Source organism: Vibrio variabilis (assembly GCF_003263785.1).
In the GTDB taxonomy this organism is placed as follows: Bacteria; Pseudomonadota; Gammaproteobacteria; order Enterobacterales; family Vibrionaceae; genus Vibrio; species Vibrio variabilis.
Window position 1 is genome coordinate 1 of sequence record NZ_JYJK01000027.1, and the last position, 41,151, is coordinate 41,151.

The 41,151-nt window shown below is 46.9% G+C and carries 28 protein-coding genes and 10 pseudogenes; 27 read left to right on the forward strand and 11 right to left on the reverse strand.

Annotation, left to right across the window (positions count from 1 at the left end):
- A pseudogene (gene rne / locus TZ48_RS04055) lies at positions 1-2,698 on the reverse strand (ribonuclease E); the annotation flags it as partial.
- A gap of 615 nt (positions 2,699-3,313) precedes the next feature.
- Here rne and rluC point away from each other — a divergent pair.
- Positions 3,314-4,261, forward strand: coding sequence for a 23S rRNA pseudouridine(955/2504/2580) synthase RluC (rluC, locus tag TZ48_RS04065; protein ID WP_112478341.1), 948 nt, complete (start codon positions 3,314-3,316; stop codon positions 4,259-4,261).
- A 76-nt stretch (positions 4,262-4,337) separates the two neighbouring features.
- On the opposite strand, the gene TZ48_RS04070 is transcribed toward rluC, so the two are convergent.
- Entirely contained in the window at positions 4,338-4,922 is a 585-nt protein-coding gene (locus TZ48_RS04070; RefSeq protein WP_112478342.1) for a Maf family protein, read from the reverse strand.
- A 135-nt stretch (positions 4,923-5,057) separates the two neighbouring features.
- Here TZ48_RS04070 and yceD point away from each other — a divergent pair, with 135 nt between their 5' ends.
- From yceD to ptsG, 15 genes and pseudogenes are all read left to right on the forward strand, one after another.
- A complete protein-coding gene (gene yceD, locus TZ48_RS04075; RefSeq protein ID WP_042476749.1) occupies positions 5,058-5,585 on the forward strand; it encodes a 23S rRNA accumulation protein YceD in 528 nt (175 codons plus the stop codon).
- 43 nt (positions 5,586-5,628) lie between these two features.
- The gene (rpmF, locus tag TZ48_RS04080; protein ID WP_031493499.1) at positions 5,629-5,799 is read left to right on the forward strand and encodes a 50S ribosomal protein L32; all 171 of its coding nucleotides are present in this window, start codon (positions 5,629-5,631) and stop codon (positions 5,797-5,799) included.
- A gap of 9 nt (positions 5,800-5,808) precedes the next feature.
- Positions 5,809-6,833: pseudogene (gene plsX, locus TZ48_RS04085) on the forward strand (phosphate acyltransferase PlsX).
- Positions 6,834-6,838: 5 nt separating this feature from the next.
- Complete coding sequence (locus TZ48_RS04090; RefSeq protein ID WP_112478343.1) at positions 6,839-7,789, forward strand: beta-ketoacyl-ACP synthase III; 951 nt, start codon at positions 6,839-6,841, stop codon at positions 7,787-7,789.
- Positions 7,790-7,846: 57 nt separating this feature from the next.
- Positions 7,847-8,770: an ACP S-malonyltransferase gene (gene fabD, locus TZ48_RS04095; protein WP_112478344.1), complete on the forward strand. Its 924-nt coding sequence runs from the start codon at positions 7,847-7,849 to the stop codon at positions 8,768-8,770.
- A 17-nt stretch (positions 8,771-8,787) separates the two neighbouring features.
- Positions 8,788-9,521, forward strand: a pseudogene (gene fabG, locus TZ48_RS04100) (3-oxoacyl-ACP reductase FabG).
- Positions 9,522-9,683: 162 nt separating this feature from the next.
- On the forward strand, positions 9,684-9,917 hold the full coding sequence (gene acpP / locus TZ48_RS04105) for an acyl carrier protein (protein WP_004406112.1): 234 nt from the start codon (positions 9,684-9,686) through the stop codon (positions 9,915-9,917).
- A 96-nt stretch (positions 9,918-10,013) separates the two neighbouring features.
- Positions 10,014-11,253 (forward strand): annotated as a pseudogene (fabF, locus tag TZ48_RS04110) (beta-ketoacyl-ACP synthase II).
- Positions 11,254-11,336: 83 nt separating this feature from the next.
- A pseudogene (gene pabC / locus TZ48_RS04115) lies at positions 11,337-12,141 on the forward strand (aminodeoxychorismate lyase).
- Positions 12,135-13,151, forward strand: coding sequence for an endolytic transglycosylase MltG (gene mltG / locus TZ48_RS04120; protein WP_112478346.1), 1,017 nt, complete (start codon positions 12,135-12,137; stop codon positions 13,149-13,151). The pseudogene pabC and the gene mltG overlap by 7 nt, the downstream one beginning before the upstream one ends.
- On the forward strand, positions 13,148-13,780 hold the full coding sequence (tmk, locus tag TZ48_RS04125) for a dTMP kinase (RefSeq protein WP_112478347.1): 633 nt from the start codon (positions 13,148-13,150) through the stop codon (positions 13,778-13,780). Before mltG ends, tmk begins: the two co-directional genes overlap by 4 nt.
- Positions 13,781-13,788: 8 nt before the next feature.
- The gene (locus tag TZ48_RS04130) at positions 13,789-14,118 is read left to right on the forward strand and encodes a hypothetical protein (RefSeq protein ID WP_112478348.1); all 330 of its coding nucleotides are present in this window, start codon (positions 13,789-13,791) and stop codon (positions 14,116-14,118) included.
- Complete coding sequence (locus TZ48_RS25730; protein ID WP_112478349.1) at positions 14,115-14,741, forward strand: DNA polymerase III subunit delta' C-terminal domain-containing protein; 627 nt, start codon at positions 14,115-14,117, stop codon at positions 14,739-14,741. Before TZ48_RS04130 ends, TZ48_RS25730 begins: the two co-directional genes overlap by 4 nt.
- A gap of 130 nt (positions 14,742-14,871) precedes the next feature.
- The gene (locus tag TZ48_RS04140; RefSeq protein ID WP_112478350.1) at positions 14,872-15,633 is read left to right on the forward strand and encodes a TatD family hydrolase; all 762 of its coding nucleotides are present in this window, start codon (positions 14,872-14,874) and stop codon (positions 15,631-15,633) included.
- A gap of 460 nt (positions 15,634-16,093) precedes the next feature.
- Positions 16,094-17,526, forward strand: a pseudogene (gene ptsG, locus TZ48_RS04145) (PTS glucose transporter subunit IIBC).
- 97 nt (positions 17,527-17,623) lie between these two features.
- On the opposite strand, the gene TZ48_RS04150 reads toward ptsG, so the two are convergent.
- From TZ48_RS04150 to TZ48_RS04165, 4 genes and pseudogenes are all read right to left on the reverse strand, one after another.
- Positions 17,624-18,175 carry a GNAT family N-acetyltransferase gene (locus TZ48_RS04150; RefSeq protein ID WP_112478351.1) on the reverse strand — a complete coding sequence of 184 codons (552 nt, stop codon included), beginning with the start codon at positions 18,173-18,175 and terminating at the stop codon, positions 17,624-17,626.
- Positions 18,176-18,307: 132 nt separating this feature from the next.
- Complete coding sequence (locus TZ48_RS04155) at positions 18,308-19,120, reverse strand: peptidoglycan binding protein CsiV (RefSeq protein WP_112478352.1); 813 nt, start codon at positions 19,118-19,120, stop codon at positions 18,308-18,310.
- A 124-nt stretch (positions 19,121-19,244) separates the two neighbouring features.
- Positions 19,245-22,698: pseudogene (gene mfd, locus TZ48_RS04160) on the reverse strand (transcription-repair coupling factor).
- 6 nt (positions 22,699-22,704) lie between these two features.
- Positions 22,705-23,274: a PilZ domain-containing protein gene (locus TZ48_RS04165; RefSeq protein WP_112478353.1), complete on the reverse strand. Its 570-nt coding sequence runs from the start codon at positions 23,272-23,274 to the stop codon at positions 22,705-22,707.
- 176 nt (positions 23,275-23,450) lie between these two features.
- Between TZ48_RS04165 and lolC the strand changes: the two genes are divergently transcribed.
- Genes lolC through lolE form a run of 3 tightly spaced genes read left to right on the forward strand, consistent with a single transcriptional unit; the run spans position 23,451 to position 26,611 of the window.
- Positions 23,451-24,659 (forward strand): lipoprotein-releasing ABC transporter permease subunit LolC, encoded by a 1,209-nt coding sequence (gene lolC, locus TZ48_RS04170; protein WP_162674483.1) that lies wholly within the window; start codon positions 23,451-23,453, stop codon positions 24,657-24,659.
- Positions 24,652-25,359: a lipoprotein-releasing ABC transporter ATP-binding protein LolD gene (lolD, locus tag TZ48_RS04175; protein WP_112478355.1), complete on the forward strand. Its 708-nt coding sequence runs from the start codon at positions 24,652-24,654 to the stop codon at positions 25,357-25,359. The genes lolC and lolD overlap by 8 nt, the downstream gene beginning before the upstream one ends.
- A gap of 13 nt (positions 25,360-25,372) precedes the next feature.
- Positions 25,373-26,611 (forward strand): lipoprotein-releasing ABC transporter permease subunit LolE, encoded by a 1,239-nt coding sequence (gene lolE, locus TZ48_RS04180; RefSeq protein ID WP_112478356.1) that lies wholly within the window; start codon positions 25,373-25,375, stop codon positions 26,609-26,611.
- A gap of 223 nt (positions 26,612-26,834) precedes the next feature.
- On the opposite strand, the pseudogene TZ48_RS04185 reads toward lolE, so the two are convergent.
- Positions 26,835-27,343: pseudogene (locus TZ48_RS04185) on the reverse strand (DUF2062 domain-containing protein).
- A 73-nt stretch (positions 27,344-27,416) separates the two neighbouring features.
- On the opposite strand from TZ48_RS04185, the gene TZ48_RS04190 reads away from it, so the two are divergent.
- From TZ48_RS04190 to kdsB, 5 genes are read left to right on the forward strand one after another with little or no spacing between them, the layout of a single operon-like run.
- The gene (locus TZ48_RS04190; protein WP_338062249.1) at positions 27,417-29,633 is read left to right on the forward strand and encodes a DNA internalization-related competence protein ComEC/Rec2; all 2,217 of its coding nucleotides are present in this window, start codon (positions 27,417-27,419) and stop codon (positions 29,631-29,633) included.
- 30 nt (positions 29,634-29,663) lie between these two features.
- The gene (gene msbA / locus TZ48_RS04195; protein WP_112478358.1) at positions 29,664-31,415 is read left to right on the forward strand and encodes a lipid A ABC transporter ATP-binding protein/permease MsbA; all 1,752 of its coding nucleotides are present in this window, start codon (positions 29,664-29,666) and stop codon (positions 31,413-31,415) included.
- Positions 31,415-32,419 carry a tetraacyldisaccharide 4'-kinase gene (lpxK, locus tag TZ48_RS04200; protein WP_112478359.1) on the forward strand — a complete coding sequence of 335 codons (1,005 nt, stop codon included), beginning with the start codon at positions 31,415-31,417 and terminating at the stop codon, positions 32,417-32,419. The genes msbA and lpxK overlap by 1 nt, the downstream gene beginning before the upstream one ends.
- Positions 32,409-32,588, forward strand: coding sequence for a Trm112 family protein (locus TZ48_RS04205; RefSeq protein ID WP_006075338.1), 180 nt, complete (start codon positions 32,409-32,411; stop codon positions 32,586-32,588). Before lpxK ends, TZ48_RS04205 begins: the two co-directional genes overlap by 11 nt.
- A complete protein-coding gene (gene kdsB / locus TZ48_RS04210; protein WP_112478360.1) occupies positions 32,589-33,341 on the forward strand; it encodes a 3-deoxy-manno-octulosonate cytidylyltransferase in 753 nt (250 codons plus the stop codon).
- A 32-nt stretch (positions 33,342-33,373) separates the two neighbouring features.
- On the opposite strand, the gene TZ48_RS04215 is transcribed toward kdsB, so the two are convergent.
- Positions 33,374-34,138 (reverse strand): pseudouridine synthase, encoded by a 765-nt coding sequence (locus tag TZ48_RS04215; RefSeq protein WP_112478361.1) that lies wholly within the window; start codon positions 34,136-34,138, stop codon positions 33,374-33,376.
- Between the two features lie 311 nt (positions 34,139-34,449).
- Between TZ48_RS04215 and TZ48_RS04220 the strand changes: the two genes are divergently transcribed.
- A complete protein-coding gene (locus tag TZ48_RS04220) occupies positions 34,450-36,672 on the forward strand; it encodes an NADP-dependent isocitrate dehydrogenase (protein ID WP_112478362.1) in 2,223 nt (740 codons plus the stop codon).
- A 94-nt stretch (positions 36,673-36,766) separates the two neighbouring features.
- Here the strand turns inward: TZ48_RS04220 and cspD are convergent.
- Positions 36,767-36,987, reverse strand: a pseudogene (gene cspD, locus TZ48_RS04225) (cold shock domain-containing protein CspD).
- A 586-nt stretch (positions 36,988-37,573) separates the two neighbouring features.
- On the opposite strand from cspD, the gene clpS reads away from it, so the two are divergent.
- Together clpS and clpA are read left to right on the forward strand one after the other, a co-directional pair.
- Positions 37,574-37,894, forward strand: coding sequence for an ATP-dependent Clp protease adapter ClpS (gene clpS / locus TZ48_RS04230; protein WP_112460455.1), 321 nt, complete (start codon positions 37,574-37,576; stop codon positions 37,892-37,894).
- A 41-nt stretch (positions 37,895-37,935) separates the two neighbouring features.
- Complete coding sequence (clpA, locus tag TZ48_RS04235; RefSeq protein WP_112478363.1) at positions 37,936-40,218, forward strand: ATP-dependent Clp protease ATP-binding subunit ClpA; 2,283 nt, start codon at positions 37,936-37,938, stop codon at positions 40,216-40,218.
- Positions 40,219-40,382: 164 nt separating this feature from the next.
- Here clpA and infA read toward each other — a convergent pair whose 3' ends face one another.
- Together infA and TZ48_RS04245 are read right to left on the reverse strand one after the other, a co-directional pair.
- The gene (gene infA / locus TZ48_RS04240) at positions 40,383-40,601 is read right to left on the reverse strand and encodes a translation initiation factor IF-1 (protein WP_001040192.1); all 219 of its coding nucleotides are present in this window, start codon (positions 40,599-40,601) and stop codon (positions 40,383-40,385) included.
- An 81-nt stretch (positions 40,602-40,682) separates the two neighbouring features.
- A pseudogene (locus TZ48_RS04245) lies at positions 40,683-41,151 on the reverse strand (arginyltransferase); the annotation flags it as partial.

A 41,151-nucleotide genomic window follows, 5' to 3' on the forward strand; every position in this document is an offset into this window, starting at 1 on the left:
ACAGCTTTAGGCGCCTCTGCAACGACCGCTTCTGCGATGACTGGTTCAGCAACGACGGGTGCTTCAGTTGTTACCGCTTCAACGACAGCTGCTTCGACAACCTCAGTTACAGCTTTTGGCACTTCAACAGACTCTGGTGCAACAATTGCTCTGGCTTACGCATAACGATGACTTTACCCATCGCCATTTCTGGCATTGCCATACCTGTTACTGCTAGTACTGGCGTTTCAACGACTTCTGCTTGAGGCTTCGCTTTCGGTTTTGGTTTCACAATACCGTAGCTTGGCATCACTTTACCCATTGCCATCTCTGGTGATGCAACACCACCTTTGCGTAGGCGGAATGGGTTAGGGCGACGATCACGACCGCGACGACGACGTTGACCACTTGCACGCAAGTGACGTGGTGAACGACGGTTACGACGTTGCTTGCCTTCCTCTTTAGCACCCGCTTCGTTTGACGCTTCTTGAGCTTGCGGTTTTTCTACCGGAGCTTGAGCGACAACTGCTGCTTCTTGTTGCGTTTCGAGTTCTTGTTGCTTCGCGTTTTGATCTTTCACACGAACTTGCTTGGTGAGTTTACGACGCTGACGACGCTCTTTCACTTTCGCTGTTTTCTCTTCCGCACGAGGTGCTTTCTTCTCAGCTTGAACGTCAGCAGCGATTTGCTTACCTTGTTCTTCTACCTTCGAGTTGTTAGCGGCTTCGTCACGTTTCTTGTTGCGACGGTCTTGCTGCCTGTTACGACGGTTTTGAGATTTGCGCGGCTCTTGTGCGTTGCTTTGCGTTTCTTTTTCTTCATCGCGGTCACGGTTAGCCTTGTTACGACGATTCTTGTTGCGATCGTTGTCACGAGTCTCTTTGTTGTTGCGACGGCGCTGATCGTTGTTGCGGTTACGACGCGAACGATTATTGCGATTCTTGTTGTTCTCTTCTTTCTTCTCTGGCTCTTTCTTTTCAGGCTCTGGAGACGCAAATAGCGAGCTAATTGCCGAAAGAATACGTGAGAACAGACCAGGTTTTTCGACCTTTGGTTCAGCTGCAGGTTTCTTCTCTGGCGCTTTAGGCGCTGGAGTTGGAGCGCTTTGCGTTGGTGTCGCGAAGCCTTGCAGTGCTGGTTGTTCTACTTTACGTGGCTTAACCTCTGACTCGCCAGCTTCTTTTGCTTCTGCTTCACGCAGAGCTTCCAGCTTCTTAGGCAGTAGGTAAGACAATAGATCTTGTTCTTCGCCTTCACGAACACGGATCACCTCGAAGTGTGGCGTTTCCATGTCTGAATCAGGAACGATAGTGATCTTCACTTCTTGAACACGCTCGATGTGGTTAATTGAGCGGCGCTTCTCATTGAGTAGATAAGAGGCGATAGGCACAGGAACAATCGCTAAAGCCTGCGATGTGTTGTCCTTAAGCGCTTCTTCTTCAATCAGACGCAATACAGAAAGTGCCAGTGATTCATTGTCACGAACGACACCAGTACCGCTACAACGCGGACAGATGTGGTGGCTCGCCTCAGCCAACGATGGGCTTAGACGCTGGCGCGACATTTCTAATAGACCAAAACGAGAGATACGACCGATTTGAACGCGAGCACGGTCAATACGAACCGCTTCGCGTAGGCGGTTTTCTACTTCACGTTGGTGACGAACTGGCGTCATATCGATGAAGTCGATAACCACTAGACCGCCTAGGTCACGAAGACGTAATTGACGCGCAATTTCATCTGCTGCTTCTAGGTTGGTGTTCAGCGCCGTCTCTTCGATATCGCTGCCTTTCGTTGCGCGTGCTGAGTTGATATCGATTGAGGTTAGAGCCTCTGTTGGGTCGATAACAATGGAACCACCTGAAGGTAGGCGCACTTCGCGTTGGAATGCAGATTCGATTTGGCTTTCAATTTGGTAGTGACTGAACAGTGGTACTTCGCTGTCGTACTTTTTAACACGGTTAACGAAGTCTGGGCGCACCAATTGAATGTGTTGGCGAGCACGCTCATAGATAGTGTTGCTATCAATAAGGATTTCACCGATATCACGACGCAGATAGTCACGCAGAGCGCGCACAATCACGTTACTCTCTTGGTGGATCAAAAATGGTGCAGGATTTTGGTCTGCAGCGCCTTTGATGTTTTCCCAGTTATTCAGTAGGAAACGTAAGTCCCACTCAAGCTCTTCTGCACTCTTACCAACGCCTGCAGTACGGACAATCAGCCCCATACCTTGTGGCAGTTCAAGAGTACTCAGTGCTGCTTTTAGTTCAGTACGCTCTTCACCTTCGATACGACGAGAAATACCGCCTGCGCGAGGGTTGTTTGGCATTAGAACTAGGTAGCTACCCGCCAGAGAGATGTACGTTGTCAGAGCAGCGCCTTTGCTGCCACGCTCTTCTTTTTCAACTTGCACGATCACTTCTTGGCCTTCGCTCAAAACATCCTTGATGCTTGGGCGGCCTTGATAGGTATAACCTTCTGGGAAGTATTCTTTTGCAATTTCTTTAAGAGGGAGGAAACCGTGGCGTTCGGCACCGTAGTCAACGAAAGCGGCCTCTAGGCTAGGCTCAACTCGAGTGATACGTCCTTTGTAGATATTTGCTTTTTTTGACTCATGACCAGGACTTTCAATATCAAGATCGAAAAGCTTTTGGCCGTCAACCAAAGCAACACGCAACTCTTCTTTTTGAGTTGCGTTAATTAACATTCTTTTCATTACAGAAATTCTCGTTGTATTTTCTTTGTTTTCATCATTGCTCTTGTCACAAGTTTCGTAACTCGCGGTGCCTGATCCCATGGCTTTATTTATTGCAGCCTCCCGGCTGGAAGGGATGCTCGTGGGCACTACAGTCATCACACAAGGCTGAGGCTGTGTGATCCGCGTACTTAGCGGTATTACTCAAACACGAGTACGTGAGTAGGTGACAAGGAAGACTTAGCTTTCAACGTCTTATGCCAGTTGCTGCGTTTCAATACTAAGCGGTCTACTCAAGGTTTAAATGCTCAAAGATAATCGCGATAAATGATAAATCGATTCTAATTACCCAGTGCAGCTGTGAACTATAGCAGCGCAACGAAATATCAGCAATCAGCTTTGATGTAAACCACAGAAAAAAACCAAGCTTTTGCGCGGTCTGTACGGTTAATGTACTGATTTTAATCGCCAAAATTATAAGGTTGTGAAATTGGCTCAAATCGTGGTTAAAAATTATCCACAACTTGTCCAGCCACTACCAATTCGTCTGTTTTGGCACAGTTCACAAGTTTCCGAATCGGGTACGGAAAATAGAAAGCGTTCTTTTCTTGATACTTTGAGTGTTATAATAGCGAAATGAGTGAAATTAGAACAAAAGTCCAGTTCGTCGACATCGATGACGATATGGCTGGTCAACGCATTGATAACTTTTTGCGTAACCAACTTAAGAACATCCCAAAAAGTGTTGTGTATCGAATCGTACGCAAGGGTGAAGTGCGAGTGAACAAAAAGCGCGTTAAGGCTGAGTACAAGCTGCAAGCGGGTGATTTGGTTCGTATTCCGCCGGTAACACTGGAAGAAAAAGAGCAAGAAGCACCGCTTAATACCAACTTGAATCGTGTTGCTGAGCTGGAATCGCAGATCATCTATGAAGATGACCACATGCTGATCCTTAATAAACCTTCGGGTCTGGCTGTTCACGGTGGTAGCGGCCTCAAATTTGGTGCTATCGAAGCGCTGCGTGCGCTAAGACCACAAGCACGCTTTCTTGAACTGGTGCACCGAATCGACCGCGACACGTCGGGCATTTTATTGGTGGCGAAAAAGCGCTCGGCGCTGCGCCATTTGCAGGCTCAGTTCCGTGAGAAGACAGTACAGAAGTATTACTACGCTTTGGTGATGGGCAAGTGGAAGCCAAGCTGCAAAGTCGTCAAAGCGCCGCTTCTTAAAAATGAAGTGAACAGCATTGTTAGAGTGAACCCTAATGGCAAGCCATCAGAAACCCGATTCAAAGTCTTGACGGCTTTTGAGCAAGCGACGTTAATTCAGGCAAGTCCGATTACTGGGCGTACTCACCAGATTCGCGTGCATACTCAATATACCGGTCACCCGATTGCGTGGGATGATCGTTACGGCGATCGCCGCTTTGATGCGTACACGGCCAAAGCTGGGTTGGATCGTTTGTTCCTGCATGCAGCGAATATTATTTTCACCCACCCAGGTAAAGAAGAGCGAATGGAAATCCATGCTGACATGGAACCTAAGCTTCAAAAAGCATTGGATAAACTTAAGACGATGTCTTGAGGCTAGTTGGTTCTATTGATAAGCGAAGCTGGGTTGGCTTCGCTTTTTTGATCTCTTAGCAAGACTGACGTAGAAGTTAACCTAAAGGTGAGAGCCCATGTTTATCGAGCATACTCACTAAGTCGATTAAAGGCAGACCCACCAATGTGTTTGGATCTTTTCCTTCTAACGCGCTAAATAAGCTAATGCCAAGTCCTTCGCTTTTGAAACTGCCGGCACAGTAATAGGGCTGTTCGAGATCAACGTAACGCTCAACCTGCGCTCGGCTAAGTGTTCTAAAAGTCACATCGAAGGTATCGACGGTGACATCACACTCACTGGAGTGGGTATTGAGTACAGCGAGGCCAGTGTAGAAACGGATGGTTTTGCCACTTTGCTGGGTAAGCTGGGCAATCGCTGTTTCGCGATTGAGCGGTTTACCGATAATTTGGCCGTCGATAACGCAGACTTGGTCACTGCCAATAACGAGCGCATTGGGCTCGTTTTGCAGTGCACGTGCTTTTTGTTCAGCCAGACGTTGAACCAGCTGCATGGCTGACTCATCAGAACGAGCGGTTTCATCGACTTGTGGAGCGATGGCCTCAAAGGATAGACCTAACTTCGCTAATAGCTCGGCACGATAAGGGGACGTTGAGGCTAAAATGAGTCTTATGGATTTCATTTTGAGTTCAGTTTTTCTATCATAATTGCAGTTTCTAGACATATTGATAGATTCTTAATCTGTAGGCAAAAAAAGTACAACTTTTTCGCCTTTTTCTTTGACTAAATCCGTTTTGGAAGATAATATTCGCGCCCTATGCAAAAGGTAAAAATACCGCGAACTGTTGACCCGGGTAAGACGGCACAAAAAAGACTCGACTACGATGGCATCATCCAAGTCAGCCTTTTCAAGCGTCTGAGCGAGTCAGTTAGTAGCGTAAAACGCGATGCTGAAGTGACATTGTCCTTTGGGCATGATGAACAGCGACTCGTTGTTATCTCTGGTAAAGCTAACATCGAAGTTGATTTGGAATGTCAGCGTTGTAATGAGATTTTCACACACTTGTGTGAAGTTCAATTCACTTACACTCCTTATTACAGTGAAAAAAGTGAAGAGGACGCACCGGAAGATTACGATTTGGTAGATCTTAATGAGTACGGTGAGGTCGATCTCATACAATTAGTTGAAGACGAGTTCATCTTAAACCTGCCTCAAGTCGCAATGCACGATATAGCAGACTGTAGCGTTGACTCAAACAACATGGTGTTTGGAGATATTCCGGAAGAGGTTCCAGAAGATAAGCCAAATCCATTTGATGTTTTAAAGAGCTTAAAGCGTGAGTAACAAAGTTACTGACGTTTAAATTACTAACATAGGAGTAGGGTCCATGGCCGTACAAAAAAGCAAGAAGTCACGTTCTATGCGTGGCATGCGTCGTTCACATGATGCGCTAACTTCAGCTGCACTATCTGTAGACGCAACTTCAGGTGAAACTCACCTACGTCACAACGTGACTGCTGACGGTTACTACCGTGGCAAAAAGGTTATCAACAAGTAAGGTTGACCTTTGCATAATATAACCGTTGCACTTGATGCAATGGGCGGGGATTTCGGTCCTTCCGTAACAGTGCCTGCCGCCGTGCAGGCACTGTCGCATTTCCCAGAGCTAAAAGTGGTGCTTGTTGGCGACGCGCCGTCAATAAACACGCAACTCAAACAGTTAGGTTACCAACGCAGCCCTCGTCTTGAGGTGATGCATAGTGACCGAGTCATTTCGAATTCCGAAAAGCCTTCCTTCGCCTTAAGAAACAGTCATGATACGTCTATGCGTATTGCCTTGGATTTAGTTGAATCTGAGCACGCCGACGCATGTGTTAGTGGCGGAAATACTGGCGCATTGATGGCGTTGTCACGTTATCGTCTCAAGCTTCTTCCTGGCATTGATAGACCTGCGCTTGTTTCAGCGCTGCCAACCAAATCCGGAGCAAAAACCTGGATGCTCGACTTAGGCGCAAACGCGTCGGTTGATGCAGACTCTTTATTTCAATTCGCCGTTATGGGCAGTGCTCTTGCTGAGCAACATTTGGGTCGCAGCACTCGCGTTGCCATTCTCAACATTGGTGCCGAGGAAATTAAGGGTAATGATTTGGTCAAACGTTGCTCAGAAATGCTGACACAATGCCCATCCATTAACTATATTGGATTCGTCGAGGGCAATGAGCTACTGAGCGATTGTGCCGATGTGATCGTTTGCGATGGATTTGTTGGCAATACCACATTGAAAGCTTGCGAAGGAACTGCGCAGTTTGTTTTGGACAAACTCAAAGCGAAGTTAGCGACGTCAACCATCAAAGGATGGCTGGCCAGATTACTGTTTTCTGACATGTTAAGTGAAGTAAAAGCACTGAACCCCGACCAGTATAACGGAGCAAGTTTGTTAGGATTGCGCGGCATTGTCATAAAAAGCCACGGAAGCGCTGATATTTCGGCGCTTGTTAATGCAATAGCGAAGCGGTTCACGAGGTTAAACGCCAAGTGCCAAACCAAATAAGCGATCGTCTAGAAGCAGTGTTACTCGAGAGGCAGTATTAGTCTTCATGTATAGCAAAATTTTAGGTACAGGCAGCTACCTGCCATCTCAGATCCGCACCAATGCCGATCTAGAGAAAATGGTAGACACGACAGATGAATGGATTGTCACTCGCACAGGTATTAAAGAGCGTCGCATTGCCGCCGAAGACGAAACCGTCGCGGATATGGGCTATGAAGCGTCGCTAAAAGCGATTGAAATGGCAGGCATCGATAAAAACGATATCGATCTGATCATTGTTGCCACAACAAGTAGCAGCCACGCGTTTCCGTCGTCTGCGTGTCAAGTTCAAGCAAAACTTGGCATTCAAGGTTGCCCTGCATTCGATATGGCGGCAGCATGTACTGGCTTTGTTTATGCGTTGTCAGTGGCTGATCAACATATCCGTTCTGGTATGTGCAAAAACGTACTGGTGATCGGTTCGGATTGTCTGTCAAAAACTGTTGAAGAGATTGATCGCTCTACTATTATTTTGTTTGGCGATGCTGCAGGCGCCGTGGTTCTTGGCGCAAGCGAAGAGCCGGGAATTATCTCGACACATCTTTATGCAGATGGCCGTTTTGGCGATTTGCTCAGTCTTGAAATGCCTGTCCGTGGTGGAGAGCTAGATAAATGGCTTAACATGTCAGGAAATGAAGTCTTTAAAGTAGCGGTAACCCAGCTATCTAAATTGGTGAAAGACACACTGGCAGCCAATGGGATGAGTAAAGAAGATCTCGATTGGTTAGTGCCTCATCAAGCGAACTATCGCATTATTGCCGCGACAGCGAAGAAACTTGGCATGTCGATGGATCAAGTTGTACTGACACTCGATCGTCACGGTAACACGTCAGCCGCTACGGTACCGACCGCACTCGATGAAGCCGTGCGTGATGGCCGAATTAAGCGTGGACAAAACCTGTTATTAGAAGCGTTTGGTGGTGGGTTTACTTGGGGTTCGGCGCTCGTACGCTTCTAACTCCGCCCAAACCAAACGGTATAAAAGTCATAGATTGCGTTGTTTAAGGAAATAACGATGAGTAATTTTGCAATCGTGTTCCCAGGTCAGGGTTCACAAACAGTTGGCATGCTTGCAGAGCTAGGCGAGCAACATGAGATCGTGAAAGCGACATTTGCAGAAGCATCAGAGGCACTAGGTTACGACCTTTGGGCGCTGGTTCAAAATGGTCCTGCTGAAGATCTTAATCAGACACATCGCACACAGCCAGCATTGCTCGCTTCGTCTGTCGCAATTTGGCGTGTATGGCAAGAGCAAGGTCTTGCTCAGCCAGCACTGGTTGCAGGTCACAGTTTAGGTGAATACTCTGCGCTAGTTTGTGCAGGCGTTATTGATTTCAAAGAAGCCATTAAGCTTGTTGAGCTGCGCGGTCAGCTAATGCAAGAAGCCGTACCAGCAGGTGTTGGCGCTATGTACGCGATCATCGGTCTAGATGATGACTCTATTGCTAAAGCGTGTGAAGAAGCAGCGCAAGGTGAAGTCGTTTCTCCAGTAAACTTCAACTCACCAGGTCAAGTTGTCATTGCCGGTAACAAAGCGGCAGTTGAGCGTGCAGGTGCATTGTGTAAAGAAGCCGGTGCGAAACGTGCGCTTCCTCTTCCTGTGTCGGTACCTTCTCACTGTGCGCTGATGAAGCCAGCAGCAGAAAAGCTAGCGGTTGCGCTTGAGGCAATTGAATTCAACGCGCCATCTGTTCCAGTTATCAACAACGTTGATGTGGCAGCAGAGACTGATCCTGCAAAAATTAAAGACGCACTTGTACGTCAACTACACAGCCCAGTTCGCTGGACTGAAGGTGTAGAGAAGATGAGCGAGCAAGGCGTAGAGAAACTGCTAGAACTTGGCCCAGGTAAAGTTCTAACCGGTCTAACTAAGCGTATCGTTAAGACATTGAGTGCTGCAGCAGTCAACGACGCTGCGTCACTTGAAGCTGCAAAATAAAAAGGAATCCAATAATGATGAACCTTGAAGCAAAATCGCCCTAGTAACAGGTGCAAGCCGTGGTATTGGTCGCTCAATCGCTGAGCTACTGGTCGAGCGCGGTGCAAAGGTAATTGGTACAGCTACGTCAGAGAACGGCGCAGCAGCAATCAGCGAATATCTAGGTGAGAATGGTAAAGGTCTGGCACTAAACGTGACAGATACCGACTCAATCGAAGCTGTTCTCAAGCAAATTAACGAAGAATTTGGTGCTATCGATATTCTAGTTAACAACGCTGGTATCACTCGTGACAACCTTCTTATGCGTATGAAGGACGATGAGTGGACGGATATCATGGACACGAACCTAACGTCTATCTTCCGCCTGTCTAAAGCCGTACTGCGTGGCATGATGAAGAAACGTCAAGGCCGTATTATCAACGTAGGCTCTGTTGTGGGCACTATGGGCAACGCAGGTCAAACAAACTACGCAGCAGCAAAAGCTGGCGTTATCGGCTTTACCAAGTCTATGGCACGTGAAGTAGCTTCACGTGGTGTAACAGTAAACACCGTTGCACCTGGTTTTATTGAAACAGACATGACAAAAGCACTGAATGATGAGCAACGAGCTGCTACACTAGCGAACGTACCTGCTGGCCGTTTGGGTGACCCTCGTGAAATCGCTTCAGCTGTTGCATTTCTTGCATCGCCAGAAGCGGCATACATCACAGGTGAGACTCTTCACGTAAATGGTGGCATGTACATGGTTTGATCTGTGCAACATTTGTGCATGATTTAAGTCAAAAATGTGCTGAATTTCGGTTAAATTCGCTAAAATTGTGGTTTGACCAGCAAGGACCCCCTTGCAACTTTCAATAGTTCGAATAAACTACGGAAACATCGCATAGAGCGAAATCTGTAAAGGAAAATTAAAATGAGCAACATCGAAGAACGCGTAAAGAAAATCATTGTTGAACAGCTAGGTGTAGACGAAGCAGAAGTTAAAAACGAAGCTTCTTTCGTTGACGATCTAGGTGCTGACTCTCTAGACACAGTTGAGCTAGTAATGGCTCTAGAAGAGGAATTCGACACTGAGATTCCTGATGAAGAAGCTGAGAAGATCACTACTGTTCAAGCTGCTATCGACTACGTAAACAGCGCTCAGTAATATCTCTTTCTAGGCGGCCACCATGGCCGCCTGTGTTTTTTTAAAACGTCTTCTATCCTTTCAAAATAGAATCACAAATATCCCGGAGAAAAAATCGTGTCCAAGCGTCGTGTTGTTGTCACTGGCATGGGTATGTTGTCACCGGTAGGCAACACCGTAGAATCTTCATGGAAAGCCCTTCTTGAGGGCAAGAGTGGTATCGTAAATATTGAACATTTCGATACAACCGATTTCTCAACTCGTTTCGCAGGCTTAGTTAAAGACTTTGACGGCAGTGAGTACGTGTCTAAAAAAGATGCCAAGAAAATGGATTTGTTTATCCAGTACGGCATCGTGGCAGGTATGCACGCTCTTAAAGACTCAGGTCTAGAAGTCACACCAGAAAACCAGCACCGTATCGGTGTTGCGATTGGTTCTGGTATCGGCGGTCTTGACCTCATCGAAGCGGGACATCAAGCGTTGGTATCGAAAGGCCCTCGTCGCGTAAGTCCTTTCTTTGTTCCTTCGACTATTGTAAACATGGTTGCTGGCCAACTTTCTATTCTTGCTGGGTTACGTGGTCCTAACATCGCTATTTCAACAGCGTGTACTACAGGTTTGCATAACATTGGCCATGCAGCGCGCATGATGCATACGGCGATGCGGAAGCTATGGTTGCGGGCGGCTCTGAGAAGGCGTCTACACCACTAGGTATGGCTGGCTTCGGTGCTGCTAAAGCGCTGTCGACTCGTAACGATGAGCCACAAAAAGCATCACGCCCTTGGGATGTGGATCGCGATGGTTTCGTACTAGGTGATGGCGCGGGCATGATCGTACTGGAAGAGTACGAGCACGCGAAAGCACGTGGTGCTAAGATCTACGCAGAGCTTGTTGCTTCGGTATGAGCGGTGACGCTTACCACATGACCTCTCCAAGCGAAGATGGTTCTGGTGGCGCACTAGCAATGGAAGCGGCACTTCGTGATGCTGGTCTTACAGGCGAACAAATCGGTTATGTAAACGCACACGGTACGTCAACACCTGCGGGTGACGTGGCTGAAATCAAAGGCATTAAACGTGCACTTGGTGAAGAAGGCTCGAAGAAAGTACTGGTATCGTCAACAAAATCAATGACAGGTCACCTTCTTGGTGCTGCGGGTTCTACTGAGGCGATCATCACGATCATGTCGTTGGTTGATCAAATCGTGCCACCAACGATTAACCTAGATAATCCAGACCCAGAGATCGATGTGGACCTAGTCCCACATACTGCGCGTAAAGTGGAAATGGAATACGCATTGTGTAACTCGTTCGGTTTTGGTGGTACAAACGGCTCACTTATCTTTAAAAAGATGTAATCTCTATTCATTGAGATAAGAGACTTGTATTTAAACGGCTTGATGCTTAGCATTGAGCCGTTTTGTTATTTTAAGGGAACAGTATGCATTGGCGCGATGGTCAGCTATCGAAAGGATTTCGGTAAGTGACAGAAGTTTTCAATACGGTGACGGCTGCTTTACAACGATCTTGACGCGAGATGGCAAACTTCAGCTGTGGGCGCAGCACGTGAAGCGTATGGAACAGGCGCTCGAAGCATTGCGTATTGCTCCCGTAGATTGGAACGCCTTGCGTGACGATATTGAAAGCCGAGCGCTGCCCGATCCACAAGCAGGCATCAAGCTGCACGTAAGTCGAGGAGAAGGTGGTCGAGGCTACAGCGCCAAGGTTAACCATGGTCCCTTTGTTACGGTAAGCTGCTTTCAATATCCGGGAAAATATAACGAACTCCGACAAAATGGTGTCGAACTGACGGTTTCAGACGTGGTGTTGGGGCACAGTCCATTATTGGCTGGCTTGAAACATAATAATCGACTCGAACAAATTCTCGCGAAATCTAATGTAGAAGATGCTGGCTATATGGATGGCATCGTCCTCGATTTGGGGGCGAATGTCATTGAAACCACGATGGCAAATCTGTTTTGGGTTAAGTCTCAGCAGGTGTTTACGCCTGATCTTTCGCTTGCGGGTGTTTCCGGTGTTATGCGCGAGCAAGTGCTTGAAGCGATGAACTCGCTTGGCTATATGGTGACTATTGGTCAATTTAGTCTAGAGACTCTTTTAGAGGCTGATGAGGTTTTCGTTACCAATTGTATTCTAGGGGTTGCGCCGTCATCAAAATTAGGGAAGTTGAGTTCGTCAAAGGCTCACTAACAAAACAGATCCAGGAGAAGTTAAGTCTGTGCTAAAGAAGTTTGTATTACTCGTCATCGTGCTATGTGCGTTAGCTGCTGGCGGCTTTTTATATGTAAAGAACAGTGTTGAGACATTTATTGCCCAACCGCTCAATATCGAACAACCGGAGTTGGTGACAATTCAGCGTGGGAATAGCCTCAATACAATAATAAGCAAATTTGTCACCAACCAATGGATCGAACCAACAGATTTTGAGCCATTAATTCGTCGTTTTCACCCTGAACTCACTCAGATTAAGGTCGGCACATTTGAGCTAAAACCTGGTATGAATTTCGAGCAGGCCATAAGTGAAATTATCCATGGGCAGGAGTATCAACTCGCTATTACCTTTATCGAGGGCTCAACGTTTAAAGAGTGGCGCCAGCAATTCGCAACTGCTGAGCATTTAGAGCATGCGACAGAGGAAATGACAGAGGCTGAAATTGCCAAGGCTTTGGGGATTGAACATAAAAAGCTTGAAGGCTTGTTTCTTGCAGAAACGTATCATTATTCGGTAGGTGACAGCGACCTAGATATCCTAAAACGCGCTAACAGCAAACTTGAAAAAATACTCAATGCGGCCTGGGAGCAGAAACAAGAGAAATTGCCGTTAGAAAATCAGTATGAAGCGCTAATTTTAGCCTCAATCATTGAAAAAGAGACCTCGGTTCCCTCTGAGCGTGAACGTGTCGCATCCGTATTCGTCAACCGTCTGAACAAAGGCATGCGTCTTCAAACTGACCCAACTGTCATTTACGGCATGGGCGACAGATACGATGGCAATATTCGTAAAAAAGATCTTCGCGAGCGTACGCCTTACAATACCTATGTTATCAATGGGCTGCCACCAACGCCGATTGCAATGCCAGGCAAAGCGTCTATCATGGCGGCAGTGAATCCAGAAGACAGCAACTATCTCTATTTTGTTGCTAGTGGCACGGGTGGTCATGTGTTTTCTAAGAACCTACGCGACCACAACCGTGCGGTCCAACAGTATTTAAAACAGTTAAGAAGTCGAAAATGAATCAAGGTAAATTCATAGTTATTGAGGGCCTAGAAGGCGCCGGAAAAAGTTCTGCAATGAGCGTACTTCTTGAAGAACTTGAAGCTGCGGGGATTGAGCATATTGAAAATACTCGCGAGCCCGGAGGTACGGTGCTTGCGGAAAAAATGCGTGCCTTGGTGAAAGAAGAACAGCCTGGTGAGGCACTGCAAGATCGCTCAGAATTGCTTTTGATGTACGCCGCTCGTATTCAACTTGTAGAAACCGTCATTAAGCCAGCGCTTGAAAAAGGCGCGTGGGTGGTTGGCGACCGTCATGATCTCTCTTCACAGGCTTATCAAGGCGGTGGTCGTCAAATCGATGCAGACATCATGTCGTCGCTAAAACAGATCGCACTGGGTAGTTTCAAGCCTGACTTTACTTTGTATTTGGACATTGAGCCACGCCTCGGTCTGGAGCGCGCTCGTGGGCGTGGCGAACTGGATCGCATCGAGAAAATGGACATCAGCTTTTTTGAGCGTACTCGTGAACGATACTTAGATCTAGCGAGTGAGGATTCGAGCATTGTGACGATTGATGCCAGTCAAGAGATCGATTCGGTTCAAGCGGATATTCGCCAAGCGGTAAGAGCTTGGTTAGCACAGCAGTAGGGAAGTTTATGCAGGCGTATCCTTGGCAAACGGCCACTTGGCAGCAGCTTAAATCCAATCTAGAACGAGCGCACATTCCAGGCGCAATGCTACTACAAGCGAAACCAGGCCTAGCGCCTGAAGCATTGATAGATCGCTATGTAAGTGGCTTGATCTGTGCAAACGATGCCTCTGAACCATGTGGATTTTGCCATGCTTGTAGCTTAATCAGTTCAAAGTCTCATCCTGACGTGCATGTGGTGTTGCCAGAAAAGGATAAGAAGACACTTTCTGTTGAGCAGATCCGCCAAGCTAATAAGTGGGCGCTGGAGTCCTCCCAGTTTGGGGCTATCGTGTGATTGTGGTTCCTCAGGCCGAACGAATGAATGCCTCTGCGGCCAATGCGTTGCTAAAGACGCTCGAAGAGCCGCCTAGCGCCTGTCTGTTTATCCTCTCAACGGATAATGCGCAACGTTTGTTGCCAACGATAAGAAGTCGCTGTGAAGTCTGGCAAATTGCTGCTCCGACACAACAGGTGGCTTGCGAATGGGTAGGACAGCAACTCAACAAAAAAGTATCTCCTCGGATTGCTTACCTATGTCAGAGTGAGCCTTTGGTAATGAAAGCTTTCCTTGAAGAAAATCATGAAAAAGTTTTCGAAGGTTTACTTGAGTTATTTATCCAAGTAGCAACGAATGGTCAAACGGACGTGTCGTCTTTGACTACTAATTTGGTTAAGAGTGATGTGGCTGTCGATGTTCAGCTCTCTTGGCTGTGGCTTGTGTTGGTGAGTGCACAAAAACATGCACTCGGTGTAAATGATGACACGATCACTGCAGAGGCGAAGCAGTTAGCAGCACACTTCGACTATCAGACCTTGTTCCAACAAGCAGAGGCAGTGGCTGAGCTGAGACAGCAGCTTTCGGCTTCTAGTGGTCTAAATATCGAACTCATGGTCACTAACTGGTTATATCGTTTTTAGTTCGTTAATTTTCGTCTCGTTCTAACCCTGAACATGGTTTTGGTCTACTCTATCTGAGAGACCAAGACCGCTAAACAGTATATCACCTCCGTTTTCCTCCAATTTTTCATAGTTAATTAAGTAAATTATTATGTTTGTAGATTCACATTGTCATCTTGATAAACTCAACTACGATGAGTTGCACGATGGTATTCAGGACGTACTCAATAAAGCCAAAGCCGCAAACGTAGAACAGCTTTTGTCCGTTGGCGTTACGTTGGACTCTTTTCCTGCAATGATGGAGCTGATCAAGCCCTATCCGCAAATTAAGGCGTCTTGTGGTGTTCATCCTCTAGATGTTGAAAGTGACTTCTGTTTGGAGCAGTTTAAGCGTTATGTGGAGGACGAACGTGTTGTGGCAGTGGGTGAAACCGGTTTGGATTATCATTACCAACCTGAGACGGCTGAGCTTCAGAAACGTCGCTTTGAGCAGCAAGTTGACCTCGCGGTTGACGTGAACAAACCACTCATCATTCATACTCGTAATGCTCGCCAAGATACCTTAGATATCCTAAGAAATGGCCATGCGGAGCGTTGTGGTGGTGTGATTCATTGCTTTACGGAAGACTTGCCTTTTGCTCAAGCTGCGATGGAGCTGGGCTTTTACATCTCGATTTCGGGAATTGTTACCTTCAGACAGGCAAAAGAGCTTAAAGAAGTAGTGAGACAATTACCGTTAGAACGTCTGCTCATTGAAACGGATTCACCCTATCTTGCTCCCATCCCACACCGCGGAAAAGAGAACCAACCCGCCTATGTTGTCGAAGTTGCCGCTTACATTGCACAGCTAAAAGGGGTGTCGTTGTCTGAGGTCGCTGAAAAAACCACCAAAAATTATCATGATCTTTTTTGAGGTAGGAAATAACAACTTTGACACATGTGATTACTAAAGGCGCAGTTTGCGCCTTTTTTGTCGAAAAAAATTGAAAAGTTCAAATAAATTTAATGTTAACGATTTCTGTTGAGAAAAAAGCCGTGATTCTGCACAAACTGTAATTATGTTACGTAAAATAACTTAGAAGCCTATTTTATTCACTAAGTAAAATTAATTGATATAAATATAAAGTGTATTTATATCAATGCTTTATGTGTATTGAAAACCATTACACAAGCCTATTCGAAACGTGATCCATACGTAGTTTTGAAACTAAATTTCGTAAGTGTGTAGAAACCTTGAGTGCCATCAAGATATATTTAGAGGCAGAAAATATAATTCGAATCGTGGTTACATTTTCTATGGGTGCTAACATTTAGGCTACGGGGGTGTGCCGTTAGAGCCCATAAATACTAATAACTTTATCAGGAGCATAAACATGTTTAAGAACCTTTTTGCTAACCTGCAAAAATTGGTAAGTCTCTGATGCTACCAGTATCGGTACTACCAGTTGCAGGTATTCTACTTGGGGTAGGTGCTGCTAACCTAGGCTTCATTCCAGATGTGGTTTCAAACCTAATGGAACAAGCTGGTGGTTCAGTATTCGGCCAAATGGCATTGCTATTCGCTGTAGGTGTAGCACTAGGCTTTACTAACAACGACGGTGTTGCAGGTCTTGCAGCTATCGTTGGTTACGGCATCATGACTGCAACGCTAAGCGTTATGGCTGGTGTTATGGGCGTTGAGAAAATCGATACAGGTGTACTAGGTGGTATCCTTGTCGGTGGTGTGGCTGCTTGGGCATTCAACCGTTTCTTCAAAATCCAACTTCCAGAGTACCTTGGCTTCTTCGCTGGTAAGCGTGCTGTGCCAATCATCACTGGTTTCACTGCAATCGCGCTTGGTATCGTACTGTCAATCGTATGGCCTCCAATCGGTTCTGCAATCGGTGCATTCTCTCACTGGGCAGCTGAGCAAAACCCACAACTAGCATTCGGTATCTACGGTGTTGTTGAGCGTTCTCTAATCCCATTCGGTCTACACCACGTTTGGAACGTACCATTCTTCTTCGAAGCAGGTACTTGTGTGAACGCTGCAGGCGAAACTCAAAACGGCGTACTAACTTGTTACCTAGTTGCAGACGAAGCGTCTCGTGCTGCTGGTAATGGCTTCGGTCAGCTAGCGGGTGGTTACATGTTCAAGATGTTCGGTCTACCAGCTGCTGCAATCGCTATTGCACACTGTGCTAAGCCAGAGAACCGCGCGAAAGTTATGGGTATCATGGCTTCTGCAGCTCTAACATCGTTCCTAACAGGTATCACTGAGCCAATCGAATTCTCTTTCCTATTCGTTGCTCCAGTACTTTACGGAATTCACGCTCTACTAGCAGGTTCTGCATACGTTGTTGCTAACACTGTAGGTTTTGTACACGGTACATCATTCTCACACGGCCTAATCGACTTCCTAGTTCTATCTGGTAACTCTCAGAAGATTGGTCTAATGGTGGGTATCGGTCTAATCTACGCAGCTATCTACTACTTCGTGTTCCGCACAGTAATCACAGCTATGGATCTTAAGACTCCAGGTCGTGAAGACGAAACAGAAGACGCAGCAGCAGCAGTTTCTGGTAACGAAATGGCTGGCGAACTAGTTGCAGCGTTCGGCGGTAAAGCAAACATCACAGGTCTAGATGCATGTATCACACGTCTACGTGTTGCTGTAGCTGACACTGAAATCGTTGACCAAGACAAGCTTAAGCAACTTGGTGCGGCAGGTGTTGTTGTAGTATCAGGTGGTGTTCAAGCTATCTTCGGTACTAAGTCTGATAACCTGAAAACAGACATGGATGAGTGGATTCGTAACCACGGCTAATCAGCTCAATCCAAATTGAATAAAAAAGGAAGCGAAAGCTTCCTTTTTTTTCGTTCGGATCCTGACCAGTGAAATACGTTTTTAATTGAGAAGTGCTTTATGCTGTGCGTGTGTTGGGAGTAATCGAGTAGACCATGCCTTCTCTGGGTTCCCCGTTAAACACATAGCGATTCTGCGCGATACATTCAAAGGTGGCACCTAAACGCTGAGCAAGGTGGTGACTAGGCGAGTTGTCCGGGTCACAGACAATCTCTAAGCGAGTAAGGAGTAGGTGAGCAAAGGCGAATTCAATAATCGCTTCCATCGCTTCTAGAGCGTAACCTTGATGCTGCGCTGAATCCTTTAGCCAGTAGCCAAGACTTCCCATATTGAAGGTATGATAAAACTCATTGAATGCAGCCATGCCGAGAAACTCGTCGCTATCGCGGTCAAACAAAGCGAAGCCAAATGCCGACGCTTTTACCCAATTGAGGCGCGTGGCACTAATAAATTCGAGAGCTTCTTCTTCGGTGTAATTTGAGTGACACCAATCAATCCACTGATGAAGTGACGGTGAGGTTTGGATCGCTTTTGCAAACTGTGGTGCATGTTCTGATGTTAGCAGACGTAAGCATAAGCGCTTGGTGTATATGGTGTAATTGACGTTCATAGGCAGAGTATAAACGTTTATGCGAGTGAGTTCACAGCTCGGTTAGCTTTTTGAGAGTTGGGGAAATTAAATAAAAAAGACCCGCAATGCGAGTCTTTAAAACCGGAGTGTATCTAGAAGAGTGTGGTTCGACTAGTTTTGAACACGTCTAACTTGAATGATCATCCCCATTAACGGGTGATCGAGGTAGTGTGTTTCACTGCTGCGCATACGACGTTTTTGATCAAGGCGATAGTCTTTCAAGAAGGTCAATGTTTCACGCTGTGGCTCAATGGCTTCTAAGTTACCAGCGATAACATTGCTATCTGACTGCGCGACATCAGCGGTTGTTTCTGTGCTTGCGTCAGTGCCTGTAATTTCAACTGGAGCCTCGCTTAATGGCGCTTCAACAATCACTTGCTTGGTACTAGGTGATTTAAGATCAAGCTGCGCCTCGGCATATAGGTAGTGCTGAACATAAATCTGCAGTTTTCCGTCAAGTTCATACAATGGTCTATCGATGGCTTGTTCAGTGACGCCTTCAACAGGTGATGACGTGTTGCTTAGACTGCCTTTCTCGGAACCATCAGAGTAAAACTCAGTGGAGTAATCTTTACCTGCGCGAAGGTGGAAGATAGGAGCAGAGCCTTTGCCATTGTCACCTTGGCGCCATGCTTTATGCAGCAACACTGTGTAACCAGCATGGTTTCTAAGCTTGCTCACTTCTTCTTTTAGCTGAAAAGAGGCTGTAGGCAACACGGTGACATTTTTCGATGCTCGATAGCTCGCATCGTTGAGAGAGCCAGCGCGACTAAAATCAATGTCTGCCACATCGTTGGGCCATGATTCATTCACTTTTTCAGGATTGACTGCGCGCTTAAAAACGATCACTTCTATGTCAAATTGTCTCTGTGCCAAACTTGGCATTGAGACCAATAGGAGTAGCAGTGGGATCAGCTTTTTCATTGTTTCTCCATTGATGGCCACTGTCGGTGAGTGGGACCCAGTATATCAATTAATACAAAGTGTTGCCGAAACAATTTGTGCCATTCATCAGCTTTATGTTTCGGCAAGGCTCAACTTGTGTCGTCTAGGCCGGTAGTCGGTTGGCCTCAAACTCATCAAGCATGCTGTTCAAGTAGTTCAGGCGCTTACGGCGATCAGTTAACGATTCCATAAACTTAAACTTGGTCGGCCCTTCCATCGCGAACTTGGTTGGTTGAGCTTGAAGTAGTTTAACCAAGAAGGCCGGGTTAATGTCAGCGTCTGGATAAAACTCAATATAGCCGCCTTTCTCATGCGCTTCTACTTTCTTCACTTTCAGCGATCCGCCACGAAGTTTCATCTTGGCCACTTCAAGTAGGTGTTTCGCTGCATCAGGAAGTAGACCGAAGCGATCGATAAGCTCGACTTTAAGCTCGTTAAGTTCATCTTCGTTGCCTACACTCGCAATACGTTTATACATCGACAAACGGGTGTTAATGTCTGGAATGTAATCGTCTGGAATAAGAGCAGGGATCCTTAGCTCAACTTCGGTTTGCTCACGAAGTAGATCGTCTAGGGAAGGTTCGCGACCTTCCTTAAGTGCTTCCACCGCTTGCTCTAGCATTTCCATATACAGGGAGAAGCCTACAGACTGGATCTGTCCACTTTGCTCATCACCTAGCAACTCACCGGCACCACGTATTTCGAGATCGTGGGTGGCAAGGGTGAAGCCCGCCCCAAGTCTTCGAGTGAAGCGATGGCATCTAAACGCTTGATTGCGTCTTTGGTCATTGCTTTAGGGTGCGGCGTCAGCAGATACGCATAAGCTTGGTGGTGCGAACGACCCACTCGGCCACGGAGCTGGTGCAACTGTGCAAGACCTAAGTTATCGGCTCTGTCCATAATGATGGTGTTCGCTGTCGGAACATCGATACCAGTTTCGATGATGGTGGTACATACCAACAAATTGAAGCGTTGATGATAAAAGTCGTTCATCACGCGCTCAAGTTCGCGCTCGCGCATTTGACCGTGAGCGACAGTCACGCGTGCCTCTGGCACCAGCTTTTCAAGATCAGCGGCCACTTTTTCGATGGTTTCTACTTGGTTATGCAGGAAGTAGACCTGACCACCACGCATGATCTCACGAAGGATCGCCTCCCTAACCACGCTATCTTCGTTTTGACGGACAAAGGTTTTAATCGCGAGTCGTCTGGCTGGGGGGTGGCGATGATAGACAAATCGCGCATACCACTCATGGCCATGTTTAGTGTTCTTGGAATTGGCGTTGCGGTCAGCGTCAGAATATCGACATCCGCTCGCATCGCTTTTACTTTTTCTTTTTGACGAACACCAAAGCGGTGCTCTTCGTCTACGATAAGTAGGCCTAGGTCTTTGAATCGAATATCACTGGAAAGTAGCTTGTGGGTACCCACCACAATATCGACTTTTCCATCGGCGACATCTTGTAGAATCGCTTTTTGCTCTTTGGCTGACTTAAAGCGTGACAGCACTTCTACTCGGATCGGTAGGTTGGCGAAACGATCACGGAAGTTTTCAAAGTGTTGCTGAGCGAGTAGCGTGGTCGGCACTAAAACCGCCACCTGTTTGCCATTGTCTGTAGAGACAAAGGCAGCTCGCATCGCCACTTCTGTTTTACCGAAGCCTACGTCACCACACACTAGGCGGTCCATCGCTTTTGGTTGGCACATATCTGACATGACGGCATTTATCGCCTGAGCTTGGTCATCCGTTTCTTCGAAAGGGAAGCCTGCTTTGAAGGTGGCGTATTGGTCACGGTCTAGCTTGAATTTGTAGCCCGGTTTGAGTTCACGCTTGGCATAGACGTCAAGCAGTTCTGCGGCCACATCTCGAACTTTTTCAGCCGCTTTACGGCGTGCTTTCGCCCACGCTTCGCCGCCGAGTTTGTGTAGCGGTGCAGATTCCTCTGCGCCGCCAGAATAACGACCAATAAGGTTGAGTGAGGCAACAGGTACGTAAAGCTTGGCATCGTTTTGATACTCAAGCGTGACATACTCCGTGGTCATTCCGCCAGCTTCAAGTGTCTGTAAGCCCACATAGCGACCAATGCCGTGGTCGATGTGCACGACAGGTTGCCCGGGTTTTAGCTCAGCGAGGTTTCGAATGACCGTGTCGCTGTTTATAGAGCGCTTTTCTTTCTTGCGGCGTTGGATAACTCGGTCACCCAACATGTCACTTTCACAGATAAGTGCAAAGCTCTCTTGGAAGCGGAATCCGTGTTCGCATTGGCCGATGATCAGAGTGAAACGTTCATTACTGGCAAGGGCTTCAGAAAGACTGCTTTGCTCAACAGGGCGAAGCTTAATGCGATGTAGGAGCTCGAGTAGTGCTTCGCGGCGACCTTCAGATTCTACTGAAAAGACAATATTACCGCTAAACTGCTCGGTAAATTGACGGATCTGCGCCATTGGCTCTTTGAGCTGATGTTGCACCGTAATGTCTGGAAGTGCCTCAACCGGCGCGTTGGCGCGCCCTGCTTTCTCCTCGATCGCATCCGTATGGTATTGCAACTGTGGATATTGCTTAAGGCGGCTAAAGAACTCATCTTTTTCCAGCCAAAGTTCTTTGGGTGCTAACAATGGTCGAAGTGGGTCGACTTTACGTTGCTCGTAACGGCTATCGACATCTGTTAGGAAAGTATCGACGGCGGTTTCTACTTCTCCCACCATGATGACTTGTGCGTCATCACTAACATAATCAAATAAGGTTTCCGTATGATCAAAAAATAGTGGCTGCCAATATTCGATACCTGCAGGCCAAGTCCCTTTCGTCACTTGCATGTAGATGGATTCCGGCTCGCGTCTGGCATCAAACTGCTGACGCCAACGCGTTCGAAACTCTTCGATGGCCTCTTTGGTGGTCGGAAACTCATGAGCGGGCAGCAGGCGGATCTCTGAAATGTCTTCGATTGAGCGCTGATTTTCAGGGTCAAAGGTGCGAATGGTATCGATCTCATCATCGAAAAAGTCGATGCGATAGGGTGCAGAGCTGCCCATTGGGTAGAGATCTAAAATCGATCCGCGGCTGGCGTATTCACCGGGCCCAAAGACTTGGTCAACGTGACGATAGCCTGAGTTCTCGAGCTGTACTCTGAGCTTATCGAGAGAGAACAGATCGCCTGTTTTCACCATTAAGGTGTGCTGCATTAGATAGTCGCGTGGACTTTGGCGCTGTAGCAAAGTGCTCACGGGTACTATGGTGATGCCATTGGACTGTTGTGGCAGAGCGTACAGTCTAGCGATACGATCGGAGATAATATCTTGATGCGGCGAGAAATTGTCATAAGGCAGTGTTTCCCAATCTGGGAACAGAGCAACGTCTCCCGGATAGAACTGCTCTAACTCACCTTGAAGTTTTAGCGCTAGCTGGGGATCTGGCACCACTAGCAAGGTATGCTGGTTATGGGCTAATGCGTGTTCACCAATAGACAGCGCAAGGGCGCCACCAATCAGGTTTCCGAGATGTTTTTTATCACCTTTGCCTTGTGGGGCATTCAGTGGAAGTAGTGGAGAATGACTCATAATGGATTAATTGTTTTCTCTATCTAACGAGCGCTGACGAAGCAGTTTTTGTTGCTGATGTAAGGCTGCCTTAATAAGAAGGTCTTGGTGCTCTTCCAAAATACGAACAAAGGAAAGCGTAATGAGATAGCCGTCGTCTTGTGGCTCTACTTGAGTAACTTCAGCATAACAATAGACGCCAGAAGGCGGGTGATCTAAAAACAGTTTCAGTTTGGCATATTGTCCAACCTGCAAGGCGTCGCGATTGACGTAGCTCAACTGGCTAGCACCAAAGCTTCTGGTGATATGGCGGAGCTCTGGCTCGTCTTGCTGGGCGATCATGTAGTTGAGCAGCAAATTGAGTTTGCTATTTTGTTGTTCGAGCAGCTCAGCGACATGTTTTAGGTTGTGCTGGCTAAGCTCATGCTGAGCGGCATCTGTCTTTTGATCAAGCTGACTGAACTCGCTTGATGCAACGAATGAAGGCGGGATTTCCGCAATGTAGTCCGTTAATTCAGGAAGCTGTGAGCCCATAGCGAGTGGTTCAATGTTTGCTTTCAGCGGTCCGTTTACGGTAAAGAAGTCGTTGTGCTGCATAGTTTTTCCCTAAATCAACATCTGTTAATTATCTCTGTGTATCCGTGAGTTATCAAGAAAACGGCCGATGAATTCGGCAAAAGTCGGTAATTTAAAAGGAAAATGACATACAGGGCTACAACCCTGACAGTTTTCTGGTTACATTAGCTAGTAGTTATCTTTCTATGGCGAACACTATGTTTCACCCCTTGCCAATTTTTATTGGGTTGCGTTATCTCAGAGGCCGCTCCGGCGACCGATTCAGTCGGTTTGTCTCTTACATGTCTACCGCAGGTATCACGATTGGTGTGCTGTCTCTGGTCACGGTGTTGTCGGTGATGAATGGCTTTGAAGCCCAGCTTAAAGGCCGGATCTTAGGCGTACTGCCTCAAGCGGTCATCAGTCATGACACAGGTCGAGTTTCAATAGCTGAGAAGCCTGTTGATTTGCTCTCTCAATATTCCGGCAGTCAACCTGCAGTCCCTATTGTTCGAAGTGAAGCGGTATTACAAAGTCATCAAGGACTTGCCGCCGCAATGATGATCGGTATTGAGCCGGACAGTGATGACCCGATTCGCTCTCGCATCGTCAGTGGCAGTTTGGAGAGACTAAGCGCTGGAAAGTATCAAGTGTTGCTTGGTCACAGCTTAGCGCGGGAGCTGGACGTTCGAGTGGGTGACAAAGTCCGTCTAATGGTCACGAGCGCCAGTCAGTACACGCCATTAGGCCGGATCCCTAGTCAGCGTATGTTTACCGTTGCTGGACTTTACAGCACCGGCTCTGATGTGGATAGTCAGCTCGTAGTGACCCATATTGCTGACTCCGCCAAGCTCATGCGTTACAAACCGGGTGAAGCCAGTGGCTGGAGACTCTTCTTTGAAGACCCGTTTGTTGTTTCTGAGCTGAGTAGTCAACCGCTTCCAGAGGGATGGCGTTGGAGTGATTGGCGCGAGCAAAGAGGCGAGTTATTCCAAGCTGTGCGCATGGAAAAGAACATGATGGGGCTAATGCTTGGGCTCATTATTGGTGTCGCTGCGTTCAATATTATTTCTGCGCTTATTATGGTGGTGATGGAGAAGCAGTCCGAGGTGGCTATCCTAAAAACGCAAGGGATGAGTGACCGACAGGTGCTAGCTATCTTTATGGTGCAAGGCGCGAGCAGTGGCGCGGTGGGAGCCGTCGTTGGTGGCCTGCTGGGTGTGTTGCTTGCGACTAACCTTAATAGTCTCTTAGATGCGATGGGCGTCGCGCTGTTTAGTTTTGGAGGGCAATTACCAGTGGTGATTAACCCGTATCAAATTATTGTTGTTGTGGTTGGCGCGGTGTTGCTCAGCTTAGCCGCAACCTTATTTCCTTCTTATCGAGCATCGTCAGTGAAACCCGCAGAGGCCCTTAGATATGAGTAATCCATTAATCGCGTGTCGTAACATTCGCAAAACCTACCACGACGGCGCAGTTGATACGGAAGTGCTAAAAGGGGTGAGCTTTGACATTGAAAAAGGGGAGTTGGTATCGATTATTGGCTCGTCTGGTTCGGGTAAATCGACTCTATTGCATGTGTTAGGTGCACTCGATGAAGCAAGCGAAGGAAGTGTCGAGTTTCTCGGTCAGTCTTTGCTTGATATGGGTAGTAACCAGCAAGCCAAGTTACGTAACCAACATTTAGGTTTTGTGTATCAATTCCACCACCTTCTGAGTGACTTTACTGCTGTCGAAAATGTCGCGATGCCGCTATTGATTGGTGGTGTCAAGGTCAGTCAGGCACGTCAAGAGGCGAGCGATCTTTTGGAGCGCGTGGGACTTGGACATCGACTAAAACATCGCCCTTCTGAGCTGTCTGGTGGCGAACGCCAACGTGTTGCGATTGCTAGAGCTCTGGTGAACAAGCCTGATTTGGTGCTGGCTGATGAACCAACAGGTAACTTAGATCATGCAACTGCGCTGTCGATTTACGATCTGATGCGCACTTTGAACCGTGAGTATGGTACGGCGTTTTTGGTGGTCACCCATGATAATGAACTGGCCGCTAAAATGGACAAACAGCTGCACATGCAGGATGGTCTTCTGGTCAACGCAGTAACAACTGCTGAGACAGTTGGCGCATAGGTAAGGAGCAGTCGTGTCATTATCGTTTTTTATAGGTAAACGCTTTAGTAAAGCCAAGCAGCGCAATAAAATGGTCTCGTTTATTTCCATGTCATCCATCGTTGGAATTGCGGTGGGCGTTGCGGTTATTGTTATTGGTCTATCAGCGATGAACGGCTTTGAGCGTGAGCTAAAAAACCGAGTGCTGTCGGTGATTGCCCATGGTGAGTTTGAAGGTGTCAATGCGCCCATTAGTGGCTGGCAAAATGTTGTTGATGCCTCACTCAATCACTCGCGGGTCGAAGGGGCAGCGCCTTATGTACGCTTAACGGCGCTGGTGGAAAAAGGCGCTCAACTCAAAGCGGTTGAACTGAGAGGCGTTTCACCTGAACTTGAGAGTCAAGTCTCGACACTGCCTAGTTTTGTATCGCAAGCCGCGTGGTCTGAGTTCAGAGCCGGTGAACAACAAGTGATTTTAGGTCAAGGTGTTGCACAGCAAGTGGGCGTGGATGTGGGAGACTACGTCACATTAATGATCCCAACCAGTGGCGATGCCAGCAAAGTACAATCGCCGAGGCGTGTCCGTGTAAAAGTAACCGGATTACTAGAACTGAATGGCCAGATTGACCATAGCTTGGCGATCGTACCTTTGGAAGATGCGCAAAGTTATGCGCGACTTGGTGACAGAGTCACGGGCGTATCGATAAAAGTAGATAACGTGTTTGATGCGCCATTAGTGGTGCGTGAAGTTGGTAACACTCTTAACGAGTATGTGTATCTTCGTAGCTGGAAGCAAAAGTACGGCTTTTTGTATCGCGATATTCAACTGGTTAGAACCATTATGTATCTTGTGATGGTACTGGTTATCGGAGTGGCTTGTTTTAATATTGTCTCGACGCTTATGATGGCGGTAAAAGATCGCGCCTCTGAAATTGCGATTCTGCGCACCATGGGTGCGACGGACGGTTTGATTAAGCGAATCTTTGTCTGGCAGGGCGTATTCTCGGGAGTGGTGGGCAGTGTGGTCGGCGGCATCGTCGGCAGTGTTGTTGCGCTTAACTTAACGCCAATCATTTCCTCGTTGGAGGATCTGCTTGGTCATAAGTTCTTATCTGGGGATATTTACTTTGTTGACTTTTTACCATCACAACTGGTTTGGAATGACGTGTTACTGGTAGCCGGTACTGCAACCTTGCTCAGTCTTATCGCAACGTGGTATCCGGCGACGAAAGCCAGCCAACTCAACCCGGCTACGGTACTCAGCGCTAAGTAGTTGTCTAAATGGACGGTGAGTTTTATCACTGATTTATTTTTCTCACAGACTTATTTTTCTAACAAACTTAAAGACAAAAAGGACCACATGATGTGGTCCTTTTTAGTGCGCTCTCTCTTTCGTTACTTTCTGTCTTTAGTCGCTGTCTGACTTGTCAGTTTCAACGTCACGTCGTCCAGATCACAGAGTCAGCGAGATTCGTTGTACTTCGAGAGTAATCTAATTAACGTGTTGAGCGCTGTTGCCAACTGCGTACAACGGAATAGCGCCAAAGACCTCGAATTCCGAAATAACCAGCGAGCGCACTAACGACACCACAAATCGTGCATCCGAGTAGAAATGGGGGCCAATTGTTGCCATTTGCTCAGAGAGGTACTGCCACGATAATTCGAAGTGGAACGGTTGTGGTGGTGTATTCATGCAGAATGCGCCAACTTTATAGGCGAAGTAGAACAGCACCGGCATTGTCACGGGGTTGCTGATCCAAACGAGAGCAACAGAGAGAGGTAAGTTCACCCCAAATAGAATCGCCAGGCCGGCAGCCATGATCATTTGACTTGGTAGTGGTACAAACGCCATAAACAGGCCAACCGCAAATGCGCCTGCCGCAGAGCGACGGTTTAAGCACCATAAGTTCGGGTTGTAGAGGACATTGCCGAACACTTTCAATGCCTTTTGTTTTTTGATCATCTCGTGATCAGGCATGAAACGTTTAATAAACTTTCTTGGCATAGGAAAACATGGCTCTGTTAACAAGCATCGCAGTTCCACTTTGCTATTCATTAGTACTGATTAGCGTCGTTTGGTGGCCTGTGATGCCAAGTACTGTTTGGTTGATCCCGGCGTCTTGATAAGTATCGCCTGCCTAATAACACGTCGCTGGCTATTTTCCGCGGCGTTTATTGCAATGTCCTTAGCGTTGATACAAGGGAACCTTTTCAAGTACCAATCTAGGGTACTTTTTCAATTTGGCACAGATATTACCATAAAAGCGCGAGTTGACAGCTATTTTAAGAAAATAAGTCATGGCAATGAAGTTCAAGCCACTGTTCTCACGGTTAATGATCAGAAAATCCCGTTGTTTTTACGACCTAAAGTGTTGCTAAGGTCGCCGACCGCATTACCTCCAGGTGCTTTTATCACTGGGTCGGTGTCTGTGAATCCTATATCCGGGACGCTCAATAGAGCGGGATTTGATCGAGAAAAACATCTATTTTCACAAGGTATCGCGGCGAATGTCACTCTATCGACCAAAAACCATACTATTGTAGTAAGCCGCCCACATTGGCGATCGAGTTTTCACCGCGCTGTTCGTAATGCAACCAAGCATAGCCGATTTCAAGGACTTTATCTCGCACTGATATTTGGAGACCGCAGTGAGCTTGGCGATGAGATGCGGCGTCAGCTTCAGTATAGTGGCCTTTCCCACCTTATTGCGATTTCTGGGTTACATGTGGGGATCGTTTTTGCACTGGGCTACGCGGCCGCAACCATGGTTTTTACTCTTTTCAAAATGGTGCTTCGCTCCAAAGCGAGCGCTTGGTTGACGCTTTATGGTTTACCGCTCAGTTTGTTTATTGGCTTTGTTTTCGCATTGCTCTATTGCGCCTTGGGATACTTTGCTATTTCAACAGTACGGGCGCTGATCATGTTGGCGGTCATAATTGGGTTTTTGCTATGGCAAGCACGAATTCATCGGCTTTTGATCATCTTGTTAGCGTCGTCAGCGGTATTAACCCTATTCCCGTTTTCTGCTGCAAGCCTGAGTTTCTGGCTATCATTTTCAGCCGTTACGCTCCTCGTGATGACTCATGCTTGGTTGGCAGCAAGGCAAAACGTTGTCGTAACAGTGCTCTCACTCCACCTAGTGCTGTCGCTATGCTTCATTCCGATTGTTGGCTATCTATTCCAAGGTATGTCATTGGTTGGGGCGCTCTATAATGTCTTATTTGTCGCGTGGTTTAGTGTGTGCATTGTGCCTCTATGTCTGGTTGCTGCATTGCTAACTTCGGTGACGACCTGTTTCGATTGGCTATGGAGTCTCCTCGATATTGCGTTGACGCCACTAGAGCTTGCTATTGGGTTCGCCCCTTCGTTTTGGTTGGACATTGGCGTTGGGGATCTAGCACTCTTGCTGCCGTTGGTTGTTTTGACTCTGCTCTACAGATGGCTGTCTCGACAAGCGCTGTATACCCTGACGCTACTCACCCTGTTAATACGGCTTGGCCTGGAGCGTGAGTCTGAGGTTTCGGTGCAGTTTTTTGATGTGGGGCATGGCTTGGCGGTAGCCATTATTCAAGGTGACGAGGCGGTTATTTATGATACAGGAGGCGCTAATGACCACTTTTCAATGGTAGATACGGTCGTAACGCCAAACTTGATTGCCGCCGGGGTAACACATGTAAACGGGCTGATTCTTAGCCATGGTGATAATGATCATGCTGGTGGAGAATTATCACTGCAAAAGCGCTGGCACCCTAAATGGATTCGCCGTCCAGAGGGAGATACGACGGACACACAATGCGTTCAAGGTACTCAATGGCGTTGGAAGGCACTGGAGTTTTTGGTGTTGTGGCCTCCAAAACGAGTTCCACGGGCTTATAACCCTCATTCTTGTGTCGTGCTGGTTACCTTTGAGAAAGGCAACTCATCTAAGCGACTGTTGCTGACCGGCGATATAGAAAAAGTGAGTGAGATACTGTTGGCAAGATACCTTGAGCCTCTGTCAATCGATGTAATGAGTGTGCCTCATCATGGCAGTAGTACATCATCTTCGTCTTTTCTGCATAGAACAATTGATGCCAAAAACGTCGTGGCCTCGACTCGATTTCATTCAAGATGGGCTTTGCCGAGTCCCAGGGTTAGAGCGCAGTATCAACAAAATGGCAGCACTTGGTTTGAAACGGGGGTTGATGGGCAGGTCATATTCGACTTTTCTGGTCAAGAAATCATCGTTTCCACAACGAGGTCCGAATACCTCGACCCTTGGTATAGGCAGATGTTACGAAGCAGAGTAGAATGAAAGGATAGTAAAAAGAAACGATAAAGAATTATGTCGCAAAATCAAGACGAAACTACGCTACAAACGTTTAAGCGATTGTGGACGTATATCCGTGAGTACAAGACAGGTCTAGTAGTGGCGGTGATCGCATTGGTCATCAATGCAGCAGCAGACACTTACATGCTGTCATTACTGAAACCTCTCCTTGATGAAGGATTTGGTGATGTCGAATCCAATTTCCTAAAAGTTCTTCCACTTATTATCATTGCTATGATGTTTATTCGCGGTTTGTCCGGGTTTGTTTCGACTTACTGCTTGAGCTGGGTATCGGGCAACGTAGTGATGCATCTGCGAAGAGGCATCTTTAATCATTTCATGCATATGCCAGTCTCGTTTTTTGATAAAGAATCGACGGGCGGTTTACTGTCTCGAATTACCTATGACTCAGAACAAGTCGCGGGAGCGACGAGCCGCTCGCTAGTCAGCATTGTTCGTGAAGGGGCAAGTATTATTGGTCTATTGTTCTTGATGTTTTGGAGCAGTTGGCAGCTTTCACTGGTACTTCTGGTTGTTGCTCCCGTTGTCGCCTGGGCAATTCGATTCGTCTCTAAGCGTTTTCGTAAGATCTCGCATAACATGCAGACGTCTATGGGTCATATGACGACCTCAGCAGAACAAATGCTGAAAGGCCACAAAGTGGTATTGAGCTACGGCGGGCAAGAGGTTGAAAAGGCGCGATTTGATGACATGAGCAATCAAATGCGTCAGCAGACTATGAAGATGGTTGCTGCATCTGCCATTGCAAACCCTGTGATTCAAATGATCGCGTCTCTTGCGCTTGTTGCTGTGTTGTATCTAGCGAGCTTTGATGAAGTTCGTGAGCAGCTTACTGCGGGTACATTTACGGTCATTTTCTCAGCGATGTTCTCATTGATGCGTCCACTTAAAGCACTGACTGGTGTGACGGCAGAGTTCCAGCGCGGTATGGCTGCGAGCCATACCTTGTTCAGCCTTATGGATCTCGAAGTAGAGCGTGACAATGGCACGATCGAAATTGAGAAGGCAAAAGGCGATCTCGCAGTGAAAGACATCACTTTCACGTACGCAGGCACCGAGAAGCCTGCGCTTCGCAACGTGAGTTTTGATTTGCCGGCAGGAAAAACCATCGCGCTAGTGGGACGTTCGGGCTCAGGAAAAAGTACCATCGCTAACTTATTTACCCGCTTTTACGACATTGATAGCGGCAGTATTGAGCTCGATGGTCACAAGATTGAAGACATTAAACTGACTAACCTGCGTAAACATTTTGCGCTGGTTTCGCAAAATGTACATTTGTTCAACGATACCATTGCCAACAATATAGCGTACGCGACAGATGGCCAATACTCTCGGGCGCAGATTGAGCATGCGGCTGAGTTGGCGCACGCAATGGAGTTTATCAACAACCTAGACCAAGGTTTGGATACTGTTATTGGTGAGAATGGCGCAAGCCTTTCTGGTGGCCAGCGCCAACGCATTGCGATTGCGAGAGCCCTGCTTCGGGATGCACCTATCTTGATTCTGGATGAAGCGACCTCGGCACTCGATACTGAATCTGAACGCGCTATCCAGGCCGCACTCGATGAGCTACAAAAAGACAAAACAGTATTAGTGATTGCACACCGTCTGTCGACCATTGAAGACGCGGACGAAATATTAGTGGTCGATGATGGTGAGATCATTGAGCGTGGAGATCACAAGACTCTGCTGGACCACCAAGGTGCGTATGCTCAGCTACACAAAATCCAGTTTGGTGAGCACTAGTGATAGAGCAAATCTGGTTTGGTAAACATCCGTTGGGGTTGCTGTTGTGGCCGCTGCTGTGGCCACTGAGTAGACTTTATCGTCTTATTGCAGCCAAACGTCGTAAAGCTTATGCATTGGGTGATAAGCCAAGCTATCGCTCCAGCGTGCCAGTGATCGTTGTAGGCAACATTACAGCGGGCGGCAACGGTAAAACGCCGATGGTGGTGTGGCTCGTTGAACAACTGCTAAAACAGGGCAAAAAACCAGGCGTGGTCTCGCGTGGTTACGGCGGAAAAGCGAGTGCGTACCCGCTACTGGTTACCTCAGAGACTACCGCAAGCGAATGTGGTGATGAGCCTAAACTCATTTTCGAAAGAACGCAGGTTCCAGTTTGTGTGGACCCGGTTCGAGCCAATGCCGTTAAGCATTTAGAATCACTTGGGGTGGATGTCATTATTACTGATGACGGCTTACAGCATTATGCCCTGGAGAGAGCTTTCGAAATCGTGGTGATTGATGGTGTGAGGCGTTTTGGCAATCAGCAGCCTATTCCACTCGGTCCACTGAGAGAGCCGTTATCAAGGCTTGATGAAGTCAACCTACTCGTCGTTAATGGTGGGGATATAGAAGCTAATGGACGCGAAAAACGCTTTACTCTTGCTCCGAATATGGCGATTAATTTGAGCAACGGTCAAACTGCTTCGGTTGAAGAACTGGGTAGCTTGGCTGCATTTGCTGGGATAGGGCACCCTCCACGCTTTTTCGACACCTTAAGCCAACTTGGAGCGAACCTTGTAAAAACGCAAGGGTTTGCTGACCACCAAGCGTTTGATGAGACAAAGCTAGCAGAATTTAGTCATGGCGTGGAAAACATCATTATGACCGAGAAAGATGCGGTAAAATGCCGCTCATTTTCAAAGGATAATTGGTGGTATTTGCCAGTCTCGGCACAGTTTAATCGCCAAGATGGTGAGCAAATACTACAAGAAATCAATAAGGTAATAGAGAGTTATGGATCATAGATTACTTGAGATCGTCGCATGCCCAGTATGCAAAGGAAAGCTAACCTTCGATAAAGATAAACAAGAACTTATTTGTAAGCTCGACCGCCTTGCTTACCCTATCAAAGAGGGTATTCCAGTGTTACTCGAACCTGAAGCGCGCCAAATGAGCATGGAAGAGGGTCGTTAAATGGCATTCACGGTTATCATTCCTGCTCGTTACAACTCATCGCGTCTGCCGGGTAAGCCTTTGGCTGACATTGGTGGTAAACCTATGGTGCAACACGTCTATGAGCGTGCGAAACAATCTGGTGCAGAGCGTGTCATCGTTGCAACGGACGATGTACGTGTTGAAGCTGCAGTACAAGGCTTTGGTGGTGAAGTGTGCATGACGTCACCTGATCATGAATCGGGTACTGAGCGCTTAGCCGAAGTGGTTAAATTGATGGGTATCGATGACGACCATACCATAGTCAATGTACAAGGGGATGAGCCGTTGATTCCAGCGAGCATTATTGCTCAGGTAGCGGAAAACCTTCAATCTAGCCAAGCACCAATGGCAACTTTAGGTGTGGCGATTGAGCATGAAGCCGAAGTGTTCAATCCGAACGCAGTTAAAGTGGTTACCGATCAACATGGATTTGCGCTCTATTTTAGCCGAGCTACTATTCCATGGGATCGTGATGCTTACGCAAGTGAGCCTAAATCCGTGGCTAAACAGCCTTTGATGCGCCACATTGGTATCTATGCTTACCGAGCAGGCTTTATTAATACCTATATTAACTGGGCACCTAGCGCGCTTGAAAAAATAGAGTCGTTAGAGCAGTTAAGAGTGCTTTGGTATGGTGAACGCATACATGTTGCGCTTGCTATAGACCCACCTCCAGCGGGTGTTGATACCCCAGAAGATCTTGAGCAAGTTCGAGCGTTAATAGCCAACTAACTTCTTACCACTTACTAATAGTCACCGACCAATTAGGTCGGTGGTTTTGTTTTTTGGGTTCTGTTTGCTAAGAACTCTGCTTTTTGAACCAAATCTGTCGCCGGAATTTCACGCCATTCCCCGGGTTGAAGGGTGTCTAGCGCATATTTACCCATACTAGCGCGAATCAAGCGTAGCGTCGGAAAGCCAATATTGGCGGTCATACGGCGCACCTGACGGTTTCGTCCTTCAATAATCGTTATACTCAACCAGGTCGTTGGAATATTGGCACGAAAGCGCACAGGCGGCTCTCTGTCCCATACGCTAGGCTCTTGCATGCGCTCAATTTTTGCTGGTAATGTTGGCCCATCTTTGAGCTCGACGCCGTTGCGAAGTTTATCTAAATCGGCCTCAGTTGGGTCGCCATCAACTTGAACCCAGTACGTCTTTTCAGACTTCGATTGCGGCTGAGTAAGTCTCGCCTGCAGCACTCCGTCGTTGGTGAGTACCATCAAACCTTCACTGTCTCGGTCAAGCCGACCAGCGGCGTAAACATCTTTGATCGGAATATAGTCTGCCAGCGTTTTTCTTCCCTCACCGTCAGTAAACTGACTCAGGGTGTCGTAGGGTTTATTGAACAGTATGACTTTGCGATCGCGTGGCTCTGGACGCTTTTTTTCAGGCTTTGAAGAAGCGCCAGGTTTACGTCTTCTGGTCTGTCCAGTTTGTTGGCGTTTATGTTGGCTTTTTTGTTTGAATTGACCTGATGATGAGCGATTAGGGCGAGGGGAACCTTTACGCGCTGTTTTAATTGTCATGTTAACTACCTTGCAAAAATGTAAACAAACTGTGTGGTTTAGTTTTGTCTACGAGTGTTTTGAGCTATCATGAGCGCGCTCAAAAACAGGAATAACGCACAAGATAATAGACTAATTGACCAATTTTGTTTAATTATAAGTGCTTAGGATTTCGTTCGACTGAACAAAATTACGCCAAAACCTTGGGTTTTCATCTGAAACTGTCTTAGATTCGCCCACCGATTGGTGTCCAGTCGCAACGTTTACGCCGTCCACTTGGAGGCGTTAATTGATAAGGGTGCTCAGCCCGATTAGAACGATAGGGAAATTTCATGCCTACAGAAAAGCCGACAATCATCTATACCATTACTGATGAAGCGCCAGCGCTGGCAACATATTCATTGCTACCGATCATTCAGTCATTTACAGCGTCTTCTGGTATTGATGTTGATACACGAGATATTTCACTAGCAGGGCGTATTATTGCTAACTTCCCTGACTACTTAAAAGAAGAGCAGCGCATCGGTGATGCATTGGCCGAACTTGGTGAGCTAGCAAAAACGCCAGAAGCAAACATCATTAAACTTCCAAACATTTCTGCCTCAATACCTCAGCTACAAGCGGCTATCAAAGAGCTGCAAGCGAATGGTTATGCTCTTCCAGACTACCCAGAAGAGCCAGCGAATGCAGAGCAAGAGGCGATCAAAGCGACATACGACAAAATTAAAGGCAGTGCGGTAAACCCAGTGTTGCGTGAAGGTAACTCTGACCGTCGTGCGCCATTGTCTGTTAAGAATTACGCGAAGAAAAACCCACACTCAATGGGAGCGTGGTCTAAAGATTCTAAGTCGCACGTTGCTAGCATGTCTGGCAATGACTTTTTTGGTAGCGAAAAATCGGTGACTACAGAAAGCGCGACAGATGTGCAGATCCGATTCACATCGGCGTCAGGTGAAACAAAAGTTCTAAAAGAAAAAGTGGCTCTGCAGGCGGGTGAAATCATTGATGCTTCAGTGATGAACAAAAACGCGCTGGTCGCTTTCTTTGAAGAACAGATTGAAGAAGCGAAGCAGCAAGATGTGTTGCTGTCGCTGCACATGAAAGCGACCATGATGAAGGTTTCTGATCCGGTTATCTTTGGTCACGCAGTAAAAGTTTACTACAAGGCGGTCTTTGACAAGTACGCTGCACTATTTGAAGAGCTAGGCGTTGATGTTAATAATGGTATTGGTGACGTCTACGCGAAAATTGCTTCACTACCAGCGGCGCAGAAAGCTGAAATTGAAGCTGATCTTGCTGCAGTGTACGAGACTCAACCACCACTAGCGATGGTTGACTCTGACCGCGGCATCACTAACCTACACGTGCCAAGCGACATCATTGTTGATGCGTCAATGCCAGCAATGTTGCGCTCTTCTGGTCAAATGTGGGGACCAGATGGTAAGCAAAAAGACACGAAAGCGATGATCCCAGATCGCAGCTACGCTAGCATCTATCAAGCAGTGATCGATTTCTGTAAGCAGCACGGTGCATTTGATCCAACGACAATGGGCAGCGTGCCTAATGTTGGTTTGATGGCGCAAAAAGCGGAAGAGTATGGTTCACACGACAAAACGTTCATCTTGGATGCAGCAGGCACTGTCTCTGTTGTTGACGCTGAAGGTAATGTGCTTATCGAGCAGCAGGTTGAGGAAGGTGATATCTTCCGTATGTGTCAGGTGAAAGATGCGCCAATTCAAGATTGGGTGAAGTTGGCTGTGACTCGTGCACGCGCGTCTAGTACGCCAGCCGTATTCTGGTTGGATGAAAATCGCGCACACGATGCCGAGCTTATCAAGAAGGTGAACCAGTACCTACCTGAGCACGACACTACGGGTCTTGAAATCCACATCAAGTCGCCTCTAGAAGCAACGCTGTTCTCGCTAGAGCGCATCAAAGAAGGCCTAGATACGATTTCTGTCACAGGTAACGTACTTCGCGACTATTTGACGGATCTGTTCCCGATTCTTGAACTTGGTACTTCTGCGAAAATGTTGTCAATCGTACCGCTTATGAACGGTGGCGGCCTATTTGAGACGGGTGCTGGTGGTTCTGCTCCTAAGCACGTTCAACAGGTTCAAAAAGAAAACCACCTACGTTGGGATTCTTTAGGTGAGTTCTTGGCTCTTGCGGCCTCTCTAGAGCACCTAGCGGTTGTTTCTGGTAATGAGAAAGCGAATGTACTAGCTAAAGCACTGGATGCTGCGACAGGTAAGTTCCTAGACAACAACAAGTCGCCTTCACGTAAAGTGGGTGAGCTTGATAACCGCGGCTCTCATTATTACCTAGCGCTTTACTGGGCTCAGGCTCTGGCAGTGCAAACTGAAGATGCAGCATTGGCAGAAGAGTTTGCTACCATTGCAGAGCAGCTTGCATCCAATGAAAGCATCATCGTATCTGAGCTAAACAACGCTCAAGGTGTAGCGGGTGAACTTGGTGGCTACTACCAGCCAAATGATGCGAAAGCTTCTAAGCTGATGCGTCCAAGTGCAACGCTAAATAGCATCATTGGCTGATAGCGATTAGACATAAAAAAACCACCTTCGGGTGGTTTTTTTATGTGTTACGGTCAGTATTTTCGGGTAATTCGTATTGATTAGTAAATGACAACTACTTCGCTAGATCACCTTCTACCGGTGTTACTACGCTGGCGTGATAGCCTTTGGCCCTTCTTCTACTTCGTAGTTCACTTGCTGGCCAGCCTTTAAAGTTCGGTAGCCGTCCATCTTAATTGTCGAGTAGTGAGCAAAAATATCGCCGTCTTCACCTTCTGGACAAATAAAGCCAAATCCTTTGGCATTGTTAAACCATTTTACTGTACCTATCGCCATGCTATACATCCCTCATGCATTTTGTAACTGAAGTTGCGGTAGAAGATACTGACCGTTGGTAAATCTACTTACTTCATTGAGACTATTTGTTGTGAATCTACGTACCTTAAACTGAGGACTTTCCACCTTTTGTCATCCTTATGAGAGAGCTGAGCGCTCAATCTTAGGCGTGTAGTTGTGAGAAAATTCCCATTCCCTGAGGCATAGTGATTCATAACTTGTTAAATTTTAGTCACTAGTTAACCACTCTAGTCAAACATTGAGCGTAGTCAATAGGAAATAGGTATAAATAACTACATATTCTATACATATGCGCTTTGGTTTTAACAAATGTGCAATGGAAAGCTTTTGTTTACATGCCCTTAATGTATGCTAGACAAAAGGAGGAATAAGTTTTTTCAACTTGGCTCATATGTGACACACTCTAATAGCATTGTTTTGTTTGCAGCGATACAATTGGTGCATTAGTCTCTTTATAAGAGATGTTTTTCGAGTGACAGACACCGAGAGTACGTTAGCTCTAGCTAAACCTCCTTTGACTGACACAGTGTTTTGACTTTAAAAGAAAACTCTCAAACATTTGGCCATGAGTAAAAATTTTGAATGGGTGACTCCAGACTCAGACTTATTGGAGAAAGAAAAAACTAAGGTTGAGCCACCGGCGCTGTATAACGTTATCCTCAATAACGACGATTACACTCCGATGGACTTTGTTGTAGAAATCTTGGAACGCTTTTTTTCACTCAACGAAGATAAAGCAACACAGGTGATGTTAGCTGTGCACTACGAAGGCAAAGCTGTTTGTGGCACATTCACCGCCGAAGTTGCTGAAACGAAAGTTGCTCAAGTGACCATGTATTCAAGGGAACATGAACACCCACTATTGTGTACCATGGAAAAAGCCTAATTTTCGCTTGAATGGCGCTTGCCATTCCTTAGGAGGTACTTATGCTGAACAAAGAACTAGAATCGAGTCTGAACGGTGCATTCGCTCGTGCCCGTGACAAAAGACATGAATTCATGACCGTAGAGCATCTCCTTTTAGCTTTGTTGGAAAATGACTCGGCTAAAGAGGCCCTTACTGCTTGTAACGCTAATCTAGAAACGCTGCGTAATGAGCTTGATATTTTCATCGACCAAACGACGCCGCTTATTCCCGACTCTGACGACACCCGCGAAACTCAACCTACATTGAGCTTCCAACGCGTGCTTCAGCGTGCTGTTTTCCATGTTCAGTCTTCTGGTCGCAGTGAAGTCACTGGTGCCAACGTGCTTGTCGCAATTTTCAGTGAACAAGAATCTCATGCTGCTTACCTCCTTAAAAAGAACGACATTAGCCGCCTAGATATTGTTAACTTTATTTCCCACGGCATTACGAAAAATGCCGGGCCTTCTGGTGATGAACCGTCAAGCGGTTCACTGGGCGGAAGTAGCGAGAGTATTGAAGAAGCGAATGGTGAAGATCGCTTAGAGAGTTTTGCGACTAACCTTAACCAAGTCGCGAAAGCCGGCAATATCGACCCACTTATTGGTCGCGATAAAGAGCTTGAGCGAACGATTCAAGTACTTTGCCGCCGTCGTAAAAACAACCCACTACTAGTTGGCGAAGCTGGCGTCGGTAAAACGGCCATAGCTGAGGGCTTGGCGTGGAGAATTGTTGAAGGCCAGGTGCCAGAAGTAATTAGTAATAGCGTGATCTATTCACTTGATATCGGCTCACTGCTAGCGGGTACCAAGTATCGAGGCGACTTTGAGAAACGCTTTAAAGCGATTCTTAAGCAGCTTGAAAAAGAAGATGACGCTATCCTATTTATCGATGAGATCCATACTATCATCGGTGCGGGTGCCGCATCCGGCGGTCAAGTCGATGCAGCCAACCTTATCAAACCGCTATTGAGCAGCGGTAAGCTTCGCTGTATTGGTTCAACAACCTACCAAGAGTACAGCAACATCTTTGATAAAGAGCGTGCGCTGTCTCGTCGATTCCAGAAGATTGACGTGGTTGAGCCATCACTAGATGATACAACGAAGATCCTTATGGGTCTGAAACCGAAATACGAAGAACACCACGAAGTCCGTTATACCAACAAAGCACTTCGTGCGGCGGTTGAGCTATCGGCTAAATACATCAATGAGCGTCACTTGCCAGATAAAGCGATTGACGTGATTGACGAAGCGGGTGCGCGCAGCCGATTAGTACCAGCAAGCCGCCGTAAGAAAACGGTAGGTGTTGCTGATATCGAAGCTATGGTGGCTAAGATGGCTCGTATTCCAGAAAAATCGGTCTCATCGTCTGATAAAGATATTCTTCAGAACCTTGATGAGAAGATGAAGATGCTGGTATTTGGTCAAGACCAAGCCATCGATGTGTTGTCTGAAGCTATCAAGATGACTCGTGCAGGTCTCGGCAATGATGACAAACCAGTGGGCTCTTTCTTGTTTGCAGGCCCAACCGGTGTTGGTAAGACGGAAGTCACGGTGCAGCTATCGAAATTGCTTGGTATAGAGTTACTTCGTTTTGATATGTCTGAATACGGTGAGCGTCACTCTGTCAGCCGCCTAATTGGTGCGCCTCCAGGTTATGTTGGTTACGACCAAGGTGGTTTGCTGACTGATGCTGTCATTAAGCACCCTCATTCAGTGGTACTTCTGGATGAAATTGAGAAAGCACACCCGGATATCTTTAACTTGCTCCTACAGGTTATGGATAACGGCACACTGACGGATAATAATGGCCGTAAAGCCGATTTCCGCAATGTTATCCTAGTCATGACCAGTAACGCTGGTGTGACAGAAACTGAGAAGAAATCGATCGGTCTGATCCAACAAGATCACAAGCCGGATGCGATGGGTGCTATCAAGCGTGTGTTTACGCCAGAGTTCCGCAATCGTCTTGACGGAATAATCTGGTTCAATAGCCTAGATGATGTTGTTATCCACCAAGTGGTTGATAAATTTATTGTCGAGCTTCAAGCTCAGCTTGATACGCGTGGCGTATCGCTTGAGGTTTCTGATGAAGCGCGTGATTGGCTTGCAGTCAAAGGTTACGATAAGACCATGGGTGCACGTCCAATGGGTCGCGTTATCCAAGATAAGCTTAAGAAGCCACTGGCCAATGAGCTTCTGTTCGGCAGTCTGGTTGACGGTGGTACGGTACGCGTATCGCTTAAAGATGATGACCTTGTGTTCGACTATGTTGGAGCGAAAGAAGAAGCAGAAGCTCATCATTGATTGAAATTGGGACTAGTTCTATATGCAAAAAAGCGTGCGAGAAATCGTACGCTTTTTTTGTGCCCAGCTTTGTGAAGTTTGGCGAGATGTAGAGTTTCTCAAACAAAGCGCAATAAAAAACGGAGCGACTGGCTCCGTTTTTTATTGCATTCGGCAATCGTAGATTAACGAGCGCGGAAGACGATGCGGCCTTTAGATAGGTCGTATGGAGTCATCTCTACAGTTACTTTGTCACCAGTAAGGATACGGATGTAGTTTTTGCGCATCTTACCAGAGATGTGTGCAGTTACTACGTGACCGTTTTCTAGTTCAACACGGAACATTGTGTTTGGTAGAGTATCAAGGACAGTGCCTTGCATCTCAATTACGTCTTCTTTAGCCATTTAATCCTCTTTCGAAATGTGGCGCTTTTAACGGCGCGCATTGTGCCGTTAAAATCTCAATAAGTAAAGTTGCGGTGTATTCTACCCTTGCCAACGCTGATTTACTAGCCTTTGATGACGTCCGAAGCGGGTTTTGTAGTTCATTGCTGCACAATCATCGATTTGATAACCGAGGTAAAGCCACTGCTTTTGATATTGCTGACAGTATTCAAGCTGACACAGTACAGCGAAGGTACCTAGCGAGAGTGCGTAATCTGGGTCAAAAAAGGTATAGAAAGCGCTCGCGCTGTTGTCTAGAACATCGGTGATAGCGACGGCAATTAAGGTTTCGCCATCAAAGATATGTAGGTAGTGCATGGTTAGCCATTGGCACTGTGCAAAATCAAAAAATTCCTTTTCTCGCGGTGGTACATAGACCCGCTTGAGTGTCGTCCTTCAATGTATTTAGAATAAAGCGAGAACCAATTCTCATCGAGTTCTGTTCGTATTTCCCAGCGCAGATGCTTGCCTTTAGAGCGCAGGCGCTTTTGGCTTTGGGTTGGCTTAAAAT

Coding starts and splice junctions, on each gene's coding strand:
- rluC (WP_112478341.1), top strand. CDS start 3,314: ATGAGTGAAATTAGAACAAAAGTCCAGTTCGTCGACATCGATGACGAT.
- TZ48_RS04070 (WP_112478342.1), bottom strand. CDS start 4,922: ATGAAATCCATAAGACTCATTTTAGCCTCAACGTCCCCTTATCGTGCC.
- yceD (WP_042476749.1), top strand. CDS start 5,058: ATGCAAAAGGTAAAAATACCGCGAACTGTTGACCCGGGTAAGACGGCA.
- rpmF (WP_031493499.1), top strand. CDS start 5,629: ATGGCCGTACAAAAAAGCAAGAAGTCACGTTCTATGCGTGGCATGCGT.
- TZ48_RS04090 (WP_112478343.1), top strand. CDS start 6,839: ATGTATAGCAAAATTTTAGGTACAGGCAGCTACCTGCCATCTCAGATC.
- fabD (WP_112478344.1), top strand. CDS start 7,847: ATGAGTAATTTTGCAATCGTGTTCCCAGGTCAGGGTTCACAAACAGTT.
- acpP (WP_004406112.1), top strand. CDS start 9,684: ATGAGCAACATCGAAGAACGCGTAAAGAAAATCATTGTTGAACAGCTA.
- tmk (WP_112478347.1), top strand. CDS start 13,148: ATGAATCAAGGTAAATTCATAGTTATTGAGGGCCTAGAAGGCGCCGGA.
- TZ48_RS04130 (WP_112478348.1), top strand. CDS start 13,789: ATGCAGGCGTATCCTTGGCAAACGGCCACTTGGCAGCAGCTTAAATCC.
- TZ48_RS04140 (WP_112478350.1), top strand. CDS start 14,872: ATGTTTGTAGATTCACATTGTCATCTTGATAAACTCAACTACGATGAG.
- TZ48_RS04150 (WP_112478351.1), bottom strand. CDS start 18,175: ATGAACGTCAATTACACCATATACACCAAGCGCTTATGCTTACGTCTG.
- TZ48_RS04155 (WP_112478352.1), bottom strand. CDS start 19,120: ATGAAAAAGCTGATCCCACTGCTACTCCTATTGGTCTCAATGCCAAGT.
- TZ48_RS04165 (WP_112478353.1), bottom strand. CDS start 23,274: ATGCAGCACAACGACTTCTTTACCGTAAACGGACCGCTGAAAGCAAAC.
- lolC (WP_162674483.1), top strand. CDS start 23,451: ATGTTTCACCCCTTGCCAATTTTTATTGGGTTGCGTTATCTCAGAGGC.
- lolD (WP_112478355.1), top strand. CDS start 24,652: ATGAGTAATCCATTAATCGCGTGTCGTAACATTCGCAAAACCTACCAC.
- msbA (WP_112478358.1), top strand. CDS start 29,664: ATGTCGCAAAATCAAGACGAAACTACGCTACAAACGTTTAAGCGATTG.
- TZ48_RS04205 (WP_006075338.1), top strand. CDS start 32,409: ATGGATCATAGATTACTTGAGATCGTCGCATGCCCAGTATGCAAAGGA.
- kdsB (WP_112478360.1), top strand. CDS start 32,589: ATGGCATTCACGGTTATCATTCCTGCTCGTTACAACTCATCGCGTCTG.
- TZ48_RS04215 (WP_112478361.1), bottom strand. CDS start 34,138: ATGACAATTAAAACAGCGCGTAAAGGTTCCCCTCGCCCTAATCGCTCA.
- TZ48_RS04220 (WP_112478362.1), top strand. CDS start 34,450: ATGCCTACAGAAAAGCCGACAATCATCTATACCATTACTGATGAAGCG.
- clpS (WP_112460455.1), top strand. CDS start 37,574: ATGAGTAAAAATTTTGAATGGGTGACTCCAGACTCAGACTTATTGGAG.
- clpA (WP_112478363.1), top strand. CDS start 37,936: ATGCTGAACAAAGAACTAGAATCGAGTCTGAACGGTGCATTCGCTCGT.
- infA (WP_001040192.1), bottom strand. CDS start 40,601: ATGGCTAAAGAAGACGTAATTGAGATGCAAGGCACTGTCCTTGATACT.